Raw genomic sequence first — 54,515 nt, 5'->3', positions numbered from 1 at the left:
CCGTGACGGCGATCGAAGAACAGGCGGCCGATCTCCTCAAGATCAGCGAGAACGCGGCCGCCGTTCGGGACCTGTTCCAGCGGGAGCGAGACGCCGACGCGACCTGTGACGTCGGCGCGCTGGTCTCGAGGGTTGCGACCGACTTCGACGAGCAGTACCCGGACGCCGCGATCACGGTCACGGCCCCCGATTCCGTCCCGGTGCAGGCCGACGACCGTCTGGAGATGGCGATCCGAGAAGCGATCCACAACGCCGTCAGTCACAACGACCGTCCCGTCCCGGACGTGACGGTCGGCGTCACCCCGCCCGAGGCGACCGACAGCGGTGACTGGGTCGACGTCGTGATCGCCGACAACGGCCCCGGCATCCCGGAGGACGAACAACCGATGATCGAGTTGGGCCACGAGACGCCGCTCGTCCACGGCACCGGACTCGAGCTGTGGCTCATCTACTGGGTGGCCAAGAACGTCGGGGGCGAACTGCGGATCGAGGAGAACGAACCCCGGGGCAGCATCGTCACGCTCCGGGTGCCGCCGGCGACGTAGCCCGCCCGACCGCGGTCGGGGGCGACTGTGCCCGCCGCGGTTCGGAGACACGAACCGTCGGCGAGGCGTTGCGTGCGGCCTCGAGCGGGTCACCGGCGGTCCTCGAGCGCCGGTCAGACGGCCCCCTGTCAGTCCTCCCGATCGGGCGTCAACAGGGCCGGCGGCAGCGAGCAGCCACAGGGTTCGACGGTGCCGGTGGACGGCCCCGTGGCGACGACGAACGCGACCGGGTCGCCGCAGGACGGACAGTCGGGGAACGGCGTCTCGTCGTCGGCCTCCGAGTCGCTACTCATCGGCCCGCCCCCGTGGGTTCTCGAGCGAGTGGAGACGGACTCGAGCGCGGTCGTAACTGGCGATGCGATCGTCGTGCGGGACGTTTATATCCCGGTATAACGTATGCAATCATGGCTTCGATCCGCTCGGATGGAAGCCGAGTCTCGGGTGCTAGGTCCACCCGGGACGTTTCGAGACGTCCCCTGTCGGAGATCGGCTTCCGTGCTAATTGTTGGTTAGTAGCTACTTATATCCACTGCTAACGATATGGAAACTGTCGATGTCAGCTCGAGGCGATCGACAGAAATGATCCTCGAGAGAGGGCCTCTCCGAGGGTGAGTGTGCTGCTGTCGTGGCAGCACGGAGTTACCACGCCCTCCCCAGCCGATTCGCTCGGTCACTCTTCCCTCGCTCATCCCTCGCACGTCGTTGTCGGTCGGCCTCGCGCTGCTCACCCGACCGACAGCGCGCGCCACCGCACGGCGGCTAGTCGATTCGCCGTCACAGAGTGGTCGTTACTGTTCGATCGACTCCTCGTCCTCGCCGGGCGGTTCGCCCACGCCCGGAGTCGGACGGTCGAGCGCGTCGATCACGCCCTTGCGGTCGTGGATCGCGCGGTAGGCCCGCCGTAGCAGGCTGTCGAACCCAGACCGCGAGACGCGCGCGCTCACCCGGCCGTCGCGGATCGCCTCGACGATCGACTCGGGCGTGAGCCGGTCGGCCTCCACGACGGTGTAGGCCCGTCCCACCTCGAAGGGGTAGTGGGCGTCGCTGCCGCCGGTCAGCGGCAGGTCCCGTTCCTTCGCTAACTCCTCGACGAGGGGCTGCGAGCGGGGGTGTTTGCCGTTGACCTCGATCGCGTCGAAGGGAACGTCCTCGAGTTCCCGCACCGTGCTGTTCCGGAACGGGTGGGCGACGATGGCGGCACAGTCGCGGTCGTGGGCCAGCGCGACGGCCTCCGCGGGCGAGAGCGCGCCGGGGTTCGTCGCGCGGGGCGGATCGGGGCCGACGACGAGGACGTGGCCCCGATCCGTGGTGATCTCGATGCCCGGCAGCGTCGCCACGTCGGGCGCGGGATCGAACGGCGTGTAGTAGTCGTGGTTGGTGGTCGCGACCCCGTCGAGGCCGCGCCGGGCGGCCACCTCGGTGAGGAGCCTGACGCCCAGCGGATCGAACCGGTCGCCGAGCGCGCGGCGACCGTGGAAGAATCGCGTGTGCGCGTGGAGGTCGACGGTGTACACGGCTACGCAGACGCCGGCCAGACCCTTTTGCGCTCGGCCGGCGTCTCCCGCGGTATGCAATCGGAGGGGCCGGACGACGGTCGTTCGAGCGACCGCGTCCTCGTCTGTAACCCCGTCAGCGGCAGCGGGGACCACGTCGACACCGTCGCCGCGCTCGCGGACCGACACGGCTTCGAGATCCGGCGGACCGAGGAGGCGGGCGACACGATCCGGCTCGCACGCGAGGCCGCGCCCGACGCCGACCTCGTCGCCGCGGCCGGCGGCGACGGCACGCTCAACGCCGTGGTCAACGGCGTCGCGGCCGCCGACGCCCTCGAGTCGACGACCGTCGCCGTCGTCCCGGCGGGGACGGGAAACAACTTCGCGACGAACGTCGGCGTTCGGGACCTCGAGCACGCCTTTTCCGTGATCGAGGAGGGTCGCCGTCGGGAGATCGACGTCGGGTGGGCCAACGACCGGCCCTTCGTCAACTCCTGTGTCGGCGGGATCACCGCCGAGGCCAGCAGCGAGACGACCCCCGAGAGCAAGGCCGAACTGGGCGTGCTGGCCTACGTCAAGAACACGATCGAGACGGTCGGGGAGTTCGACTCGCTCCCGCTGCGCGTCGAGACGGCCGCGGGGCCGAACGGCGAACGGGCCCGCGCCTGGGAGGGCGAGGCGATGTTCGTCCTCATCGGGAACTGCCGGCGATTTACCGGCGCGCGGACCGCCCAGGCCGACGTCGAGGACGGCCTGTTCGAGGTGGCGATCGTCGAGGACGCCGCGACGAGAGAGGTGCTTGGCAGCGCGGCCCTCGAGGGACTGTTCGGCGGCGACAGTTCGCGTATCGTCCGTCGGCGGACGCCGACGCTGTCGATCGAGAGCCGCGCGGACGCCGTCGAGTACAGCTTAGACGGCGAGACCCTCGAGACCGACCGGCTCCGCCTCGAGACCGAACCCGGCGCGCTCACGGTCCCCGTCGGGGAGGCGTACCGGTCCGAGCCCGACGGCGGCGAACTCTGGTCGCTCGAACCGACGGGATAGCGTGTATATCGATTCGAAACGGCCGCCTCGAGGCGATACTGGTTTCAAGAGCCACGGTAAGTATATGGGTATGAGCACACCGGAGGAGAATCTCCAACACGAAAACGCCGGACAGGACGTGATCGCCGTCGACGCCGACGATACCGAACTCGAACTGGTCAACCGGCTCGACGCCCACACCGGCGACGGGATTCGCCACCGGGCCTTTACTTCGCTCGTCTTCGACGGCGAGGGCAACATCCTGCTGGCCCAGCGCGCGCCGGGCAAGCGCCTGTGGGGAACCTACTGGGACGGCACCGTCGCCTCCCACCCCGTCGAGGGCCAGAGCCAGGAGGAAGCGACCCGAAAGCGCCTCGAGGAGGAACTTGGTATCTCCCCCGACCAGTACGACGACCTGCGGCTGACCGACCGGTTCGAGTACAAGCGCTACTTCGAGAACGCGGGCGTCGAACACGAGGTCTGTGCCGTCTTGCAGGTGACCCTGTCCGACCGGAGCCTCGATCCCAACGAGGAGGAGGTCGCCGGCCTGATGTGGGTCCCCTACGAGCGCCTCCACTCGAACCCCGAGTGGTACCGCCAACTGCGGCTCTGCCCGTGGTTCGAGATCGCCATGCGGCGGGACGTGCGATAACGCAACCCGCGACGAAACACCTTCGAGAAACAGTACACGAGCGGGAGGTTTATGGGGGAGTGCCCACACATGGCGGATAGACTGCGATGGTGATGGGTACGCTCAGACGGCTTCTCCGGGGGAGTATCAGTACGTCGGCCGCGTCGACGGGGGAGTCGACTGCCACGGCAGCGACGGCGGAGCCGTCGGCAGAGGCGAAGCGGCCCGACGGACAGCTCGACGTCTGTCTGTTGAGCTACCGCTCGAACCCCTACTCCGGGGGACAGGGGGTCTACGTCAAGTACCTGAGTCGAGCGCTGACCGATCTGGGCCACTCCGTCGACGTCGTCTCGGGCAAACCGTACCCCGACCTCGACGACGACGTCGGACTGGTGAAACTCCCCGGCGAGAACGTGGTCGACGAACTCGACCGGCTGGGGCAGTTCGAACCGTCCTATCTGCGGGATCCGCTTGCGCTCTACGAGTGGCTGAGCGCGCTCACCGGCGGCTTTCCCGATCCCTACGCCTTCGGCCGCCGGGTCGTCGACTACTTCGAGAACCACGACCCCGACTACGACGTGATCCACGACAACCAGTCGCTGTGTCACGGCCTCCGGACGCTTCGCGAGCGCGGCCATCCCGTCGTAGCGACGGTCCATCACCCGATCACCGTCGACCGCGACGCCGCGCTGGCCGCCGCAGACGACTGGACGGAGCGGCTCCTGACCCGACGGTGGTACCGGTTCCTGCGGATGCAACGCGAAGTCATTCAGGGGTTGCCCCACGTCCTGACCGTCTCGGAGTCGGCCAAACACCGCACCGTCACCGACTTCGGGGCCGACCCCGACTCGATCCGGGTCGTCCACAACGGGATCGACACCGACCTGTTTCGTCCCATCGACCGCGACCACGACCGCCCGCGCGTGATGACGACCGTCAGCGCCGACGTTCCGCTGAAGGGTGCCCGACACTTGCTCGAGGGGTTCGCGACCGTCCGGGAGTCGATCGACGCCGAACTCGTCGTCGTCGGCGAGTTCGACGAGGGCGGCGACTGCGACCGGCTGGTCTCGGAACTGGGGATCGGAGACGCGATCGAGACCCACAGCGAGATCAGCTACGAGCGGATGGTCGAACTCTACGGCACCGCCGACGTCGCCGTGGTCCCCTCGATCTACGAGGGCTTCGGCCTCCCCGCCGGCGAGGCGCTGGCCTGTGGCGTCCCGGTGGTCGCCACCACCGGCGGCGGCCTCCCCGAAGTGGTCGGCGACGCGGGCGTCCTCGTCGAACCGGGCGATGCCGACGCCATCGCCGACGCCGTCCGAGACCTGCTGACCGACGACCAGCGCCGCCGCGAACTCGGCCAACGCGGCCGGGACCGCATCGTCGAGGAGTTCGACTGGGAACGGGCCGCCCGCGAGACGGTCCGGGAGTATCGGGCCGCCATCGAGAGCCGGTCGGGAGGTGTCTGAGATGGAGACGATCGACTTCGATCGGCTGACGCTGACCCCCGGGATACGGGTCCTCGACGTCGGCTGCGGTGAGGGCCGCCACGTCAACGCCGCCGCCCTCGAGAACGTCGGCGAAGTCGTCGGGCTCGACCTCGAGCGGGCGAACCTCGAGGCGGCCCGCGACGATCACGCGGAGTACATCGCGCCCGAGTCGGACGTGCCGGTCACGTTCCTGTCGGGCGACGCGCTCCGGCTGCCCTTCGAAGACGGCGCGTTCGACGTCGTCTGCTGTACCGAAGTCCTCGAACACATCCCCGATTACGAGACGGCCCTCGACGAACTCCGGCGGGTCTGTGCGCCGGGCGGGACGCTGGCGGTCAGCGTCCCGCGGGCCGGCCCCGAGCGGGTCTGCTGGGCCCTCTCCGACGAGTACCACGAGGTCGAGGGCGGCCACGTTCGGATCTTCGACCGCGAGGAACTGCAGGCGGCGATCGAACGCCGCGGCTTCGAGCGGGTCGACGGCCACTTCGCCCACGCCCTGCACGCCCCCTACTGGTGGCTGAAGTGCCTCTGGTGGGACCGCGACCAACGGGGTGACGCGCCCCTTCCCCTGCGGGCCTACGATCGGTTCCTCGAGTGGGACGTCCTCGAGTCGCCCCGACCCGTGCGGCTGCTCGAGCGCGGGCTCGACCCCGCGCTGGGCAAGAGCGTCGTCTACTACTTCGAACTGGAGGGATCGGCGTGAGCAACGCCACGCTCGAGTCGCTTGCCGACTGGGGGCTCGAGCCCGCCGTCGACCACATCGAGCGCGCCCAGCGCTCGGACGGGCTCATCCTCTGGTATCCCGAGGGGCCGGCCGACCCGTGGGATCACGTCGAGAGCGCGATGGCGCTGTCGATCGCCGGCCGCGAGGACGCCGCCCGCCGCGCGTACCGCTGGATCGCCGACGAACAGCACGACGACGGGGCGCTGTGGGCGACCTACGGCGAGGCCGACGAGAACGACGGGGCCCACGCCGGCGAGGAACCCCGCAAGGAAACCCACCGCAGCGCCTACGTCGCCGTCGGCGTCTGGCACCACTACCGCTGTACCGGCGACCGGGACTTCCTCGAGGCACTGTGGCCGACCGTCCGGGACGCCCTCGCGTTCGCCTGCCGCCAGCAGGCCCCGACCGGCGAGATCTACTGGACCGTCGGGCCCGACGGCGAGCCCTACGAGGACGCCCTGGTCGCCGGCTGTGCCTCGCTCTACAAGAGTCTGGCCTGCGGCGCGGCGATCGCGGACGCGCTGGGCCGCGACGAGGCCCGCGAGCGCTGGCTCGCGGCCCGCGCCGACCTCGGCGAGGCGATCCGCGAGCGGCCCGACCGGTTCGACCGCACCTGGGAGAGCAAGTCCCGCTACGCGATGGACTGGTTCTACCCCGTCCTCTGTGGGGTCCTGACCGGGGACCCGGCGCGCAAGCGCCTCGAGGCCGGGATGGATCGGTACCTCGAGGAGGGACTGGGCTGTCGCTGCGTCGCGGACGAACCGTGGGTGACCGTCGCCGAGTCCTGCGAGCTCGTCGTCTCGCTGGCCGCCGTCGGCGAGCGCGATCGCGCCCGCGAGATCTACGACTGGCTGTTCCAGTGGACCGACGATGCGGGGGTCTTCTGGACGGGCTATCAGTTCGAGGACGAGGAGTTCTGGCCGGGCGAGCGGCCGACGTGGACCGGCGGGGCGGCGGTGCTGGCCGCGGACGCGTTGTCGGGGCTGTCGCCGGCCGGCGATCTGTTTACTGAGCCGGTGTGCGAATGAACCGATTCGGGCAGGTGCGTCCTGAGATACCAAAAACCAGGAACAAAAGTAGGTAGAGTGTTCTTAGGGATGTCTGTCGGTAGTAGATTATACTGAATTTTGTACTCTCATTGATCCTATTCAAAATGACTGCATAATAGGGGAAACATTAACTGTAACCCTTTCGAAGCGCTTGACGAATAAAATGTCTGAGGAGGAACCGGAGTTCGGCGAACCGGAGTTCTTAGGCTGGCATCTGCTCCGGGAGCTAAAAAATCAGAGCGACGATCAGATCTCTCGTTCGAAGTTTCTCAAACTTTGTTGTGTCGCGGATCGGAAGCTCCTCGAGACACACGAATATGATGTTGGACTTGCCCGCTACTGGTATATGTACGGAGAACTCACGAATGAGCACGAATTCTCCGGGCGGTTCTATAATGCACCTCAAGCAATGGGCTGGGATGGCCAACAATATATCCCGAAATCATTGGACATAGAGGCATTTGACGTGTCCAAAGAGGGTTTCGAACTGATTACAGACTCCGTAGAGTGGACTGTACGAGAGTTTGGAAGGGAGAATGTTGAGGCGATTAAGCAACATCAGTATGAGGAACACGCTGAGAGCGGGTTCATTCAGGAGTACAGTGAACTACGCTGGCTACTAAGCACAATCGATCTTGGAAGCCAGCAACGTCTGGAGAACTTTACCGAAGGAGGAACCGAGAAGACGGTGGAATCGAACGAAGAGTATCTTCGACAGAAACTTGATACAATGGTGGGGGCATACCCCGAAAATGAAGGGCGTCATGAGGAAATGAAGGCGCTCTATCTCCGATGGGATGACACGGTCCGACTCATGCTTGATCAATCTGTCCAATACAGTCGAATCGCGGAATTCCTCGACGACTTCATTTTTGCTCTCAGTAGAGTAGTGCTTCGATTCGACTACAGCCAACACATTTCCGACAGTCGACTGGCTGATTGGGAGGAAGATGCAGCTGACGTGAAGTCGGATTTCACAAACAACGTCCGGGAAACGAGACGAGAGCTACTCGGTAATCGTTCTCGAAGCACCGAACTGGACGGCGTTTCACGCGCATACTCTCGTACCATTGAAGAACAAATCGAACGGCTTCGGTCCCACTAATCGATGACTGATGCCTCGTTTCTTGATACTGGTGTCGCTCTCGGCTACTGTTTTCGGGACGACACACACCATTACCGGTGCAGAGAATATCTGGAGGAGAACGGATTCTCGTTGTATATCTCCGACCATGTTGAGGATGAATACCTGAACAGAGAACCTGATCTCGCTGAGGAGATTGCGGACGGGATTCGCGATCATATTTTCCAACTCCAGAACTCCGATTACAAAGGCCAATTGGATTCCATGGATACTTCACAAATTCGCCAAAACCTGGTTGGAAATAACAACGCCAGTACGTCACTCCGCGATTTCTACCGAAACCAGGTAACAAATTTCATTCAGTTGGAAGAGCTGATTAAGCGACTCAGAGAACTTGCACGTGACATCGAACAGAATGCCATCGAAAACCGGCAGTGGCTGCTAGCAAGAACCGAAATTTGGAGTCGTGAAAACGATTACTCCGAAATCGATGAAGCACTCTCTGAGATTCCTTGGGATGACCGTCGGATTTGTCTTGACGCACACGATGTCGTTGAGCAAAGAGGAGAGATTACGGAACTAGCAACAGTCAATCCTCGTGATCTGGTTGACGAAGGATATCGAGAACTCATACTTGGCCAAACCGCGCTTGAGGACGTCGTTTCCCTTGCAGTTCGTTCGTGAGAAAAATTCGCGACGAGAGGCCGGTTCCCCTCGTTGAGCAGGAACTCGAGGATCGCATCGTCGGCCCGCGTCATCCAGTCCACCCGTGGCCGTCGCATTCTGTATCCAGTCACCGGATCACCGCTACTCAGTCTTCACTCGGTTCTAAGTCCTCGGCGTCGAGTTCGCCCTTGAGATAAGCACGGCCGCGATCCGTAATCCGGTAATAGCCCCGGTCATCGTCGACTTTCTCCAGTAAGCCGTGGTCCACTAACACCGGAAGACGTCTTTTTACTGTGGATTTCGAGATCCCTACCAAATTGTATTCTGCAACCGCTGGCGGGATCGCAATCCCTGCTTCCTCGAAGACCTCGAGAATTGCAGGATCAGACTTTGTCATCCATGAAACCAGCGGACGCATTCAATCGGTAGTCTCGCTTTCCTATGATAACTTCTGGTGGCATGCAAGTGATGGCCACTATTTGAGTCCTTGATGGACCCATATGGGGTAATTATAATACCCTTCCGCTTGTTAGTGGAAGATGGAGGCCAGACGGACCCACCGCTGCCCGATTCGGTCCTCGAAAATGCGGACCCGGTGTCCCTACCACCGGTCCGCGTGGCTTCCGTAACCCACCCGAAAGCCATGTCGGATCACGACTCGCGGGACCTTGAACCTCCCGCTCGAGCGGACGCATCAGCAGCCGACTACCCGTCAAAAGACGGCCGGCGCGCGTGGATCGAACTCACCGGCTTCCAGCGCGACTGCCTCGAGGCGGTCGCCCGCCGCGAGCGCGACGGCAAGTCCTGCTACCCGTCGGGGATCGCGTGGACCCTCGAGCACTGGTATCCGGCAGTGAGCCGCGCCCGACTCGAGCCCAACCTGCGCGCGCTCGTCGGGCGCGGCCTGCTCTCGAAACGCGACGATCAGGGGGTCACCTACCGGCTCACCGACGCCGGGCGCGCGCTGTTGCTCCAGCGCGCCGAACGCCTCGCGGGGCTCTACGAACGCCGGCTCGAGCCGATCGACGGGGTCGCTCGAGAAAAAACCGAGCAGATAACCGACGGCGCGCTATCGGGGGATCGACTCGACCTGTATCGACCACCGACGCCCGGTGGGACAGAACCCGATCGGCGGCCTCGAGCGCCGGCCGAATTCCGGTCGGGCAAGTGATCGACGCGATCGCCGTGACGGCCGGCATCGACGGCGAAGCCGAGACGGGCCGACTACGACCGCGGATCGACGGCGGAATTCGCTCGCGTCACGCCGTCTACCGAGTCGAAGTCGTCGTCGAACGAGTAGAGATACTCGATCCCCGTTCGCTGCATGTACGCGACGATCGACGCGTCGACGAAGGAGAGATGCGGATGACGGCGAAAGAGGGCCTGCGTGGAATTGAAGTCCGTTTTCGGGGTGTGTAGAAGTCGAAAGTGGCTCCCTTCGATGAGGAGATCCATCGTCTGCGTCGCCTTCCGGTGGGTCCCCTTGTTGAGGAGGAGGTTCAGCGTCTCGGCGAGGACGTGCTCCGTGATGTGGAGTTCCGGTAACTTCCCGTGATCTACCCCTGCGATGATCTCCGTGGCCCGTTCGTGAAACTCGTCGTGCGCGCTTCGATGGGCGAAGAGAACGCTCGTATCGACGGCCGCCGTCATTCGATCCCGAACTCCTCTTTGGCGTCGACGGCGTTCGTCTCCCCCATGTCGATCGGTTCGACGTCGTCGAAGACGCCCTCTCGCTGGTGAACGACCTCGATCTGTAGATCGCCGTCGTCGTCGAGATGCCAGCGGAGTTTGTCCCCTTCCTCGATGCCGAGCTGGTCCCGAACGAGGGACGGAATCGTGACACCGCCGCGTGCACTGACTGTCGTCTCTTCCTCTATCTCCGGCGTCATGGGTGACGTGTGGTTCTCGACCGACATAAATAACATGTGGGTGTACATGAGCGACTCCACTCGTTGGTCGTCGGTGTCAGGCCGCTCCTGTTCCTCGACGGACTCCCGCGGCGGCAGAGATCGACCTTCTCGCGTTTATCCGGATCGGGACGATCGTTCGGACGTTCGGTACGCGTGTCGTCCTCAAGCGTCGCCTCGATATCTATAGTAGCCACTGAACGTCATTGCACACCTGATCGCACGACAGCGCTGCGATCAGTGTGTAAATCGTTTCAGCGACTACTATAGTTACGGGACCGACTGAGACACTCGCACCGCACTGACGGCTGTGAACGGCGACTCGGTCACTCCGTCACGGTCGCGACGGAACCCGCGCGATCCCCGTATCACAGACCACGCACGACTGCAACCCGTTCGCGTCGGTGAACCGATCGAACAGCCCGGAGAGCCGCACGTCGTGACTCGCGAGCACCCCGCCGGACCCGAGATGCCCCAACGCCGTCTCGTACTCGAAGCGCATGTGGGGCAGCCGGTGGTCCGAGTCGTGCAAAAAGAGATCGACGGGGCCGACGCGCTCGAGCAGATCGGGCAAGACCTCCCGCGCGTCACCCCGATGCAGTTCCCACCGATCGCGACACCGGTCGGGAATCAGGTGGCCGTACTCGAAGGGGCCGGGCGGGCCGCCGGGGAGGTCCACCGAATGCAGCGTGCCGCCGCCGTTCTCGCACATTGCGGCGAGGATGTGCGCGTCGAACGAGCCGAACAGCACGCCGGTCTCGACGGCCGTCTCGACCTCGAGCGCGCGACAGACGACGTACAGCGTCACCCCGTCGCGCCAGTGGGTCGTGTCGGTCGCGACGCCGGCCTCGTGAATCTCGTCGACGCGGTCGGCGTAGCTGTCGTGGAACCACTCGAGGTCGTCGTACTCGCGTTCGTATCCGCGGAGTTCGTCGGCCGAGGCCGGGAGCACGTCGGCCAGCCGGTCGGCCCGCTCGCGCGTCTCCCGGCCGTAATCGAGCCGGCGGCGCTCGAGGCCGAGCCGGGCCTTCCGAACGGCGTAGATCGCGTCCCGGAGCGTCCTCGTCACCGGTACCCCAGCGCCTCGAGGCGCGATTCGATCTCGTCCCCGTCGCTCTCGGCGGCCGAACCGCGCTCGCGGATCCCCGCCGGAAGCTCGGGGTCGCAGGTCCCCCGGTCGCGGCCCTCGCGGACGACCCAGGGGACCCGGCGCACGGCGGGGGCGGGGGTGCCCGGCGGGTGCGACCAGACGCCGAACTCGCCGAGGCCGTTGCCGTGGTCGCTGGTCAGCGCGAGCCGGCCGTCGCAGTTTGCCTGGAGCCGGGTCAGGTCGTCCAAGGCCCACTCGAGGTTGTCACGGTAGGCCGCCCAGACCGCCTCGCGGGAGAGGTCGCCCTCGCGGACCCGCAGCCAGGGGTCGTTCATCGAGTCATCGTCGTCGGCCTGGGCGAAGGCCTCGAGTGCCTCCCGTTCCTCGGCGGTCAGCGATTCGGGGTCGAACTCCTCGTCGTCGTCGGCCTCGACGAACTGGCCCCAGTGTTCGATGTCGGCCGAGCCGAAGAACCAGTCCGGCTGGGACCGGAAGGGGGCGTGGGGCTGCATGTAGTGGACGAGGACGCGGTCGATTCCCAGTTCCTCGCGTGCGCGCCAGACGGCGATCGCGGCGTCGGTCAGCGGCGCGGGCGGGATCGTCGAGATGTCGTCGTCGACCCACTCGTCGCGCCAGGCCTCGTGGAGGACGCCGAAGTCGGCGGCCGAGAGCGGGAGGACCTCGTCGGAGGTCACGAGGATGTGTTCGCAGGGTTGCGAGGAGAAGGGGTTGCCGGTCACGTAGGCGGTCCGGGCCATCCGCTCGCGATACTCGGGGGCGAAGGTCCGGTCCATCCACTCCGCGGACTGGGAGCCGACCGACCACAGCGAGCCCACTCTCTCGGGCCCCGGCAGCAACTCGTGGCCGGCGGCCGCGGTTTCGCGCATGAGATCGTACCGACAGCCGTCGAGGACACAACAGACGTCCCACTCGCGCTCCCAGACGGCCGTCGACGGTACGAGCCGGGAGATCGCGTGTCCGACGCGGCCGGTCACGATCGGTTCCGTCAGCGTCGCGAGATCCATTCCGTCGTCCCGTTCCTCGGCGCGATTCTGTTAGTAGCTTTTGATCGACGTCCGACCAGTTTTCGGCCGTGGGTCCGCCGATCTCCCCCGCCTGACACGCTCCCGCCGTCGTCGGAGAACGCGGAAATCATGCCATGTAGTAACAAGGCTTATTATCACGCTGTTCGTAGCGTTGCCCGAGGACCGACAACACGGTCCCGTCTGACGAAATGAGTTCCTCACCACAAACCGAGACGTACGAAGTCACGCTCACCCGCGACGAGCAATGGGTCGCCCATCACGTCCTGTCGAACCGGTTCGACGAGGCCCTCGACGACGACGAGACGCCGCCGGAGTGGGTACTCGAGTCGCTCGAGGCGATCGAAGCCGACGCCGAGACGCGACTCACCGGTTCCCAGGCCGACCGGCTCTATACCGCGTTGACGGCGTACGTCGACCGCGATGACGCTCCGGACGGGGACGTCGTCCACGGTTCGGCCGCCCTCGAGACCCTCGAAGGCGTTCGCGAGGCCTAAGGGACCGTTTTTTAGGGACGCGTCGTCGCCCAGACGGCCGTCACAGCGAGCAGAATAGCCGGGGCAAGCGGCAGGATGAGTAACGCGAACCGATACCCCTCCGCGCCAGGCGGAAAGAGATAGATCGCGGTCGGGGCGATCAGGAAGGCAAACACGAGGACGCCGACGAGGACCCAGCCGCGCCAGTCGAACTCGCGGTCGGCCGCCTCCGGGTGGGTCGGCTCCCAGTCGTCGCCGCCGTCGCCCGACTCTGCGTCCTCCCCGTCGTCGGCGTCGAACGCCGCCGGATCGTGGACGTAGCCGCCGTCGTCGTTCGAACTCACTAGCTGATCCTTTGACCGCATCCTCAAAGCCCTCACGGTTAGCCAACCCGGCCGACCGTCATCGGGACGTGGCTCGTTCGTTCTCCTGCCCGTTATTGCCGGTGTGACCACAGGATGCGATAACTCGGGACGGCAAACCGTCTCAGAGTTCGCTGTCCGGCCGAACGACGACCTTCCCGAAGCCTTCCCGGTTCTCGATGATCTCGTGGGCGCGGGGCGTCTCGCTCATCGGCAGTTCCTCGCGGATCGCGGGTTCGAAGGTGCCGTCCCAGACCAGTTCCATCACGTCGTCGACCTGCTCGGGCGTGGCCATCGTCGAGCCGATGATCGTGAGCTGTTCCCAGAAGATCCGCGGGATGTCCGTCTCGGGGTTCCCGCCGCCGGTGCCGCCACAGGTCACGAGCCGGCCGCCCTTGGTCAGGCTCTTCAGCGAGTCCCGCCAGGTGGGCGCGCCGACGTGTTCGACGACCACGTCGACCCCGCGGCCGTCCGTCTCCGAGAGGACCCAGTCCGCGAAGTTCTCCTCCTCGTAGTTACAGACGTGGTCCGCGCCGTGTTCGAGGGCGTAGTCGAGCTTCTCTTCCGTGCTGCCCGTCGCGTAGACCTCCGCGCCCGCGTAGTCGGCGATCTGTAAGGCGGCGTGGCCGACCCCGCCGCTTGCCCCCAGGACGAGGACGCTCTCGCCGGCCTCGAGGTCGGCCCGCTCGATGAGCATGCGCCACGCCGTCTGGAAGACCAGACAGCTCGAGCCGGCGACCGCCCAGTCGACGCCCTCGGGAACGGGGATGAGGTTGTCCTCGGGGACGGCAGCGTACTCGGAGTGAACGCCCCGGACGTGTTCGCCGATAATGTGGAACGTCGGGTCGAGCGTCGGGTCGTCCATCCGGAGGTCGCCGACGCCGGCCGAGACCGCGACCCGGTCGCCTTCCTCGAACCGGGTCACGTCCTCGCCGACCGCCTCGACGACGCCCGCCGCGTCGCTGCCCGGGATGTGGGGCATCTCGAGGTCGAGGCCGGGCATGCCGCGGCGCGTCCAGATGTCGAGGTGGTTGAGCGCGGCCGCCTTGACATCGACCAGTACCTCGTCCCGATCGACCTCGGGGTCGGGGTACTCGCCGTACTCGATGACGTCGGTGTCGCCGTGTTCCGTGATTTGGACCGCTTGCATATACACCAGCCAACGGAAACGGCGTGCATAACAGTTGGGCTACCAGCATTCGAGCGGAGACTTCGCGCCGGGCCGACGGCGATCGCTGCCGTCGAACGGCGCGGCCGGTCGCCCGCTCGTGCGTAGCTTTTACCCGCCGGCTTTCGAAGGCGGCGTATGGACGAGACCGACGCGGACGACGCCGCGGACACGCTCTGTGCCGGCGTCATCACGATCGCCTCGGACCGCGACCTCGAGAAGGACGCGGCCGGGGAGACGGTCAACGACCTCCTCGAAGCCGACGGCCACGAAGTCACGGTGCGGGAACACGTCAAATCGGACCACGATACGGTCCAGTCGATCGTCTCGCGGCTGCTCGACCGCGACGACGTCGATATCGTGATCACGGCCGGCGCGACCGGCGTCGAGCCCGGCGACATCACGATCGAGGCCGTCGAACCGCTGCTGGAGAAGGAGCTGGCCGCGTTCAGCGAACTCGTTACCGTCCTCGGGTACGAGCGGGTCGGCACGGCGGTCGTCGGCACACGGACGCTCGCGGGCGTCGCCGACGGCACGCCGGTCTTCTGCCTGCCGGGCCACGTCGACGCGACCCGGCTCGCCCTCGAGGAGATCGTCCTCGCGGAAGCGTCCACCCTCGTCGAGCGCGCCGGGTACGAGGCGTCCGACGCCGACGAGGAACCGACCGACGCGAACGGAGCCGAACCCGCCGACGGGGGTGCCTGACGTGGGCAAGCCACTCGAGAAGGCGCCCGTCCGCGAGCGGGTCTAGGACGCCCTCGAGGACAGCGGCGAAGCGCGGTTCCCGTTCCCGCCCCACGGCCGGATCCCGAATTTCGCGGGGGCCGACGCCGCCGCGGACCGACTGGCCGAGCAACCCGAATGGGAGCGGGCGACGTCGATCAAGGCCAACCCCGACGCGCCGCAACTGCCCGTCCGCCGGCGGGCGTTACGCGAGGGCAAGACCGTCTACATGGCGGTCCCCCGTCTCCGTGACGAGGAGTGTTTCCTGAAGCTCGATCCCGCCAAACTCGAGGACTACGACGCGGCAACGACCGTCTCGGGCTCGTCCGAACACGGCGAGCAGGTCGGCCCCGACGCGGTCGACCGGGTCGACCTGATCGTCTCGGGAAGCGTCGCCGTCACCGAGAGCGGGGGCCGGATCGGCAAGGGCGAGGGCTACAGCGATCTCGAGTACGCCGTCCTCCGGGACCTCGGCCTCGTCGACGACGCGACCCCGGTCGCGACGACGATCCACGACCGGCAGGTGATCGACGGCCCGGTCGCGATCGGGAGCCACGACGTCGCGATGGACCTCGTGGTCACGCCCGACCGCGTCGTTCGGCCCGAGACCGGCGACCAGCCGACCGGCATCGACTGGGCGCTGCTTGACGACGAGCGACTCGCGGAGATCCCGGTCCTCCGGCGGCTCCGGGAGCAGTAGTTCGGCCTTCGAGGAAAGGGGGGATCCATCCCCGGGGCACGGCGCGGCCGTGCCCCGAATGCCAGGGTCGCAGGGTGTGACGCGAGCCGGTGGGGGGCTCGCGTCGGCGAGAATCGGTTGGCAGTGGTGGGGGAAGGGTGCTGTGGTGGGGTTGCTGGAAGTCGCGGGAACAGGTGGTGGGTGCCTTGGGGTCTGCCCGTCGACCTCCACGCGACAGTAGCGGCCGTTCCCACTTGAACGGCGGTGATGGTATACCGCTCTTACGCCGAGTTTCACCGAATTCAACACGGCTTTATCGGCTCGATATTCGCCGTAAGACGGTTTATACTGGGTATCCCGAACGTAATGAAAGCGAACGGTGACGGTCCGCGGAACGGACGCTTCGGGCCGGCGCTCGGCCGACGGCGAAGTCAGCTGCTACCGCGTTGGCACCCCGTGACCGGCGTTCCGGCGGCGGTTTCCTGTCAATCGTCGCCGGCGCACCCACGACCCGGCGGCGGGTGCGCCGGGACATCGGGACAGCAATTCGTATCAGTCGACGAGTTCGTCGGCGACGATTTCGGCGTCCATCAACTGCGGGTCGATCGCGATGTCGAGTTGCCCCTTGACGAACTCCGGGACCGTCCGGCGGGCGTAGACGACGGTCCGGACGTCCTCGTTGAGATCGCAGACGATCGGGATCGTCGTTGCCTGCCCGACGTCGGTCAGGACGTAGAGGTCGGCCTCGACGACGCCGGCTTCCTCGAGTTGGGGGCGGGAGACGACGCCCGTGACGCGGGTCACGTCGACGCCCGCGTTCTCGAGGGCCGCGCCGATGCCGTCCTCGTCGTCCCCGGCGACGACCGCGGTCGTGGCACTCATTCGTACTCGATGGTCGCGGGCGGTTTGTGGGTCACGTCGTAGACGACGCGGGCGACGTTCTCGTGGGACCCCGTAATTCGGGACTGAATGCGCTGGAGGGTGTCCCAGTCGATCTCCTGAGCGCGGGCGGTCATCCCGTCGCGGGACTCGACCGAGCGCACCGAGACGACCCAGCCGTGGACGCGGTTGTCGCCCTTGACGCCGGTGGCCTTGCCGATGACCGCCGCCAGCGCCTGCCACGGCTCGTACTCCTCGAGTTCCTCCTCGACGACGTGATTGGCCTCCCGGGCGACGTCCAACTTCTCCTCGGTGATCTCGCCGATGATCCGCACGGCGAGGCCGGGACCGGGGAACGGCATGCGTTCGGAGACGACCTCCTCGAGGTCGAGCGCGCGGGCGACCTCGCGGACCTCGTCCTTGTAGAGGTCGCGCATGGGCTCGACGATGCCCTCGAAGTCGACGACTTCGGGGAGGCCGCCGACGTTGTGGTGGGACTTGATCGTCCCCTCGCTCTCGATGCGGTCGGGGTAGATCGTCCCCTGGACGAGGTAGTCCGCGTCGACCTCGTTCGCGACCGTCTCGAACTCCCGGATGAACTGCTCGCCGATGATGTGGCGTTTCTCCTCCGGGTCGGTGATGCCGGAAAGCGCCTCGAGGAAGCGGTCCTGGGCCTCCACGATCCGGAGGCTGTCCATGTAGTCGAACGTCTCGCGGATCTCGTCGGTTTCACCCTTCCGCATCAGGCCGGTGTCGACGTAGACGGCCGTGAGCTGGGTGCCGATCGCCTCGTACGCCAGCGCGGCGGCCGTCGAGGAGTCGACGCCGCCCGAAAGGGCGATGACGGCGTTTGCATCGCCGATTTCGTCTTCGATCTCTGCGACTGCGTCGGGTACGAACGTCTCGGTGTCTACCATCAGTGGGTTACCTCGGTTTCCGCGTCGGCGTCGTCTGCGGGTTCGGTGTCGTCGTCATCGGCCGGTCCCTCGAGAACGGCCTCGACCAGCCCCAGGAACGGCGGGCTCGGCTGGCCGGGTCGGGACGTGTACTCGGGGTGGAACTGCGTCCCGACGAAGAACGGGTGGTCCTCGAGTTCGAGGATCTCCATCCGGTTGCCCGCGGTGCCGGAGAACGTCAGCGGCTCGTCCTCGAAGGCGTCGAAGTACTCGGGGTTGACCTCGTAGCGGTGGCGATGGCGCTCGGAACAGGAGGTGTCGCCGTAGAGGTCGTAGGCCAGCGTCTCGGGTTCGATGACGGTCGTGTGCTCGCCGAGTCGCATCGTGCCGCCCATGTCCTCGACCTCGTACTGTTCGGGCAGGATGTCGATGACCGGGTGGGGCGTGTCTTCGTCCATCTCGGCGGAGTGAGCTCCTTCGAGACCGAGCACGTTCCGGGCGTACTCGACGACGGCCATCTGGAAGCCGAGACACAGGCCCAGGAACGGCACGTCGTTCTCGCGGGCGTACTGGACCGCGCGGATCTTTCCTTCGGAGCCCCGCATCCCGAAGCCCCCGGGGACGATGACACCGTCCATGCCCTCGAGTTGGCCGTCGTAGCCCTCGCTCAGGTCGTCGGCCGCGACCCAGTGGACGTTCACGTCGCTGCCGACCTCGAAGCCGGCGTGTTTCAGCGACTCGTGGATCGACATGTACGCGTCCTCGAGGTCGTACTTGCCGACCAGGGCGATGTCGACCGCGCCGTTTTTCTCGCTGGTGACGATCTCGCGCCACTCGTTCGATCGCTCGCCGGCCGGCAGGGCATCGTCAGCCAGCCCGAAGTGCTCGAGGACGTACTGGTCTAACCCCTCGTCCTCGACCATCAGCGGGACGTGGTAGACGTCCTCGACGTCGGGGTTCGAGAAGACGGCCTCCGTGGGAATGTCACAGAACAGCGCGATCTTCTCTTTGGTCTCGGGATCCAGCCGATCCTCGCAGCGGCCGACGATCACGTCGGGCTGGAGGCCGATCGAGCGGACCTCCTTGACCGAGTGCTGGGTCGGCTTGGTCTTCTGTTCGCCGTTTTTCGAGTAGGGGACGAGGGTGACGTGGGTGAAGAGGACGTTCTCCTCGGGTTCCTCGTGAGCGAACTGGCGCAGCGCCTCGAGGTAGGGCATTCCCTCGATGTCCCCGACGGTACCGCCGACTTCGATGATACAAACGTCGGTTCCTTCGGCGGCCTCCCGGATCCGGCGTTTGATGTCGTTGGTGATGTGGGGGATGATCTGGACGGTCTTGCCCAGGTAGTCGCCGGCGCGTTCCTTCTCGATGACGTGCTGGTAGGTCTTGCCCGTCGTGATGTTGTGATCCGAGGTCATGTCGATGTCGAGGAACCGCTCGTAGTTCCCCAGATCGAGGTCGACCTCGCCCCCGTCCTCCAAGACGTAGACCTCCCCGTGCTGGTAGGGGTTCATCGTTCCCGCGTCGACGTTCAGGTACGGGTCGATCTTCACCGCGGTGACGTCGAACCCGGCGTTTTTGAGGAGTCGACCGGTACTCGCGGCCGTAATCCCCTTGCCGAGCCCCGACATGACGCCGCCGGTGACGAAGATGAACTTGTTCCCCAGCGAGGGGTCATAATGAGTGTCCGATTCCGTCGGCATACCGAGTGTGCGCGCGACCGCTTGAAAACGATTTCGGGAGCGAACTGCCCCCGACAGGGGTTGTCATCTCCCAGTACCGTCGGGGATGCTCACTGTCACTGCCACGTTCGTCCGGCGCCGAGTCTCATCCGGGTGCCTCGTCCTGTACTTCGACGATTTCGGCCTGCTCGAGGGATTCGTTCCCGCCCTCCATTCGCATCTGGATCGTCCGGCCGGGGAGGCCCGGATCGTCCTCGTCGGCGTTCCGTGGCACCGAAACGGCAGTGACGCCGTCGATCGTGACCGACCGGCGCTGGCTCGGGTCGCCCTCGTACTCGACGGTGTCCCACGTCTCGACGTCGAACTCGTCCATCTCGGCCCCGAAGTAGTCGTCCGCGTCCGGGTTCACCGCGTCCTCGGTCTGGGACTCGCCGGTCGTTCGGTTGTCGTCGAACTGGACCTCCTCGTGTTCGTACTGGTGGAGTTGTACGAGCATACACCAGCCACGAGCTGCAGTGTGGTAACTCTCGTACTGGAACTCGCCGGCCGATCTCGCGTCACTGGTCCGTCGCCGTCGATCGCGGGCACCGGCGGGTAAATCGAGGATCAGCGGGCGTGTAATCGGACTAAGAGTACCGATCTTATTTTATACCCGGGACCCGATGTCTCGAACACCGTGGCATCGTACGAACGACGCCGTCCCCTCGAGGTGAGCGAGCCCGACATCGGCTTTCAGGCCGGGTTCGGGTTCTACCTCGGGATCGTCGTCACCGGGATCGTCGCAATCGCGGGGCTGCTCGCCGACGTGGGGACGGCGGCGCTGCTTGGCATCCTGCCGAGTACGGTGACTGCCGTCGCCATCGTCGGCCACATCTACGCCAGCCGGGCGCGGGGACTGCCCGAGCGTATCGGCCGGAGCCGCTGGCGACGACTCGGCTGTTACGCCCCGGCGGCGGCGTTTACGGCGCTTCTCTTTACTGCCGAGATCATGCCGATCGACGACACCGGTCGGTTCGTCATCCTGACCGTCGTTGTAGCCGTTCTGGCCGGCGTCTCGGGCTTTGGCCTCGACCGGATGGCGAAAAACCGGTACGTCGACGCGCTCACGGCCGACGACCCCGCCACGACGTGGACGTGGCAGCGAAGCGGCGGCTGGACCGGCGAACCGGCCTATACGGTCATTATGGCGTTCATGATCCTCGCCGGGCTCGTCAGTATTTCGCAGGGAGAGTGGTACCTCGGGCCGTTCTGGGTCGTCTACGGCGCCGTCATGATCCTCTCGCGGCGGTACGGCTGGTACGAACTCGACGAGACCGACCGCTGGAACCCGCCGACGGTCCACGTCCACGAGGCCGGCCTCGTCGTCGACCGATCGTTCTGGAAGGGATTCATCCCCTGGGAGACGGTCGACGGCGTCCGGCTGACCGACGACGAACTCGTCGTCGAACGGCGGCGCTTTGGCCTCGACAGCGGCGTCTTCGACCTCCGCTGTGACCGGGCGGCCATCGACGACGCCGACGCGGTCGTCGCGGCGCTCGAGCGCACCCGTCGGCGCGCCGAGGAGCGTTCGATGGCCGTCGGAAGCGCCGACTGAGCGGTTCTGGGGTCCGACGCCGGCCGGCGAAGCCGGGGTGAGCCCCGCGCCGCCGCACCCGTGACCGTCGTCGGCCGACTCGAGGAGCCCGGATCGTTGTCGGGGCTCGAGGGCGGGGCGGAGGTTCGGCTTGAGGCGATGAACGACTAACCGACTGACGGCGCGGGATACTGTACTCGAGACGATGCCGAGCGAAAGGGAACGCGTCCTGCTACCGTGGCAACGCGGAGTAGCCACGCCCTCCCCAGCCGATTTCTCCGCACGGGTGCGATGGCACCCGTTCGGACGGTTCGCGGGACCTGCAGTCCCGCGCTAACGCTCGCTCCGAAGTCGCTCGCTCATCCACTGGAAGACGCTTCGCGTCTTCCAAGCAGTCGCTCGTTTCATCTGCTCACGGGTGCAAAGCACCCGTTCGCATGGTCTGCGGGACCAACGGTCCCGCACTACTCGCGACAACCTCGCACGGTGTCGCACCGCGGTTCGTCAGCGACTCACCGCGGAGCAGCGCGCGCCACCGCACGTCGAGTGGGTAGTCAAGAACGAGATGCCGCCCGCGATTCCGAACGGATTCACTTCCCCCAGAAGGGGTCCCGGTTGCGCTGCTTGTCGAGGTACATGTTCAGCGCCTCGAGTTCGTCGCCGGGGATCTCACTTGCCAGTTCCTGCTCTAAGATCTTCGCGTGTTTCTCGGGGATCTCGATCCAGAGCCGATCGCCCTCCTCGATGTCCCGACCGACGGTCGGCCCGTCGATGGCGACCGAGACGCGGTTGCCCGCGCGGGCCTCGTCGACGTCCTCGCCCTGTTCCTGAATGCCTTTGACCTGCCCGACGCGCTCGGGCTCGTTGCCCTCGAACGTGACGACGTTGGCGTTGGTCTGGATCGTCCCGGCGTTCACCTCGACGCCGACGACCGCCGGGTCGTTCTGGCGGAAGGTGTGATCCGGCAGGATGCGGAAGCGGGCGGGCCGGGTGATGTTCTCGAGGATGGTGTCCTGCTGGGCCTGCTCGATGTTTTCGACGTACTCCTCGTAGCCCTCGACGAGCTGGTAGATGACCTCGTCGGTGAAGATCTCGACGTCGTCGATCTCCGCGCGTTGCTCGGCGTCGTCTAACGTGTCGACGTTGAACCCGAGGATCACCTGCTGTTTCGGGTCCTCGGCGGTCGAGGCGACCGAGACGTCACGCGGCGCGACGTCGCCGACCTCCGCGCGGACGATCGGGACCTCGGCTTCTCCCAAGGCATCGGCCATCGCCTCGAGGCTGCCCAGGGTGTCGGCCTTGACGACGACGCCCTCCTCGGCCGTGTCGACGGCGATGTCGGCCAGTTCGGCCTGGACTTCCGCGATCACGTCGTCGAGGTCGCGGTCGCGGACGACCCGGACCGGCGCGCCGGCCATCGCGTCCGCCAGATCCGGCGCGGCGACCTTGATCCCCGAGGCGGCCGAGACCTCCTCGACCGTCTCGAAGCGGCTCTCGGTCCGGATCTCCGCGAGCGGGCGGGGCTGGAGCAGGGCCCGGACCTCGGTGACGATCGGCTCGTTTTGCCCGCCGACGACGAGCGTGTCGTCGGCCCGGATCGTGCCGTCGTACAGCACCGTGTCGATGGTCGTCCCGAACCCCTTCTCCTCTTTGACCTCGAGGACGGTGCCGACGCCGGGGCCGGCGACGTCGATCTCCATTTCCTCTTTCATGTAGCGCTGGGAGAGCCCCATCATGACGGTCAGGAGGTCGGGCACGCCCTCGCCGGTCATCGCCGAGACGGGGACGACGCCGACGTTGCGCTGGAAGTTCTGGACCCGCCAGTAGAGGTCGGCGGAAAAGCCCTCGTCCGAGAGGTTGCCGATGATCTCGTAGAGGCTCTCGTCCAGGCGCTCGCGGACGCGATCGGTCTGGGACTCGTAGGTGTCGTTGATCGGCGCGTCCTCGTGTTCCGTCCAGCCCGGAACGGTGTCGATCTTGTTGGCCGCGACGATAAAGGGTGTTTCCGAGCGCTTGAGGATGTCCAGGGCCTCGAGCGTCTGGGGCTGGAACCCGTCGTTGACGTCGACGACGAGGATTGCGATGTCGGCCAGCGCGCCCCCGCGCGATCGTAGCGTCGTAAAGGAGTGGTGACCCGGTGTGTCGATAAAGAGGAGGCCAGGGAGGTCGAAATCGTCCGGATCGACGAGATCGCCCGCGATCGTCGAGATGATGTCCAGCGGGACGGCGGTCGCGCCGATGTGCTGAGTGATCGCGCCTGCTTCGCCCTCGATGACCGCGGAGCCGCGGATCTTGTCGAGGAGACTTGTCTTGCCGTGATCGACGTGTCCGAGGACGGCGACGATCGGCGTTCTGAGGGATGTGGGGTCGCGTGTATCCGTGTCCGACATGATGAACCACCCGAGAAGGTCTTACCTAAATCGTCCGTAGCGCCGTAGTTAAACCCATCGTCATCCGCGTTCCGGGACCGCCGCGATCGACCGCCGAGTATCGGCGCCCGACGGCTCGAGCCGGGACCGGCCGTTCCGGCGCTCCGCTCGCCTCGAGAGCGGTCCCAATCGTTTAATACCGATTAGTAAGTACGGGCATGCATGAGCGATATACTCGCTGAAAACCTCTCGGGGAAGTCCGTCATGGGTTCCGACGGCACCGAGCTTGGACTGCTCTATAACATCACCATGGATCTCAAATCGGGGACGCTTCACGATCTCGTCATCGAGCCCGACGAGGAGCTGTCGACCCGCGCCGTCGACTTCGATCTCGACGAGGGCGGCCACTTCCTCGTTCCCGTCAACCGCGTCCAAGCGGTGAAAGACTACATCGTCGTCCAGCGCTAACGGTATGTACGTTCTCGACTCCTCGGCTTTTATCCACGATTTCCATACGACAGAACAGACTGCGACGATCCCGCTCGTCCGCGAGGAACTCGAAGACGAGAGCGCCTATCGCTACGACGCGATGGAGGGATCGGGCATGCACATCCACATCCCGAACGACGATACCACGGAAAAGGTCGAACGCGCGGCCCGGGAATCCGGTGATCTCGGGGTCCTCTCGGATACCGACGTTCGGCTCGTCGCCGCGAGCTTCGAACTCGACGCTACTCTGGTGACCGACGACTACGCGATGCAAAACGTCGCGGAGAAGCTCAACGTCGCGGTCGACGTGATCGCCCGGGAAGGGATCGACGAACAGCGCCACTGGACCTACCAGTGTCAGGGCTGTGGCCGCGAGTTCGACGAGGAGAAAGACCGGTGTCCGATCTGCGGGTCGGAACTGGCCCGGAAGAACCCCTCGTAGCCCGAGATCGGCTCCGGTCGCGATCGATGTTCCCGCGACCGATCGCCGTCTCAGACGGTTTCCTGTCAGTCAGTACCGGTGTCCTCGTGACCGTCCTGCGAGGACACCGGTAAACAGCGACGATAATCCGTCTCAGGCGTAGATGAAATAGAGGTTCAAGAACGTCAACGCGTTGTACATCCCGTGGACCAGCGCCGGGATCAGGAGGTTGTCGGTCCGTTCGTAGATGACACCGAGGACGATCGAGAGCCCGAAGATCGTCCCGAGACTGGCGATGACCGCGCCCAGTCCGTCGGTGGCGTACGCGAGGACGTGGACCGCCGCGAAGATGACGCTGGCCACCGCGACGGCACCGAACCGCGAGAAGGTCTCGTACAGCGATTTCTGGATCACGTTGCGGTAGAGCAGTTCCTCGAACGGCCCGATGATCAGGACGGCGATCGGCACCATGATCAGCATCAGTTCGGGATTGTCCGCGGCTCGCTGGGTGGTCGAGTGGTCCGCGCTCTCGACGCCGGTCGACTGCATGAGCGTCGAGATGGCAAACAGCGCGCCGAAGAGGACGATCAGGCCGCCGACGGTCCAGGCGACCTCCCGCAGCGTGGGCCACCGCAGATCGATGAACGACAGTCCCCGGCCGGTCCAGCGGAGGAAGGTGACGACCACGATCGCCGTGCCGGTGACCACGCCCAGTTGGGTGATGAGTTGCGTGGCCACGAGCCGTTCGATCTCGGGCAGCGTCTCGAGGAACGGGTAGACCGGTGCGGCAAAGAGAATCATCAGCACCTGTGGCAGGATGAGTCCGGCGAGACCGATCGCCGTCATCACGAGGGCCTGTGCGGTGCGTCGCTTGAGGCCGGCCGTGCCGATGTCGAAGAAGTCCGCGACCGCGACGCCGACGGTCAGTCCGGCCGTCACGAACGCGACGAACACGGCCGGGATCGGGAGCAGCGACGTCGTAATCCCTTGATTCAGTGCGTAACCGGCCAACAGGACGACGCCGACGCTCGAGCCGGCGGCGACCGCCGCGAGGAGCCGGGGTTCGCGCGAGCCGTGGCGGCGGACGAGGAAGGCGAGAACGGCGGCGACGGCCAGGCCGGTGCCGGCCCAGACGACGGGATCGTCGGCGCCGTTGCGAACGGGGACGAACATGGCGACCGTCGTGATCCCGGCCAGCAGGGTCCCGATGCCTAGGATCGCTCCGGACGCGACCGGGCCGGCGTCGTCGGCCCGTGCAGTCTCGGTCATACGTGGGTGTTCGTCCGAGGGCTCATATGCACACCGCAACCGGACGACGGATTCGGGCCGGCTCGGTCGGCTACCGCTCGACCCGAAGCTCGGTCTTCTCGGCGACCGCCTCCGCCTCCTCGAACTCGCCGCCGCCGAGCAGCCCGCGGGTGGCATTCTTCGCCCACTCGACGGCCGGCTGCTCGAAGGTGTTCACGCCGTAGAGTTCGCCCGCGAGGACGCAGGCGGCCTCCATCCCGTAGAGGAAGCCGCCGAGTTCGTACTCGTCGACGGCCTCGAGTTCGACCCGGACGTTCGGCCGGCCGGCCGCCGCCAGGCTCGCCTCGGTGGCCTCGAACTCCGCTTCGAGCAGTTCACCAAGCGTCGCATCGCCCAGATACGCGAGGTCCTCGACGTCGGTCGCCGGGATCGACCGGTCCGCGTCAGCGTCGGCGGTGACGAAGGTGACGAGCTTGTCCCGCGGGCCCGCCCGGTAGAGCTGCAGTTGGGAGTGCTGGTCGGTGACCCCCAGCGCCCGTACCGGGGTCTGGCCGAGGTCGTCCTTGCCGAGGCTCTCGGCCCACAGCTGGGCGAACCACTCCGCCGAGGTCTCGAGCGATTCCGCGTAGGGCATCACGGCGTTTACCCCCGCACCGCGGCCGTCAAGCGCGTAGGTCGTCGCGCCGTAGGCGTAGGCCGGACACTCGAACAGCGAGCCGGAAAGCGTCTCTCGCTCGGCGGCCGCGCCAGCGAGCAGCGCCTCGAGGTCGTGACCGCAGACCGCGGCGGCGACCATGCCGACCGCCGACAGCGCCGAGAAGCGTCCGGGGACGCCGTCGGGCACCTTCAGCGACGGGAGGTCGTGGCGGTCGGCGAGGTCCCGCAGCGGGCCGGCGTCGCCGGTGGTGACGATCGTCCGCTCGGTCCAGTCGACGCCGGCGTCCTCGAAGACCTCTCGGACGACGAGGAAGTTCGCCAGCGTCTCCGCGGTCGTCCCCGACCGCGAGACGACGTTTATCGCCGCGTTCTCGAGGGCGATCCCGTCGAGGCGGGTCGACACCCACGCGGGGTCGACGTTGTCCAGAAAGATCGTCTCGGTGTCGGACTCGAGGGCGTCGACGATCGTCGCCGCGCCCAGCGAACTGCCACCGATGCCGACGGTGATCAACGCGTCGGCGTCGGCGACCGGCTCGACGGCCGCCCGGATCTCGTCGGGGTCGGTCCGCGCCGGGAGGTTGAGGGATTCGTAGCCGTGGTCGGCGTTTTCCATCCCCGCCTCGATTCGCTCGTGGGCGGCCGCGACCTGTTCGTCCAGTCGCTCGAGGGACGCACGCGAGACGCCCGGCGAGGCGACCGACGCGAGTGCGTTCCCGATGTCGACGTTCATACCCGGGGAAGCGACCGCCGAGGTCAAAGGCGTTCCGAGACGGCAACGGACACTCCACCGCGACTGCCGTCCGACTCGAGCGAACTCGAGCCGGCGGCGACCTCGAGACGACCGGCCGGGTTTTTGTCCGCTCGCCGAGTCGCCCCGCGTATGGATCGCAGCGAACTCGCCCCCCTGATCGATCACACGGTGCTTGGCCCCGAGACGACGCCGGCCGACGTTCGGCGGGTCCTCGACGAGGCCGCCGAGTACGGGATGAACGCCTGTATCCCGCCGTACGCGGTCGAAATGGCAGCCGAGTACGCCCCCGACGTGACCCTCGCGACGGTAATCGGATTCCCCCACGGGCAGCACGCTCCCGCGGCGAAACGCACTGAGGGAGTCGGGGCCTGGCAGGACGGCGCGGACGAACTCGACGTGGTGATCAACGTCGGTCGACTGCGGGCCGGCGCGGACGATGCCGTCGAAACGGCGCTCGCGGATCTGGTCGCCGCCGTCCCGATCCCGGTCAAGGTCATCGTCGAGACGCCGCTGCTGACCGATGCCGAGAAGCGACGGGCCTGCGAGGCCGCCGCGGCCGCCGACGCGACGATGGTAAAGACCGCGACCGGGTTCGGCGGGGGCGGCGCAACCGTCGACGACGTCGCCCTCATGAGTGACTATCTCCCCGTCAAGGCCAGCGGCGGCATCGGAAGCTACGACGAGGCAGTGGCCATGCTCGAGGCCGGCGCGGAACGCATCGGGGCCTCGAGCGGGGTCGCGATCCTCGAGGGCGCACCCGAATAGCCGGCTCGCGATCGGGGTGCGCGACGCCTCGGCCGTCGGACTCCCGATCCACGTGGCCCGGCCGATGCCGGGATCGGCCGCGCGCGGGAAGCCAAACGGTTTTGGTCATCCCTCGAGCAACGAATCCCATGCTCGAGGGGGTCCGCGCGAAACTCCGCGCGCTCGCGAGGCGGCTGCGACGGCTAGAGCGACGCGAACTCGACGCCGTCGTCCGGTGGCTCGAGCAGACGGGGAACCTGCTTCACCTGTCGGTGCTGGTCTTCGTCCCCCTGCTGATCGCCGCGGTGACGTGGCTGGCGAACGCGACCCCCGTGATCTCGTTTCTGCTCTTTCCGCCGCTGGCCTCGGGGACCTTCACGCTCTTTGCGGAGCCCGAGGGGAAGTACGCCTCCCCGGGGAAGTTCGTCGGCGGGATGACCGTCGGGGCCTGCTGTGGCTGGCTCGCGCTCGCGCTGACGACGGCCGTCGGACTGGGCGGCGGCGTCAGCGCCTGGGGTGCCGCCCTCGGGGTCTTCTGTACCGGCGTCTGTACGTGGGCGCTCGATCTCGAGGTGCCGACGGCGTTCTCGACGGCCCTGCTCGTCCTCGTGACCGGCAACGCACAGGTGGCCTACGTCCTCGGGATCGTCGTCTCGAGTTCGTTCGTCGCGGCCGCATTCGTCGTCTGGCGCGATCGGTTCTACGAGCGACGCGCCCGCTATCTCTATCGGACGACCAGCGGAGACGATCACGTCCTCGTCCCGATGATCGACGGGGAAGAGACGGTCGCCCGCTTCGCCGCCTCGATCGCCGGGGCCCACGACGCCGGAAAAGTCGTCCTCTTCGACGTCGTCGAGGCGGTCGACGACGAGCGACCGGACGCGTCGACCGACGGCGACCCGGCCGAATCGCCGCCCGCCGAACGCGCGGCCACCGACGCCGGCCGCCGCCTCGAGTCGCTCGCGGCCGACCTCCGGAGCGCGTACGACGTCCCCTGCGAGGTCGTCGTCGCGGCCGACAGTGAACCCTCGGCGGGGCTGACCCTCGAGACCGCGCGAGCGGAGAACTGCGACCTCATCGTCACGCCGTACGCCGAACGCGAGGGCGGCGGTCTCTCGTCGTTTATCACCGGACTGTTCGAGGGCGAGATCGACGCGATCGCGTTCCGCTCGAACGGCGTCCGACGGACGCGCTGGCGGAGCGGCCTCGTCGCGGTTCGCGGCGCGGGCGACACCGCCCGCGCGATGCTCGATTTCGCGATCCGGGTGACCGAGTCCGGCCGGCCGATCAGCGTCTGTACCTGCATCGACCGGGAGTCGCGCCGCAGGGCGGCCGAGGGGACGCTCGCGGACCTCATCGACGCCTTCTCGGGCCCCTTCGAAACCCACGTCGCCACCGCCGCCGTCGAGGACTACCTCGCCCGCGTCGCGCCCCGCTACGACGTCTGTTTCGTCGGCTCGAGTACCGACCGCTCGGCGGCCTCCCGCTTTGTCTCTCCGCCGACGTTCCGGAAACTCAGCGACCTCGAGGCGGACGTGGCGATCGTCCACCGGGGTCGCCGACGGTAGGTCACTCGCGCTCGAGAATGCGGTCGATCAGCCCGCTCTCGTCGCTGCCGAGTGCCGATCGCACGAGCAGGTGGCCGCCAAGCACCGAGGGGCTGATCACCGCGTCCGCACCGGCCCGCTCGAGTTTCTTCGTGTTCTCGCGGTCGGTCGCGGCCGCGACGATGCGGGAGTTCGGCGCGAGTTCGCGGGCCGTCAGGATCGCCAGTGCGTCCTCGGCGTCCTGGTTCGTGGCGACGAGGATCGCGGCCGCGCGGTCGATCTTCGCGCGCCGGAGCGGTTCCTCGTCGCTGGGATCGCCGGTGACGACCGAGATCCCCCGGTCCGTCAGTTCCGCCCCGGCCTCGCGGTCGTTGGTGACGACGACGAACTCGCGGCCGCCGTCGGCCAGTTCGTCGACGATCGGTTCCGTCAGTTCGCCGTAGCCGAGGACCAGGAGGTGGTCCTCGAGCAGTTGCAGTTGTGATTCGGTCATCTTTCCGAGCGTCTTCGAGATGCGGTCCTGGATGAGCGGGCCGATCAGCGCCCCGATGGCGATCCCGAAACTGGCCACGCCGAGGACGAGGACGGACATGGTAAACAGCATCGCCTGCACCGATTCCGGGCTCGGCGTCACGTCGCCGTAGCCGACCGTACTCGAGGTGATCAGCGTGAAGTAGAAGGCATCGAGGATGTTGGAGATGCCGTCGAAGTGTTCCCGCAGGGCGTAGCCGCCGATGGTGCCGTAGAGCTGGACGCCGACCAGCGCCGAGCCGGCCGCGATCTGGGTCGTCGACAGCGAGAGCGGTTTGGTGAACCGCTTGCGGGTAACGAGCAGTATCGGGACCGAGACGAGCGAGAGGACGACCAGCGGGAACGAGTACGGGCTCGACTGGAGCAGGCCCTGTGCCGCGGTCAGCGGGAGCAAAAGCAGCGACGCCCACCAGCCGGTCCGGAGCCCGCGCCGGAGCGCGAGCGCGCTCCCGACCATCAGGAAGCCGGTGAGCGCGCCGGTGAAGGCGGCTGCGCTTCGAACGGCGTCGGGGACGTATTCGGCGAAGGGGCCGCCGACGGTGTTGGTGCCGATGTTGACGACCGCCGTGGCGACCGAGAGCAGGGCGACGAGCAGGACGAGGACGATCGCCGCTCGCGTGGTCAGCACTCGCCGCCAGTTGTCCGGCAACCGCGCGCGAAGCGACCGGTCGTCGGCCATACACGCCGGTCGGCGTCGGTATCAGTTAAACGTCCCCGTTCGGAACTCGAGGCCCACCGCCGCTCGAGTCGGCGACGACTGCCGGTGCTACTTTAACCGCTCCGGCCCACTGGCCCACAATGCCACCCCTTCCGGTCGAAGTGCTGCTCGGGCTCTATCTCGGCCTCCTGACCGGTATCGTTCCCGCGTTCGTCGCCGGCTCGCTCGGCTTTCTCGTCCGGTATTTTACCGGCGTCACCCTGCCCGGGTTCGGTGTGGTCGTCCTCGCGCTGTCGATCGCCAGCGTCCAGGGCGGGCTGCTCGGCCTCGTCGAACCCACGATCGCTCAGTCGCCGCGGCTGCTCGTCGCCGTCCTCGTCGTCCTCATGCTCGCGCTGTACGCCCACAACCAGGGCGACAAACTCGGCGCGGAACTCCCGCGTCGGCTCTCGCTGACCTCGCTGCGCCAGCGGACCCTCTCGGCCGACGTCGTCGAACTCGTCGGCTCGGTCGGCCAGGTCACGGTCCGTCCCACCGGCGAGGTTCACGACATGGAGGGCTACCCGGCGCTGTCGGCCGACCTCCGCCGAACGCTGAAAGGCGGCTCGTGGCGGCTCCCCGCCGACCTCCCGCTCTCGGAACTCGAGGCCCGCCTCGAGGAGCGCCTGCGGACCGACCACGACCTCGCGGACGTCGACGTCGCGATCGACGAGCAGGCCCGGGCGACGATCACGGCCGCGCCGCCTTCGGGCGGTCTCTCCCGGCGCGTGCCGGCGGGCCAGCGGGCCGTCTCGCTGACGACGCTGGTCCCGACGGGACTCGCGAGCGGGGACGCGGTGAGCGTCCGCGTCGGCGACCGCTCGATCGACGGGACCGTCGTCAGCGCCAGCACTGAAGCCGACGCCGCCGCGGCCGACGGCGATGACGGGTCGTCGAAGCCCGCCGACGCGGTCGCGACCGACGGCGGGACGGACCCCGCCCCCGCGGCGAACCCGCAGGCGGCGACCGCTGGCGGCCCGGGCCGGGTGACGATCGCCGTCTCCCGACGGGACGTGAAACCGATCCTCGAGGCCGAGTCGCCGCGTCTCGTCGTGCGCTCGCGGGGCACCAGCCGCGAGTTCGAGGCGCTCTCGCCGGTCAAACGAGAGGGGTACGCCATCCGCCGGCTGACGGTCGGCCCGGCCGGACCGACCGACGAGACGGTCGCCGACGGGGACGTGTCGGTCCTCGCGGTCCGCCGACAGGGAGCCGAAACCGGCGAGCGCCGCCACGGATGGGTGTTCGCCCCCGGGATCGAACGGCGGCTCGAGGCCGGCGACGAGGCGTTCGTCGCGGGCCCCGACGCCGCGGTCGAGGCGTTCGCGGAGGCGATCGCGCGATGATCACCCCCGCGCAGGCGATCCCGACCGAGACGCTGCTCGAGGCGATCGTCCGCATCCTCGGGTTCGCCCTGCTCGCGGCCGGCAGCGGGGCCGGCGTCGCGTTCGTCTATCGCTGGTACAGCGCCGACGCGATCCCGGAGGGCATCGCGGTGCTGTTCGGCGTCGCGCTCGTCGCGATCTGGCTGAACACCCAGACGGCGCTCCAGCAGGCGATCATCGGGAACACGGGCCTGCTCGAGCCCGGCACCGCGATCTACACGGTCGGTGCCTTCGCCGCCAGCGCGGTCGCGGCCGACGGCGGCCGGCGGCTGGGCGATTACCTCGCCCGGGACGTGTTCGTGGTCGCGACGCCGCGGACGATCACCGAGGTCACCCAGCTCGTCCGCTCGGCCGGCCGGGTCGTCACGGTCGAACTCCCCGACGATATCGACGACATCGAGGGCTACGACCCGGTCGACGAGTCGGTGAAAGCCGACCTCGCCGGGCAGACGTTTCTCCTCCCCCGACGACTCACAGACGAGGAACTGCGCGAACGGCTGATCGCCCGCCTCGAGCGGGACTTCGGGATCGGCCACGTCGACGTCGATCTCGAGCCCGACGGGACGGTCGCGTACCTCGCCGTGGGCAGCCGGCCGGCGGGTCTCGGCCCGACGCTCGCCCCGGGGACCGTCGCCGTTGCGCTCGAAGGCGACCCCGCGGCCGACGCCAGTCCCGGCGACGCGGTCCGTCTCTGGGCCCGCGGCGAGGACGGCAGTGCCCGGCGGGTCGCGGGCGGGGAACTCCGCGGGACCGCCGGCGACGTCGCGACCGTCGCGCTCGACGCCGAGGACGCCCGTTATCTCGAGTCCGACGGGGACTACCGGCTCGTGACGCTGCCCGGCAGCCCCGACGCCGAGCGCGACCTCGTCTCCCTCTTGCGGGCGGCCGACGAGACGGTCCGGACCGTCACCGTCGGGGCCGACGACCCCCTCGCCGGCCTGTCGGTCGACTCGCTACCGGTGCTGGTCCTCGCGCTCGAGCGCGAGGGCGACGGCGACGCCGAACACTGGCCGCTGCCGGCCGGCGACGTGCGGCTCGCGGCCGGCGACGTCGCGTACGTCCTCGGCCGGCCGGACGCGCTCCGCCGGGTGACCGAACGGACGCTGGCCCCGGCCGACGAGTCCCCGTCGGCGTCCGCGGACGACGCCCGGAGCGAGGACGCCGACCCCGCGACCGACCGGACGCCGGAACGGCCGCGGGAGCGGTAGCTACTTGCCGCCGGCACCGATATCGCCACGTATGCCCACGGAGTGGAAACTGTTCGCGGATCTGGCCGAACGCGCCGGCGACAAGCACGTGACCGTCGACGCCGGGGCCGGCGACACCGTCGGCGACGCCTTCGAGGCGCTGCTCGAGGAGGCCCCCGCCCTCGAGGGCCGCGTCCTCGAGGACGGCGACTTGCGCTCCCAGATCAACGTGCTTCGCAACGGGACGAACGTCCTGGTCGAGGAGGAGGGGCTGGCGACGGTTCTCGAGGAGGGCGACGAACTGGCGCTGTTTCCGCCGGTCAGCGGCGGGTAGCCGTCAGCGAGTCGCCGTCAGGTCGACCCCCAGCACGAAGTCCGGTTCTTCGGCGATATCGACGCCCGCAGCGGGCGCGTCGGTGACGAACCGGGCGGTTTCGGGAATCAGCACGCGCGTCTGTTCCGCATCGCAGTCGGCCGCGTCGCGAGCGATCGCGGCGAACAGCGAGCGAGCGGCCTCGACGCCGTCCCACGCGGCGACGCCGTACTCGGCCCACCGTTCGGTTTCGTCGTCGCTCGAGCCGTTCGACTCGTCGCCGTCGACCGGCCGCTCGTAGGTCCGCGAGCGGTAGGCCGTTCCGGCGAGTCCGGCCTCGCCCTCGACGGCGAAGACGGCCGTGTCGTCGGCCAACTGCTGGAAGTCGTCACGCGTGAGTTCGCGGACGGCCCACGACTCCTCGGGCGCGAGGCCGAGTCCGTGCAGGTGCGCGCGAGCGTCGCTGTGGGTCCAGTAGCGCCACGCGTCGGTGGGATCGCTCGAGACTGCGTGGGGGCCCACGGCGTCCGGGTCGGGGTCGGGATGGGCGAAGCGAAACTCGGTGAGCGGCTCGAAGCCGCTGGCTCGCGCCGCGCCCAGCGAGGCCGCGTTCCACGAGAAGATCATCACGCGGCCAACGGTCGCGCCCTGCCGGCGGGCCCACTCGAAGGTCGCCTCGTTCAGCCGGTGGCTCACGCCCCGCCGGCGGTAGTCGGCCGCGACGCGCATTCCCTGGAACCAGGCCTCGTCCGCGGAGAGCATGACGGCCTGGACGATTCCCGCGGCCTCGCCGTCGATTTCGGCGAGGAAGGTTTTCTTGCCCCGTCCCGGCTCGTCCTCGAGCCAGTCGTGGTAGATGGCCGGGATGTAGTCGCCGCCGCGGTCGGGCCAGATCTCGCCCGTGAAGTCGGCGACGGCGTCGTAGTCGTCGTGGGTTGCGCGACGGATCTCGATTGCGGGGTCGGTATCCGAGTCGGGTGACATGTCGATCGAACAGTGATACCTCACGCGATCGGACGGGAAATGCCTTCGCCAGGTCGGGATGGGTCTTCCGACCCGGTGGCGCGCGCTGGCGGCCGGCTGAGCGGTGCGAGGTCGAACGCAGTGGGGCCTCGATGCTGCGAGCGGTGACCGAAGGGAACCGTGAGCCGAGCGAAGCCGGCCGCTGACGTTGCGCGAGGGATGAGTGAGTGAGCGAAGCGAACGAACGAATCGGCTGGGGAGGATGTGGGTATTCAGTGGCGTCAGCGTGCGCAGAACGCTCCGTCTCGGAACCCGCCCCACGACGAAAACCGTCTCTCGTCGCTCTGACAAGCCCGGTGAGCCAGATCTACGCCCAGGGAACCGACCGCTCTTGAATCTCGCCGGCCAGCGACGTGCCCATCGCTTCCTCGACGTCGTCGCTGTTTTCGAGCGCCCACATCAGCTTGACCTTCGCCGTCCCCGGCAGCGTGTCGCCGGCCTCGACGACGCCGGCCTCGAGCAGGTCCCGACCCGTGTCGTAGACCCGGTCACAGACCCGCCCCTCGAGACACTGGCTGGTCATGACGACCGTCGTCCCGTCCGCGATGAGTTCCTCGAGTCGGGGGATCAGATCGGTGTGGACGTGCCCGAGCCCGGTTCCCTCGAGGATCAGCCCGTCCGATCCCTCGACGACGTCGAGGAACGCGGGATCCATCCCGGGCGTGAACTTCAGCAGTTCCACGTCGCCCTCGAGGTCGGGGGCGATCTCGAGGTCGGTTTCGCCGCGCTCCCGATACTCGCGTCGGAACTCGACGGTCTCGGTCTCGTAGTCGACCTCGCCCAGCGGTGCCGCGCCGACGGTCTCGAAGGCGTCCCGCCGCGAGGTGTGGTTCTTCCGGACCCGGGTCCCGCGGTGAAGCGCACAGCGGTCGTCCGACTCGGTGGCGTGCATACAGACCACGACCTCCGCGCAGTCGCTCTTGGCGGCCTCGACCGCCGAGACGGCGTTCATCACGTTGTCCGAGGACGGTCGATCCGCGGAGCGCTGGGAGCCGGTGAAGACGATCGGCACCGGCGTCTCGAGCATGAACGAAAGCGCCGACGCGGAGTACTGCATCGTGTCGGTGCCGTGCATGACGACGACGCCGTCCGCGCCGGCCTCGATCTCCTCGCGGACCGCCCGCGCGAGGTCCTGCCAGATCGGCGGTTCCATGTTCTCCGAGAGGATGTTCGCGACGACGCGCCCGCGGTAGTTCGCCCGGCCGGCCAGGTCCGGCACCGCCCGCAGGACGTCCTCGGCGTCGAACTGCGCCGTGACGGCCCCGGTGCGGTAGTCGACCGTCGAGGCGATCGTCCCGCCGGTCGAGATCAGCGAGATCGTCGGCAAGTCGTCGTCGAACTCGATCTCCGAGCCGGCGTCGTCGCCCGTGGCGTCGGTGCCGTCGATCTCGTAGACGTCCTCCGCGAGGACCGCCACGTCGGCCTCGTCCCGGTCGACGCCGACGTTGTAGCCGCCCTCGAGTTTCACCACGAGCTGTTCGTCCGTGCTCGAGGGGAGCAACACGCCTTCGTACGTACGATCCGCGCGATCGACGCGGACGCGGTCGCCTGGGTTCATGCGTGGCCGTAGCGCGGCCCCGGACTTGAAGGCACGCTTTCGGGCTACCGGCGGCCCGACCGGTCGAACCGACCGCGGAACCGAAGAGGGCGAGACGACTCCCTCGTGAAACGTCGCCAAACGCAACAAATAAACCGACGACCGATTACATACGTGATATGCAAATCGAGCCGCAGGCGTTCGACCGGGTTCTCTCCTCGATGTGTACGGAACCCCACCCGGCGGCGCGCGACGCGGCCGAGCGGTTTCTCGCGACCAACCCCGGGGATCCGGGCACCTACCCCGGCGTCTCGGAACTCGAGGACGACGCGATCGCCATGCTGAGCGAGATCGCCGGGCTCGAGGAGCCGGCGGGCTACATCACGAGCGGCGGTACGGAAGCGAACATTCAGGCGGTCCGGATCGCTCGCGAGCGGGCCGACAGCCGGACGCCGAACGTCGTCATGCCCGAGTCGGGCCACTTCAGCTTCCAGAAGGCCGCGGACCTGCTCGGGATCGACCTCCGGATCGTTCCGACCGACGACGACCACCGGGCCGACCTCGGGGCCGTCCGGGCCGCCGTCGACGGGGACACCGCCGCGGTGGTCGGCGTCGCGGGGACGACCGAGTACGGCCGCGTCGATCCCATTCCCGAGTTGGGCGAGATCGCACACTCGGTCGACGCGACGCTGCACGTCGACGCCGCCTGGGGCGGCTTCGTGCTGCCCTTTACCGACTACGAGTGGAATTTCGACCACGCCGCGGTCGACACGATGGCGATCGACCCCCACAAGATGGGCCAGGCCGCCGTTCCGTCAGGTGGCTTGCTCGTCCGCGATGCGGCCCTGCTCGACGAACTCGCCGTCGACACGCCCTACCTCGAGTCGACCTCGCAGGCGACCCTGACCGGCACCCGCTCGGGCGCGGGCGTCGCCAGCGCCGTCGCCGCGATGGAGGAGCTGTGGCCGGCGGGGTACCGCCGGCAGTACGCCCGGTCGCAGAACAACGCCGAGTGGCTCGCCGACGCCCTCGAGAAACGCGGCTACGAGGTCGCCGATCCGACGCTGCCGCTGGTCGCGGCCGACGTCCCCCGATCGACCTTCGACGCGTTGCGGGCCAAGGGCTGGCGGATCTCGAGAACCGCATCCGACGAACTGCGCGTGGTCTGTATGCCCCACGTCACCCGCGAGATGCTGGCGTCGTTCATCGGCGATTTAGACCGGCTCGAGGTGCGTGCGAGCGTGCCGATCACGAGCGACGACTAGAACTGATCGGTCACTACACGGCCGCGAGGCGGCATTTCTCGAGCGAGTCGGATCGCATGATCGTGTCGGCGAGTGTTCTACCACGACCGGCGACAGCGAACGGGCACGTCCTCCCCCGCTGGGTCGTTCACGCAGGCTCGTCGACGCTTTCGCTAGCGTTCGGTCGATCGACGGCGTGTGCCGCCACATTGATCCGTCGTTCGCTGAGTCGATAGCCGCCGTCGGGGAGCCGATCGAAACCGGCGGGTTTTACGCCCGCGAGCGCGACGTGACGAGCATGAGCCACGAGGACTTTCCGACGGAGAATCCCGCCGTCGTGACCTGCGGGCTCCCCTACGCGAACGGGGACCTCCACATCGGTCACCTGCGGGGGTACATCGGTGCGGACGCCTTTTCACGCGCGCTCGAGACGCTGGGACAGGAGACGGCCTACGTCTGCGGGTCGGACATGCACGGCACGCCGGTCGCCGTCAACGCCGAACAGCAGGGCGTCGATCCGGAGGACTTCGCGCTGGACTGGCACGAGCAGTACGAGGAGACGTTCCCGAAGTTCAACGTCGACTTCGACAACTACGGCCACACCCACGACGAGACCAACGTCGAGACGACCCAGGAGATCGTCCGCACGTTGGACGAGGAAGGCTACGTCTACGAGAAGGAGATTCAGGTCGCCTACGACCCCGAGGCCGACCAGTATCTCCCCGATCGCTACGTCGAGGGGACCTGTCCCTACTGCGGCGCGAAGGCCCGCGGCGACGAGTGCGACGAGGGCTGTCAGCGCCACTTAGAGCCCGGCGAGGTCGAGGATCCGACCAGTACGATCACGGGCAACCCCGCCGAGTACCGCGAGCGCACCCACAAGTTCTTCGAGGTCTCCGAATTCGCGGACTTCCTGACCGACTTTCTCGACGGCCTCGAGGGAACCTCGAACGCGCGCAACCAGCCCCGGCAGTGGATAGAGGACGGCCTACAGGACTGGTGTATCACGCGCGACATGGACTGGGGGATCGATTATCCAGGGCAAGACGGTGACGGCGATGATCTCGTCCTCTACGTCTGGGTCGACGCGCCGATCGAGTACATTTCGAGTACGAAGCAGTACTCCGAGCGCGTCGGAAAAGACGAGTACGACTGGGAGCAGGTCTGGAAGGGAGACGGCGTCTCCGCGAGCGATGCGAGCGGAGGCTCGCCGGACGAGCAGCGCGAGTCCGGCGGTGAGATCATGCACGTGATCGGCCGGGACATCATCCAGCACCACGCGATCTTCTGGCCGGCCATGCTCGAGGGCGCGGGCTACAACAAGCCCCGCGGGATCGCCGCGACCGGCTTCATCACGATCAACGGCAAGGGGCTCTCGACGAGTCGCAACCGGGCGATCTGGGCCAAGGAGTACCTCGAGGAGGGATTCCACCCCGATCTGCTGCGGTACTACCTGACGACGACCGGCGGGCTCCAGCAGGACGTCGACTTCTCCTGGGACGCCTTCCAGGAGACGGTCAACGGCGAACTCGTCGGCACGGTCGGCAACTTCTGGTACCGGTCGCTGCTCTTTGCCTACCGCAACTACGAGGGCACCCCCGACGCCGACGTCTCCACGGAGGTTGCGGAGCGAATCGAGGACGCGATCGACGAGGTTCGCGAGAACGTCAACGACTACTCCATGCGCGGGGTCGGCGGAGCGGCGACCGAACTCGCGCAGTTTGGCAACGAGTACATCCAGCGCAACGAGCCCTGGAAGCTCACCGACGACGACCCCGAGGAAGCCGCACAGGTCATCCGCGACTGCGTCCAGATCGCCAAGGCCGTCGCCGTCCTGCTCGAGCCGATCACGCCCGACAAATCGCAGGCCCTCTGGGAGCAGATCGGCGAGGACGGCGATATCGCCGACGCCCGTCTCGAGGACGCCCTCGAAGCCCCGCCGCGGGACTTCGACGAACCCGGCGAACTCTTCGAGAAGATCGAGGACGACCGCGTCGACGAGCTGACCGCAAAGCTCGAGGAACGCGTCGCGGCGGCGTCGGACGACGGGGACGCCGAATCGGAAACCGAAAACGACGAGGCCGCGGCGGAGGAAGCCGGCGGTATGGCAGACACCACAGACCTCGAGCCGCTGGCCGACGAACGGATCGGGTTCGAGGACTTCCAGGAACTGGACATTCGGGTCGGCCGGATCGAATCCGCCGAGGGGATCGAGGGCGCGGACGATCTCGCGCGCCTCGAGGTCGACATCGGGTTCGAGACGCGACAGATCGTCGCGGGGATCAAGCAACTGCACGATCTCGACGAACTGCCGGGCGAGAAATGTGTCTTGCTCGCGAACATGGAGAAAGCCGAACTGTTCGGCGTCGAATCCGACGGGATGATCCTCGCCGCGGGCGAGGAGGCAGACCTGCTGACGACTCACGGTGACGCCGCCGTCGGCGAGAAGATCAAGTAAGCAGTCCCCTCGGGAGCGAGGGGGCGGACGGTCGCGTACTCGCCTTTCGTCCTCCCGTCACGGCACTATCTGTCAACCCACCTCAAATACAGCTATGTGGCTAGATGCAATATGTTCGCATATGTCACAGAGTGACGGGCGCGTTCGAGGGGTCGTCGGTCGAGACGCGCGGACGAACTGGCTCGCGGGGCTCCCCATCGCTTGCGGATCGGCGGAAGCTCGGGCGCTCGTCGTGATCGCACTCTCGCTGTTTTCCCTCATGGCGTTTGGCAACCTCGCTGGACTCTGGTAACCGCCCTCCGGTCCCCGCCGCTCGAGGGGCGGCGTGGCCGGTGACGGCGTCTCGACGAAACGGGTACTCGAGCGCGAGTAAGCGACCGGCTTTTAGGTCGCCTGACGCTAGCCCCCGACATGAGAAACGCGAAGATCGTCTGTACGCTGGGCCCGGCGTCGAACGACCGGGACACGATCCGAGAGTTGGCCGAGGCGGGGATGTCGGTCGCACGACTGAACGCGAGCCACGGGAGCCGCGAGGACCGCGCCGCGTTGATCGACCGGGTCCGCGCGGTCGACGAGGCGCGCACGGAGCCCGTCGCGGTCATGCTCGACATGCAGGGGCCCGAGATCCGGACCGCGCCCCTCCCCGAGGGGGAGACGGTAACGCTCGAGACGGGCACGGAGATCCGCTTCGTCGAGGGCGAGACGGCGACGCCGGAGACCGTCGGGCTCTCGTTGTCGATCGACGCCGTCGAGCCCGGCGACCGGATCCTGCTCGACGACGGGCTGATCGAGACGACCGTTCTCGAAAACGAGGGCGAGGGAATCCGAGCCCGCGTCGATACCGGCGGCGACCTCGGCGGCCGCAAGGGGGTCAACGTCCCCGGCGTCGAACTCGATCTCGACGTCGTCACCGAGTCCGACCGACAGGACCTCGAGCTGGCCGCCGCAAAGGAGGTCGATTTCGTCGCCGCGAGTTTCGTCCGGGACGCCGACGACGTTTACGAGGTCGACGAGGTACTCGAGGCGGCGGGGGTCGATATCCCCGTCATCGCGAAGATCGAGCGAGCAGGTGCGGTCGACAATCTGGACGAGATCATCGACGCCGCCTACGGCGTGATGGTCGCCCGCGGCGACCTCGGCGTCGAGTGTCCGATGGAGGACGTGCCGATGATTCAAAAGCGGATCGTCCGGAAGTGCCGCGAGGCGGGGCGACCGGTCATTACGGCGACGGAGATGCTCGACTCGATGGTCACGGCGCGGCGACCCACCCGCGCGGAGGCCTCCGACGTGGCAAACGCCGTCCTCGACGGCACCGACGCGGTCATGCTGTCGGCCGAGACGGCGATCGGCGACCACCCCGTCGCCGTCGTCGACGCGATGGACAGCATCGTCCGCGAGGTCGAGGGCTCCGAGGAACACGCCGAACTGCTCGAGCAGCGGGTCCCGGCCGCCGGCGAGGCGCGGACGGACGCGCTGGCCCGCTCGGCTCGCTTTCTGGCCCGGGACATCGACGCGGACGCGGTCGTCGCTGCGACCGAGTCCGGTTACACCGCCCTGAAGACGGCGAAGTACCGTCCCGGTGTGCCCGTCGTCGCCTCGACGCCGAGCCAGTCGGTGCGCCGCCAGCTCGCGCTCACCTGGGGCGTGACGCCGCTGTACGCCAACGTCTCGGGACAGGGGGCCGGCGCGGTCGTCGAGAAGGCAGTTCAGGCGGCCCTGAACGCCGGCGTCGCCGAAAGCGGGGACACCGTCGTCGTCCTCTGTGGTATGATGACCGAACTCGAGGGGGCGAACACGACGAACATGCTGAAGGTCCACGTCGCGGCCGACGCCCTGACGACCGGCCAGGTGGTCGTCGAGGGCCGGGCGACCGGGCCGGTCGTCCACGCCACTGACGGCGATCTCTCGGGGGTCCCCGAGGGCGCGATCCTCGCGCTGCCGGTCGACTTCGACGCGGAGTTCTCGAGCGAGACCGACCGGATCGGCGGGATCGTCAACGCCGAGCGCGGGATGACCGGCTACCCGGCGATGATCGCGCGCGAACTGGGCGTGCCGATGATCAGCGACGCGGACGTCGGGTCGCTGTCGGGTGGCGAGACGGTCACCGTCGACGCCGAGCGCGGCGTCGTCTACGGCGGCGACATCGGTGACAGTCCCCAACGCCCCTGAGACGGACTGATGTGCCGATTTCCGGGGCGACCGCAGGACGGTCGCGGTCCCACCGGAGACGACGGACACCCGACCGTCTGTCCTCGCGCTCGGACCGCGGGTTTTTGACGGCGGATCCGTTACGATCAGCCATGGTAGACGAATCGTCCGGGACGCGAGACGACACCGACGACCGGACCGAGCGGTCGGTCGCGGAGTCCGACGCCGACGTCGGGGCCGACGCGAACCGGCCCGACTCGGGCGGGGGCTGGGGCGTCGCCGACCGGAGCGGCGACTCGGAACGCGGCGATTCCGTTCGGGACGAGCGCACCGACGATGACGACCGCATCCCGCTCGACCTCTCGGACTCGAGCGACGCGGCCGACGCGGACGGGGTCGACGCGGACGACGAGTACACTCCGGAGTCGAATTCGACGCCCATCGAGCCCGGCGATCCGGACGTAGAGAGCGCGCTGTTCGTCCTCCTGGGCGCGATCGCGATGGTACTGGTCCTCGTTCGCCTCGTGATGATCCCGCTCGGCTGACGGGCTCACCGTTGCCGATCGCGTGAGAGTCAGGGGATCGAGCGATAAAATCACTCGAAGACTGCGGTAAACATTTAATCGGGGCGAGACCTTAGCCCTGCACATGGTGGAATCCCTCGCGGGGAACGTGCCGTTTTTGCTCCTAGTCGCGGGACTCGTGTTGATGGTACTCGAGGCGGTCTCTCCCGGGGCACACCTCATCGTCATCGGCGTCGCGCTCGTCGGTGCGGGGCTACTCGGGGTGTTGTTCGCGCCCTTCGCAAACGTCTTCGTGTTGGCCGTGTTGACGCTTCTCATCGGCGCTGCGGCGGCCTACGTCTACCGCGAGTTCGACTTCTACGGCGGAAAGGGCACCGGCAGGACGACCGACTCGGACTCGCTGGCCGGCACGACGGGCTACGTCACCGAGACGGTCACGACCCGCAGCGGCGAGGTCAAACTCGAGCAGGGCGGCTTCGCTCCCTACTACAGCGCTCGAACCACCGACGGCCGGATCGAGGAGGGGTCGGAAATCATCGTCATCGACCCGGGCGGCGGGAACGTCCTGACCGTCGAGTCCCTCGACGCGATCGGCGAGGACGAGATCGATCGCGCGCTCGCACGCGACCAGGCCGAGACCGAAGCGGCCGACACGGAGACTGACGGCGACGCCGTAACCGACCCCACTGACGGCGACCTCGAAACGGAGACCGAGACCGAGACCGAGACCGAGACCGAGCGGTAACCCGCGCTCGAGGCCGGAAGTGTCGACGAAACAAGGGAACGCTTTTCCCCCCGCCGCCGTAAGGCGAAGATATGGTGGTCCAACTCATGCCGATGCAGGCCCTCGGTGGAGCCCTGCTACTCGTCGGTGCCCTCTTGCTCGTCCTCGTGATCGCCGCGCTGCTGAGCGCGGTCGAGATCGTCGACGCGTACGAGAAACGCGCGCTAACCGTCTTCGGTGAGTACCGGAAACTGCTCGAGCCGGGGATCAACTTCGTCCCGCCGTTCGTCTCGAACACGTACGCGTTCGACATGCGAACCCAAACGCTGGACGTGCCCCGGCAGGAAGCGATCACGCGCGACAACTCGCCCGTGACCGCCGACGCCGTGGTCTACATCAAGGTGATGGACGCCAAGAAGGCGTTCCTGCAGGTCGACGACTACAAACGAGCCGTCTCGAACCTCGCCCAGACGACCCTGCGTGCCGTGCTGGGCGACATGGAACTCGACGACACGCTGAACAAGCGCCAGGAGATCAACGCCCGCATCCGCGAGGAACTCGACGAACCCACCGACGAGTGGGGCATTCGCGTCGAGTCGGTCGAGGTCCGCGAGGTCAACCCCTCGAAGGACGTCCAGCGCGCGATGGAGCAACAGACCTCCGCCGAACGGAAGCGCCGTGCCATGATCCTCGAGGCACAGGGTGAACGCCGCAGCGCCGTCGAGAAGGCCGAAGGTGACAAACAGAGCGAGATCATCCGCGCCCAGGGTGAAAAGCAGAGCCAGATCCTCGAGGCGCAGGGTGACTCCATTTCGACCGTGCTGCGAGCCCGCTCGGCCGAATCGATGGGCGAGCGTGCCATCATCGACAAAGGGATGGAGACGCTCGGCGAGATCGGCCAAGGCGAGTCGACGACGTTCGTCATGCCCCAGGAACTCACCTCGCTGGTCGGGCGCTACGGCAAGCATCTCTCGGGCAGCGACGTCGAGGCGGACGGTCAGGAACTCGAGAGCCGCGAGTTCGACGACGAGACGCGCGAACTGATCGGGCTGGACGATATCGCCGAGATCATCGGCGAGATCGACCAGGAGGCCGAGATGGACGTCGAGGCGATGGAACAGGAGGCCCAGGCGATCAAGGAAGGCCAGGACACGGCGGACATCTCGGATCCGGACGAGGTCATCGAACAGATGGACCAGGACTTCCAGGGTCAGACCGACGGCGGGACCGGCGTGCCGAGCGACGAGGCCGGCGACGACCCCTCCGCCAGCGACTGATCGGTCCGTTCCGCTCTCTTCTTCGCCGATACAGCCGTCCAGTAACCGGTTGCTATCGGAACACGGGAGAGCGAAACCTGTTTTACGGGTCGAACCGTTGTGGACCGTAGATAGACATGACGACGCCCGACGGGGTCGACGACGAGAAACGAGCGACCCTGCGCCGATTCGCCGCCCTCGGCGCCGCCTCCCCGCTCGTCGGTCGCGCCGGTACAGCGGCGGCCGAGACCGGCGAAAGCGACGCGCGAGACGCGATCGCGGGCTACCTCTCGACGACCCCCGGTGCCCACTTCTCGAAGATCCGCGACGACCTCCAGCTGGGGACCGGCGAGACCCAACACCACCTCCGCCGGCTCGAGGACGCCGGCGCGATCGAACGCTACCGCGACGGCGACTACAAGCGCTACGTCACCGCCGGCCGGTTCGACGAGTTCGAGAAGCGGGCGCTTGGCTACCTCCGCCGGGAGACGCCGCGTGGCATGCTGATCGAACTCCTCCTGACCCCGTCGGCGACGGCCGCCGACCTCGCGGACGCGCTCGAGGTCTCCGCGCCCACGGTCAGCAAGTACGCCGGCGAACTCGAGGAGGCCGGTCTGCTCTCGCGGACGGACGGCTACGCGGTCGAACGCCCCGAGACGGTGCTGGTGCTGGTCGTTCGCCACGCCGACTCCTTCGGCGACCGGGCGCGAACGCTGGCCCGGAACGCCGACGGCTATCTGTCGTATCAGGGCGACGCCGCCGAGTAATACGGTTTTCCCAGTAGCGAGTCGCGAGGATTTGTCATTCAGAACTGTCCCTGAAACCGACTCAGGCGGCGTTGTTGTTCATGAGGCGTGTTGCAGACGGAGCGCGTTAGTAGCGGAAATCGATACGAATTCGAGACGGGACATCCGGTCGAGGCGATCGGTCACCGACCGAGCACTGTCGGCAGCTATTTCGAGACGAGGGTGTCGTCTTTGGCGACCACTTCGTCACGTTTGCGGTCGACGAAGAGCGCGTCCTGCCACTCGGGACCGTCGGCGTCTGTCTCCTCGGTTTCTGGCACGTCTTCGAGGTCCTCTAGCCTGGCGGCAGTACCGAATTTGGCGGCCGACAGCGATCGGTGGGGCTGCTCGCCAATCGCTTCGATTTTGTGTCGGGCACCTCCGGGGACGTAGACGAACTCCATCGGGCCGATCTCGATGGTTTGATGGCTCCCGTCCTCTCGTTCGAGTGTGTATCTGGCTCGCCCCTCGAGACAGAGGTTTACTTCGTCGAGTCCGGGAACGTGCGTGTGCCAGTCGATCCGTCCGGACGGCTCGAGTTCGAAGTAGAGCAGTCGGAACTCGTTCGTCCTGATGATCAGTGGCGAGTGCCGTACGCCCTCGGAATCCGCGCCGTGGGCCTCCGGCGTCTGTACCTTGTACATCGTTTGCTCGGGGAGGTGCTTGTGAGCGAGGTCTTTCGGTGTCAGCTCCGAGTCGTCTCTCTGACCCATAGATGACCCACAATCGACACGAACTCGTTATTTTTATGATTTCTGCTGAACTGTCGTAGAACCCGTCAGTAAGTGGTGGTCATATGGTCGACTGAACTCGCGCCCTGTATTCCCAGCGGGATCCGATAAGATGGACTGCGACGTGAGACGGCGGTCGGTTGTACTGGCCGTGATTTTCGCACGCAATTCCGAATACGGAACCCGTACTCCCAACTGCCGTTACAGCGACTCGAGCGCCGCCGGGAGTCCCGTCAGCCCCTCGAGTTCGACGGTCGCGTTCGGCGGCCGTTCGCGATCGCGGTTGTGATCGCGTCGCACGTAGACCGTCTCGAGGCCGGCCGCCCGTCCCGCGGTGACGTCTTTTCGGGAGTCGCCGACGTAGACGCCCTCGCCGACGCCGAGGGCGGCCAGCGCGTCCTCGATGTAGTCGGGCTCGGGTTTGCGCCGCTCGTAGCCCTCGAAGGTGGGATCTCGCCCCCGGACGACGTCGAAGTCGATCCCGACGTAGTCGGCGACGAACTCGGCGGTTTCGTGGCGGTTGTTGGTCGCGAGCCCCACCGCCGTCCGGTCGGCGAGGTCGCGGATCGTTGCGACGTCGTCGTAGATCCCCCGTTCGCCGGCGCGGAGTCGGTCGTGGGTCCCTCGCGAGGCGTAGCGCTCTTTCAGTTCCCAGAAGCGGTCGGGGTCGACCCCCAACGCCTCGCAGTGCGCTCTGATTCGGTCGGCGTCGTGTCGCCTGAAATCCCGCCGCCGTGTCGGCGACGGGTCGACCTCGAGGTCGGAAAGCGCCGCGTCGGCGGCGTCGGCGTACACCTGTGGGTCGGTGCGCGGTCCCTCGAGAACGATCCCGTCCATGTCGAACAGCACCGTCGTCGTCATTCGTCCCCGCTAGGGGTGCGAGCGAAAAGAGGGTTCGGCAGCCGCGGGGCTCGTGAACCGATCGATAAACGGCAGTGAAATGAGCCCCTGCGTCGTCTCATACGGTCTGCTATCGCTGTTTCCCGAGCGACCGCAGGTCGCGGTCGCACCGGAACTGACTGACAGCGGTCCGTATCAGATGTCGACCTTCCAGGTAGTACTCGAGGAGTACCCCCACTTCTCGATGTCGACGTCGTAGTCGCCCTCCTGGAGCGCTGTAATGTTCGAGCCGACCTCCTTGGCCGTCATGCCGAGTTCCTGGCCGATCAGACGGGATTTGAAGTAAGTCTTCGTCGCCGCGTTGTTCCGAAGGTACTCCAGGATCCGCTGCTGTTTGCTCGTGAGGTCGGGGGCCATTGCAGTGCTCATACACGGTCGGATGGCAGGTACGCCCTTAGGGGGTTTGGTACGTGCAGTTAACCCGCTGCAGTCTTGCGATTTCTGTTGCCGGTAATCGGTGTATACCGCCGCCGAAAGCTTTCGTTGGTACGTGCGGTTAATATATTTCTATCGGTGACTGTCATCTGTACGTGTCGGTCTCCGATCGCCGGAATCGGCCGGCCACAAAGCCGTGAAAACGGTGAGTCGATCAGGAGTCGGCGTCGTAATACTTTGTTAGGAACGGGCCAAACGAACATGCAACCGCCTGCTCGAGCGCCGCCGTCCGGTCGGTGAGCCGATCCGTGAAGACGCCGACCGCTCCCGCCCCTTCGGCGAGCCCCTCGGTGCCGAGCAGTTCGTCCATCACCGGCCCCAGCTCCCGGCCGTCCTCGAGTCGCGCCGCGACGTCGTCCGGAAGGCGGATCGTCGGGCCGGCACCGCGTTCCAACCGATCGCCGTCGGTGACCGCGCCCCACATGATCAGCGAGAGGCCCGGGGCCCCCTCGAGTCGCGCGATCCCGCCTTCGAGGCCGACGCCGTAATCGGCCCCGGTCGCCTCGAGCGCCCGTCGGGCGCGGTTCTCCGCGCCCGTGACCGTCTCGGCGATCGACCGAGGCTGTTCGCTCACGCCGGAGTCGACGTCGACCGCGCGGACGGTCGGTTCGTCTCGCTCGACGGTCCGTTCGACCGCGTCGACCTTGACCGGGTTCGTACTCCCGACTGCGATCTCCATACCGATCGTTCGAACGGGGCCGATTTGGGGGCTGCGTTTCCGGTCACGTTCTCAGTTTTAATCCTTCTATCTATCATGCTCTTTTGCCCAAATTATCCGTTTTCGCGGGATATACGGTCGTGATTTCGAAACCCTTAACCCTCGAGTGTCTGAACGTGGGAGGTAACGACTCCGCCCGGGCTTTTACGATCGGTTCGGCCGGGAGCATTCGCGATATGACTAACGCACCATCGAACACGAGAGTACGACGTAGCGAACCCGAAACGAACGAAACGGAAACCGAAACGGAAGAAGAGGATCTCGTCTGTCCGGAGTGTGCGGGCAATCTCGTCGTCGACGACGAACACGGCGAAACGGTCTGTGAGGATTGTGGCCTGGTCGTCGAAGAGGACTCCGTCGACCGCGGTCCCGAGTGGCGTGCCTTCGACGCCGCCGAGAAGAACGAGAAGTCCCGCGTGGGCGCGCCCACGACGAACACGATGCACGACAAGGGGCTCTCGACGAACATCGACTGGCGCAACAAAGACGCCTACGGTAACTCCCTGGGCTCGCGCCAGCGCGAGAAGATGCAGCGCCTGCGCAAGTGGAACGAACGGTTCCGCACCCGCGACTCCAAGGAACGGAATCTGAAACAGGCACTGGGCGAGATCGACCGGATGGCCTCCGCGCTCGGCCTCCCGACGAACGTTCGCGAGACCGCCAGCGTCATCTACCGGCGCGCGCTCGACGAGGATCTGCTTCCCGGTCGCTCGATAGAGGGCGTCTCGACGGCCTGCGTCTACGCCGCCGCGCGACAGGCCGGCGTCCCCCGAAGCCTCGACGAGATCGCGGACGTCTCCCGCGTCGAGAAAAACGAGATCGCGCGCACCTACCGCTACGTGGTTCGTGAACTCGGCCTCGAGGTCCAGCCCGCCGACCCCGAGAGCTACGTGCCTCGCTTCGCCTCCGGACTCGAACTCTCCGACGAGGCCGAACACCGCGCGCGGAGCCTGCTCCAGAACGCCAAGGAGAAGGGCGTCCACAGCGGCAAGTCGCCGGTCGGCCTCGCCGCGGCAGCGGTCTACGCCGCCGCATTGCTGACCAACGAGAAGACCACGCAGGCCGCCGTGAGCGACGTCGCCGACATCTCGGAGGTCACGATTCGAAACCGCTACCACGAACTCCTCGAGGCCGAGGAGACCATCGGGCTGGCGTAACTCGCAGCGCGGCTACTCGCCGAAACGATACCGTTTTTGTCGCTCTCGAACCCACAGGGTAGCAATGAGCCTTCGATTCGATTCGTTCGTCCTCGCGGCGTCGACGGCCGATCTCGCCGACGAACCCGCGGCCCGCGACCACGCCGACGCGATCGAGTTCCGGATGGACCTGGCCGACGACCCCCTCGCCGCCCTCGAGTCCTACGACGGCGAGTTGCCGATCCTCGCGACCAACCGCGCCGCGTGGGAGGGCGGCGAGTGGGACGGAACCGACGAGGATCGACTCGAGACGCTTGCCGAAGCGACCGCGCTCGAGGGCGTCGAAGCGATCGACGTCGAACTCGAGTCGATCCTCGAGGGCGAGGCCGAGGGGCTGCTCGAGACGGCCCGCGAGCGTGGCGTCTCGATCGTCGCGTCGGCCCACGACTTCGAGGGGATGCCACCTCGGAACGAGATGGTCCGGACGCTGACCGAGGCGGGCAAGTACGCCGACGTGGCGAAGTTGGCGGTGACCGCGGAATCGAAGGCGGACGCGCTCGCGCTGCTGTCGGCGACCGAGCAATTGACCGCTCACGGGGATGCCGTCGCGACGATGGCGATGGGCGAGGTCGGAAGCCACACGCGTGCCGTGGCACCGGTGTACGGGTCGAAGATCGGGTATGCGCCCGTCGATCCCGAAGCGGCGACTGCGCCGGGACAGTACGACCTCGAGACGCTCGCGGAGCTGGTCGGTCGACTCGTCTGAAAACGAGAGAAATCGGAATGTTAAGGGTCGGGCTCCCCTACCACCCCAACACACAATGACATGGTTCCGTGCGCTTCTCGCGGCCGGCCTCTCGATACTCCTGCCGGGTGCGGGCCACCTCGTGATCCGGGATTGGCTTCGCGCCGCCGTCTTCGCCGGCCTCTTCATCTCGGCGAGTGTGATCTTTCTGCCGATCGAACAGCTCACCGCCGCCGGACCGATGACGAGCGTCGGTGACGTCAACGCCTACGCGGACATCATGGCCGAAGAGACCGACGCGATGACCCAGTTCCTGCTCTCGTTTATCGGCCTCTTCGCCGCGATCGACGCGACCTTCCGCGCGCTCGGGTTCCCGCCGGGCAGTGATACCGGCGGGGACGGCGTCACCTGTCCCGAATGCGGGAAGGAGGTCGACGAAGATCTCGAGTTCTGTCACTGGTGTACGACCCGGCTCGAGCCGGTCGATTCCGAGGTCGAAACGAACGACGCCTGAGAACGGTCGCGGTCGCTACTTCTCGATGATGCTCTCCTCGACGGCTTCGCCGAAGTGTCGGGCCGTGTCCTCGTAGTACAGCAGGATCTCGTCGCCGGCCTCGAGGTCGGTCACTGCCTTGCGACCTTCGTCGGCGGCGACCTTGATCGTCTCGGCGTTCTGGAGCAGGGTCTCGACGCGGTCACCGTCGTCGGTCTCGAGGGCGATCCGGAACATCGGTCGCTGTTCGATTTTGACCCGGCCGACGATGGCCTCGCGGGTGTTGCCGTCGGTGTCGACGACCTGGACCTCGTCGCCGCTTTGCAGTTCCGAGAGGTACTTCGTCCCGCCGTCGGGCGTGCGCACGTAGGCGTGGACCGCCCCGGCGTTGACCCGGAACGGCCGCGAGGCGACGTAAGGCGATTCGGCCGTCTCGGCGTGGACGAAGACCAGCCCGCGGCTCATCGAGCCGACGAGCATCCCCTCGTCGTGTTCGAGCAGGCTGCCGGTGTCGATACAGACCCGGTCCGCGCTGCCGGCGCGTTCGACCTCGAGGACCTCGGCGTGGGTCAGGTCGAGACTTTCGCGTGCGGCCTCGTCGCGGATCTCGACGGTCTCGCGGATCTCGTCGGGATCGTCCGAATCCAGCAGGACGGCGTCGGAGCCGATCTCGAGCGTCTCGAATGCCGTCTTGGCCTCCTCGGCGCTCGTGACGCCCGCGATCAGGTTCGTCTCCTCGCCGATCCGGGCGATCAGGTTCTCGAGGGGGATGATCGTCCAGTCCTCGCCGACGACGATGGTGTGGTCGGCCTCCTCGGCGGCGGTCTCGGCGAACCGTTCGTACTCCGTGCCGAGGATACGGACGTACGCGCCCCGCTGGAAGTCGCCGTCCCGGCGCAGCGTCGAGAGGTCGGCCGAGCCCGAAAAGTCCTCGGGCAGGTCGATGGTCGCGTCGCCCTCGCCGTCTTTACCCACGACGATCGCGTCCGCCTGCGGTGCGGGCGAGCCGTCTTCGTCGCCGTCGTCGGCTTCGGCGTCGTCGATGTCGTCGACCAGGGTCACGTCCCCGTCGGTCCGAAACGCCGCGACGTTGATCTCGCCGAGTTCGCGGACGCGCTCCACGTCGTCCTCGTCGACCAGTACCCAGTCTGCACCCGCCTCGAGCGCGGCGGTGATCCGCGCCCGGCGGTCGTCCCAGTCGCCGACGGTGTCGTCGGCTTTCACCCAGACAGCTCGCGTCATGAATCGACCCTCGAAGGGAACCGGCTTGAACGTGGCGAATCGGGCAGGGGCGTCGGTTCGATCGGTGTCTCCCCTGACTCGCCCCGCTCGCGGTCGATCCCGTCGTGACGGCATTCAATTCCGTATCGATACTCGCGATAGTATCAATAGTCACAATACTTTTAGGATAGCTGATAATACCCGTCCGGACGACCGTTCGAATATGGGTCAGCGACACCTCGAGGCCGAAGCCGCACCGTCGATCGACTGCGCCGCTCGCCGACTCGAGGTGGACTCTGCCGCCGCGGTCGCCCGCGCGGCGTTTGACCACGCCGGCGAGTTGGCGACGCTGGTGTACGACCGACCCGCCGCCGTCCTCGGCGCGGTTCGACTCGCCGCCCGCCGGACCGACGCCGGCGAACCGGACCGCGCGGAGATCGCCGCCACGTTCGACGTCGACCCCGAGCGGGTCGTCGCCGCCGACGAACTGCTGGCGTCGCATCTCGGGTCGCCCGCCGACGAACTGCTGGCGTCGCATCTCGGGTCGCCCGCCGACGCCGACGAGATCCGCTCGCTGCGTCGCGCGCTCCTCGTGGCGCGAGAGGTCCTGACCGCCGTCGACCGCGACCGAAACGCTGGCCCCGAGCTTCCGGGTTCGCGCCTCGCTGACGCCGCGCCCGCCCTCCTCGCTCGCGCGAGCGAGCATCTCGACCCCAGCACCGACTACGAACACCCGGGGCTCGAACCGGCGGCACTGCGGGCCCACGTCGAGCGTCTCGAGGCCGACCTCGAGTTCGCTCGGCTGGGGCCGCGGCTGTACGCGCTCGTCCGCGAGAACGCCGGCAAAACCGACGACGCGTGAGCCGCCCCGCTGACGCACTCCCCCGACTACCGGAGTTCGCCGCCCTCGTCCATGAGCTTGTGGCGGAACGCCCGGTAGGCGTTCTCGCCGCGTTCGGTCAACTCGACGACGCGCCGGCGACCGACCGACTCGATCGTGACGTAGCCGTCCTCGGCGAGCGGCTCGAGGACGCGGCTGTCGAGGACGCGGAAGGCCCCCTTGTCCTCGCCGGCGCGCTCGTCGGGCGAGCGCCGATCGGCCATGAAGGCGAGGTCCCGATCCCGCGCGTACTCGATGAGGTCTTTCTTCTTCGGCGGGGCGGTCCGATCGTCGTGAAACCCCTCCCACGCGCTCGGCTCGGCGAGGAACTCCATGATCGCGACCTGGTCGCGGGTCGGCGACTCGATGGGGTAAGTGGGGACCTCCTCGATCTCGTCGAGGCCGAACGAGATCGGCTCGCGAGTCCCGTCGTGGCCGTACTCGGCGGGTTCGACGTAGTAGGCGTGGGCGTCCGTCGAGACGTCCATGCACGCGATGGTCGCGCCGATCGCCGGGATCGTCCCCGCGCCGGAGACGTTGACGTACACCTGATCCTCGGCGTGGACGTCCGCGATCGTCGTCACGTCTCCGAGAACGGCGTAGACGTCCGTCAGGTCACACTCCCGGGTCCGTACCTCGGGGACGATCGACTCGAGTTCCGCGCGGAGTTCCTCGTGGTAGTCGGCCGCCGCCGTCGCGTTTCGCTCTTCGACGCCGCGGTCCGCCGCGCTCGTTCCCCGCTCGCCGACCCCCTCGTCCTCGAGCAGGTAGACCAGATCCGCCCGCTGGTCCCGGATCGGCTCGATGATCCGGTCGAACTCGTAGCCAAGCGGGACCACGTGAACTCGCTTGACGACCTCCATACGAGGAGGAACTCGTCAGCAAAAATAACTGCTGCGGATTCGGTGGTGGACTCGAGTCGCCTTCGGCGACCGTCGCATTTCGGCTGCCCGGCCTCCCCACAGTCCGGGTGGGAGTGAAAGGGGCGACCGGGCTCGCGAGGCGAGACGACGGAAGCACTGGAGCGAACGGAGTGAGCGAAGCGCGCAGCGAGTCGCAGTCCGCGAGCCCGGTCGGGGCTTTCGGGCCGTTGGCGGTACCGCCGCTCTCGGTCGCGACTCGAGCAGCTATCGTAGCCGCTGAAACGATTTACACACTGATCGCAACGCTGTCGTGCGATCAGGTGTGCAATGACTTTCAGCGGCTACGATAGTCGGCGAAACGTTCAGAACGCCCCCGCCCCTACACGAACACGAATGGCCGCCTACGACGCGATCTGTTTCGATCTCGATCACACCCTCTGTGCCTCGACGCAGGACGCCGAGGCCCTGCTCGAGTCGGCCTGCCGGCGGGCCGGCTGCGAGCCGTTCTGTACGCCCGCGGACCTGCGCGCCGCGGTCCCGGCCCTGCCGACCGCCGAGACCGACCGGGAGTTCTACGACAACCTCTTTACCGAAGTGGCGACGCGGGCCGGCGTCGAGACCGACCTCGCCACGCGACTCGCCGCCGAGTACCTCGAGGCACGGGATCCGACCGCCGTCGAGTTCCGCCCGGGTGCGGAGGCGGCCCTCGAACGCGCTCGCGAGCGAGGGCGAGTCGGACTCATCACGAACGGCGGCCGGGGGACACAGACACGGAAGTTGCGGGCGCTGGGCATCGCGGACGCGTTCGACGTCCGGGTCTTCACGGAGCCAAGCGCCGGCGTTCCGCCGAAACCCGACGCGGCTCCCTTCGAACGCGCGCTGGCCGAACTCGAGGTCGGGCCGGACGCGGCGATCCACGTCGGCGACTCCCTACACGCCGATATCGCCGGGGCCAACGCGATGGGACTTGACTCGGCGTGGCTGGCGACCGACGGCGACGGCCCCCGCGACCACGAGCCGACCTACGAACTCGCGTCGCTCGAGGCCTTCGAAACGATCGTCTGATCGCTACTCGTCGGGCAGGAGGTCGGTGTGGATCACGGCCCGGTACTGGGTGTCAGTCCCTTCCTCGAGGCGCTTGAGCAGGGCGGCCGCGTCGGCGAAGTTCTCCGGGA

At 67.2% G+C, this 54,515-nt stretch carries 58 protein-coding genes and 2 pseudogenes (2 of these 60 only partly in view); 33 read left to right on the top strand and 27 right to left on the bottom strand.

The genetic code is table 11. The features are described from left to right. Window positions 1-545 carry the end of a PAS domain-containing sensor histidine kinase gene (locus A6E15_RS13875; RefSeq protein WP_076147059.1) on the top strand. It extends 1,324 nt beyond the left edge of the window, so only the last 545 of its 1,869 coding nucleotides appear in the window; the start codon falls outside the window, past its left edge; its stop codon occupies window positions 543-545. 128 nt (window positions 546-673) lie between these two features. On the opposite strand, the gene A6E15_RS21050 is transcribed toward A6E15_RS13875, so the two are convergent. Together A6E15_RS21050 and A6E15_RS13870 are read right to left on the bottom strand one after the other, a co-directional pair. Next, window positions 674-838, bottom strand: coding sequence for a hypothetical protein (locus A6E15_RS21050; RefSeq protein WP_175607267.1), 165 nt, complete (start codon window positions 836-838; stop codon window positions 674-676). Window positions 839-1,333: 495 nt separating this feature from the next. Then, the gene (locus A6E15_RS13870) at window positions 1,334-2,059 is read right to left on the bottom strand and encodes a PHP domain-containing protein (RefSeq protein ID WP_076147057.1); all 726 of its coding nucleotides are present in this window, start codon (window positions 2,057-2,059) and stop codon (window positions 1,334-1,336) included. Between the two features lie 54 nt (window positions 2,060-2,113). Between A6E15_RS13870 and A6E15_RS13865 the strand changes: the two genes are divergently transcribed. The 7 genes from A6E15_RS13865 (at window position 2,114) to A6E15_RS21045 (ending at window position 8,723) form a co-directional block, all read left to right on the top strand. Next, window positions 2,114-3,082, top strand: a complete 969-nt coding sequence (locus A6E15_RS13865) for a diacylglycerol/lipid kinase family protein (RefSeq protein ID WP_076147056.1) — start codon at window positions 2,114-2,116, stop codon at window positions 3,080-3,082. Between the two features lie 70 nt (window positions 3,083-3,152). Further along, a complete protein-coding gene (locus tag A6E15_RS13860; RefSeq protein ID WP_076148366.1) occupies window positions 3,153-3,713 on the top strand; it encodes an NUDIX hydrolase in 561 nt (186 codons plus the stop codon). 86 nt (window positions 3,714-3,799) lie between these two features. Continuing rightward, window positions 3,800-5,161 carry a glycosyltransferase family 4 protein gene (locus tag A6E15_RS13855; protein WP_175607266.1) on the top strand — a complete coding sequence of 454 codons (1,362 nt, stop codon included), beginning with the start codon at window positions 3,800-3,802 and terminating at the stop codon, window positions 5,159-5,161. A 1-nt stretch (window position 5,162) separates the two neighbouring features. After that, complete coding sequence (locus A6E15_RS13850) at window positions 5,163-5,885, top strand: class I SAM-dependent methyltransferase (protein ID WP_076147053.1); 723 nt, start codon at window positions 5,163-5,165, stop codon at window positions 5,883-5,885. Further along, window positions 5,882-6,934 (top strand): glycoside hydrolase family 15 protein, encoded by a 1,053-nt coding sequence (locus A6E15_RS13845; protein WP_076147051.1) that lies wholly within the window; start codon window positions 5,882-5,884, stop codon window positions 6,932-6,934. Before A6E15_RS13850 ends, A6E15_RS13845 begins: the two co-directional genes overlap by 4 nt. 184 nt (window positions 6,935-7,118) lie before the next feature. Next, window positions 7,119-8,060 (top strand): hypothetical protein, encoded by a 942-nt coding sequence (locus A6E15_RS13840; protein WP_076147049.1) that lies wholly within the window; start codon window positions 7,119-7,121, stop codon window positions 8,058-8,060. 3 nt (window positions 8,061-8,063) lie between these two features. Then, window positions 8,064-8,723, top strand: a complete 660-nt coding sequence (locus A6E15_RS21045) for a hypothetical protein (RefSeq protein WP_175607265.1) — start codon at window positions 8,064-8,066, stop codon at window positions 8,721-8,723. A 5-nt stretch (window positions 8,724-8,728) separates the two neighbouring features. Here A6E15_RS21045 and A6E15_RS21445 read toward each other — a convergent pair. Then, window positions 8,729-8,821: pseudogene (locus A6E15_RS21445) on the bottom strand (ArsR family transcriptional regulator); the annotation flags it as partial. A 29-nt stretch (window positions 8,822-8,850) separates the two neighbouring features. Then, entirely contained in the window at window positions 8,851-9,123 is a 273-nt protein-coding gene (locus A6E15_RS13830; RefSeq protein ID WP_076147046.1) for an IclR family transcriptional regulator, read from the bottom strand. Window positions 9,124-9,348: 225 nt separating this feature from the next. Between A6E15_RS13830 and A6E15_RS13825 the strand changes: the two genes are divergently transcribed. Further along, entirely contained in the window at window positions 9,349-9,876 is a 528-nt protein-coding gene (locus A6E15_RS13825) for a hypothetical protein (protein ID WP_076147045.1), read from the top strand. A 53-nt stretch (window positions 9,877-9,929) separates the two neighbouring features. Here A6E15_RS13825 and A6E15_RS13820 read toward each other — a convergent pair whose 3' ends face one another. The 4 genes from A6E15_RS13820 to A6E15_RS13805 all read right to left on the bottom strand — a co-directional run bounded on the left by A6E15_RS13820 (window position 9,930) and on the right by A6E15_RS13805 (window position 12,727). Continuing rightward, window positions 9,930-10,355, bottom strand: coding sequence for a type II toxin-antitoxin system VapC family toxin (locus A6E15_RS13820; RefSeq protein WP_076147043.1), 426 nt, complete (start codon window positions 10,353-10,355; stop codon window positions 9,930-9,932). Continuing rightward, window positions 10,352-10,594: an AbrB/MazE/SpoVT family DNA-binding domain-containing protein gene (locus A6E15_RS13815; RefSeq protein ID WP_066303967.1), complete on the bottom strand. Its 243-nt coding sequence runs from the start codon at window positions 10,592-10,594 to the stop codon at window positions 10,352-10,354. Before A6E15_RS13815 ends, A6E15_RS13820 begins: the two co-directional genes overlap by 4 nt. Window positions 10,595-10,946: 352 nt before the next feature. After that, window positions 10,947-11,681 carry a class I SAM-dependent methyltransferase gene (locus A6E15_RS13810; RefSeq protein ID WP_076147042.1) on the bottom strand — a complete coding sequence of 245 codons (735 nt, stop codon included), beginning with the start codon at window positions 11,679-11,681 and terminating at the stop codon, window positions 10,947-10,949. Then, window positions 11,678-12,727 carry a hypothetical protein gene (locus A6E15_RS13805; protein ID WP_076147041.1) on the bottom strand — a complete coding sequence of 350 codons (1,050 nt, stop codon included), beginning with the start codon at window positions 12,725-12,727 and terminating at the stop codon, window positions 11,678-11,680. Before A6E15_RS13805 ends, A6E15_RS13810 begins: the two co-directional genes overlap by 4 nt. A gap of 209 nt (window positions 12,728-12,936) precedes the next feature. On the opposite strand from A6E15_RS13805, the gene A6E15_RS13800 reads away from it, so the two are divergent. Beyond that, window positions 12,937-13,242, top strand: a complete 306-nt coding sequence (locus A6E15_RS13800) for a DUF7853 family protein (protein ID WP_076147039.1) — start codon at window positions 12,937-12,939, stop codon at window positions 13,240-13,242. Between the two features lie 11 nt (window positions 13,243-13,253). Here the strand turns inward: A6E15_RS13800 and A6E15_RS13795 are convergent, their stop codons facing one another. Then, entirely contained in the window at window positions 13,254-13,565 is a 312-nt protein-coding gene (locus A6E15_RS13795) for a hypothetical protein (RefSeq protein ID WP_076147037.1), read from the bottom strand. A gap of 142 nt (window positions 13,566-13,707) precedes the next feature. Continuing rightward, entirely contained in the window at window positions 13,708-14,733 is a 1,026-nt protein-coding gene (locus A6E15_RS13790; RefSeq protein WP_076147036.1) for a zinc-binding dehydrogenase, read from the bottom strand. Between the two features lie 156 nt (window positions 14,734-14,889). On the opposite strand from A6E15_RS13790, the gene A6E15_RS13785 reads away from it, so the two are divergent. Together A6E15_RS13785 and A6E15_RS13780 are read left to right on the top strand one after the other, a co-directional pair. After that, window positions 14,890-15,456 (top strand): MogA/MoaB family molybdenum cofactor biosynthesis protein, encoded by a 567-nt coding sequence (locus tag A6E15_RS13785; protein WP_076147034.1) that lies wholly within the window; start codon window positions 14,890-14,892, stop codon window positions 15,454-15,456. Between the two features lies 1 nt (window position 15,457). Beyond that, a pseudogene (locus tag A6E15_RS13780) lies at window positions 15,458-16,174 on the top strand (5-formyltetrahydrofolate cyclo-ligase). 531 nt (window positions 16,175-16,705) lie between these two features. On the opposite strand, the gene A6E15_RS13775 reads toward A6E15_RS13780, so the two are convergent. The 4 genes from A6E15_RS13775 to A6E15_RS13760 form a co-directional block, all read right to left on the bottom strand. Beyond that, window positions 16,706-17,035, bottom strand: coding sequence for a DUF7126 family protein (locus A6E15_RS13775; RefSeq protein ID WP_076147032.1), 330 nt, complete (start codon window positions 17,033-17,035; stop codon window positions 16,706-16,708). Beyond that, the gene (guaA, locus tag A6E15_RS13770; RefSeq protein WP_076147030.1) at window positions 17,032-17,949 is read right to left on the bottom strand and encodes a glutamine-hydrolyzing GMP synthase; all 918 of its coding nucleotides are present in this window, start codon (window positions 17,947-17,949) and stop codon (window positions 17,032-17,034) included. Before guaA ends, A6E15_RS13775 begins: the two co-directional genes overlap by 4 nt. Beyond that, a complete protein-coding gene (gene pyrG / locus A6E15_RS13765; RefSeq protein WP_076147028.1) occupies window positions 17,949-19,631 on the bottom strand; it encodes a glutamine hydrolyzing CTP synthase in 1,683 nt (560 codons plus the stop codon). The genes guaA and pyrG overlap by 1 nt, the downstream gene beginning before the upstream one ends. A 124-nt stretch (window positions 19,632-19,755) precedes the next feature. After that, complete coding sequence (locus tag A6E15_RS13760; RefSeq protein ID WP_076147026.1) at window positions 19,756-20,106, bottom strand: hypothetical protein; 351 nt, start codon at window positions 20,104-20,106, stop codon at window positions 19,756-19,758. Between the two features lie 180 nt (window positions 20,107-20,286). Here A6E15_RS13760 and A6E15_RS13755 point away from each other — a divergent pair, with 180 nt between their 5' ends. Continuing rightward, a complete protein-coding gene (locus tag A6E15_RS13755) occupies window positions 20,287-21,204 on the top strand; it encodes a PH domain-containing protein (RefSeq protein ID WP_245800581.1) in 918 nt (305 codons plus the stop codon). A 569-nt stretch (window positions 21,205-21,773) separates the two neighbouring features. On the opposite strand, the gene infB is transcribed toward A6E15_RS13755, so the two are convergent. Next, the gene (gene infB / locus A6E15_RS13750) at window positions 21,774-23,573 is read right to left on the bottom strand and encodes a translation initiation factor IF-2 (RefSeq protein ID WP_076147022.1); all 1,800 of its coding nucleotides are present in this window, start codon (window positions 23,571-23,573) and stop codon (window positions 21,774-21,776) included. 201 nt (window positions 23,574-23,774) lie between these two features. Here infB and A6E15_RS13745 point away from each other — a divergent pair, with 201 nt between their 5' ends. Both A6E15_RS13745 and A6E15_RS13740 read left to right on the top strand, forming a co-directional pair. Further along, a complete protein-coding gene (locus A6E15_RS13745) occupies window positions 23,775-24,020 on the top strand; it encodes a PRC-barrel domain-containing protein (protein ID WP_006182585.1) in 246 nt (81 codons plus the stop codon). A 4-nt stretch (window positions 24,021-24,024) separates the two neighbouring features. Next, window positions 24,025-24,483, top strand: a complete 459-nt coding sequence (locus tag A6E15_RS13740; RefSeq protein ID WP_066303923.1) for an NOB1 family endonuclease — start codon at window positions 24,025-24,027, stop codon at window positions 24,481-24,483. Between the two features lie 132 nt (window positions 24,484-24,615). On the opposite strand, the gene A6E15_RS13735 is transcribed toward A6E15_RS13740, so the two are convergent. Together A6E15_RS13735 and A6E15_RS13730 are read right to left on the bottom strand one after the other, a co-directional pair. Next, complete coding sequence (locus tag A6E15_RS13735; RefSeq protein WP_076147020.1) at window positions 24,616-25,731, bottom strand: CPBP family intramembrane glutamic endopeptidase; 1,116 nt, start codon at window positions 25,729-25,731, stop codon at window positions 24,616-24,618. A 70-nt stretch (window positions 25,732-25,801) separates the two neighbouring features. Then, window positions 25,802-27,097, bottom strand: a complete 1,296-nt coding sequence (locus A6E15_RS13730) for a glucose-6-phosphate isomerase (RefSeq protein ID WP_076147018.1) — start codon at window positions 27,095-27,097, stop codon at window positions 25,802-25,804. Between the two features lie 150 nt (window positions 27,098-27,247). Here A6E15_RS13730 and deoC point away from each other — a divergent pair, with 150 nt between their 5' ends. Together deoC and A6E15_RS13720 are read left to right on the top strand one after the other, a co-directional pair. Continuing rightward, window positions 27,248-27,883, top strand: a complete 636-nt coding sequence (gene deoC, locus A6E15_RS13725) for a deoxyribose-phosphate aldolase (protein WP_076147016.1) — start codon at window positions 27,248-27,250, stop codon at window positions 27,881-27,883. Between the two features lie 128 nt (window positions 27,884-28,011). Further along, the gene (locus A6E15_RS13720; RefSeq protein ID WP_076147014.1) at window positions 28,012-29,430 is read left to right on the top strand and encodes an HPP family protein; all 1,419 of its coding nucleotides are present in this window, start codon (window positions 28,012-28,014) and stop codon (window positions 29,428-29,430) included. Window position 29,431: 1 nt separating this feature from the next. Here the strand turns inward: A6E15_RS13720 and A6E15_RS13715 are convergent, their stop codons facing one another. Beyond that, window positions 29,432-30,619, bottom strand: coding sequence for an NAD-binding protein (locus A6E15_RS13715; RefSeq protein WP_076147012.1), 1,188 nt, complete (start codon window positions 30,617-30,619; stop codon window positions 29,432-29,434). 119 nt (window positions 30,620-30,738) lie between these two features. On the opposite strand from A6E15_RS13715, the gene A6E15_RS13710 reads away from it, so the two are divergent. From A6E15_RS13710 to A6E15_RS13700, 3 genes are read left to right on the top strand one after another with little or no spacing between them, the layout of a single operon-like run. Continuing rightward, the gene (locus tag A6E15_RS13710; RefSeq protein WP_076147010.1) at window positions 30,739-31,980 is read left to right on the top strand and encodes a potassium transporter TrkA; all 1,242 of its coding nucleotides are present in this window, start codon (window positions 30,739-30,741) and stop codon (window positions 31,978-31,980) included. Continuing rightward, entirely contained in the window at window positions 31,977-33,227 is a 1,251-nt protein-coding gene (locus A6E15_RS13705) for a TrkA C-terminal domain-containing protein (protein ID WP_076147009.1), read from the top strand. Before A6E15_RS13710 ends, A6E15_RS13705 begins: the two co-directional genes overlap by 4 nt. A 31-nt stretch (window positions 33,228-33,258) precedes the next feature. Then, window positions 33,259-33,540, top strand: coding sequence for a ubiquitin-like small modifier protein 1 (locus A6E15_RS13700; protein WP_076147008.1), 282 nt, complete (start codon window positions 33,259-33,261; stop codon window positions 33,538-33,540). A 3-nt stretch (window positions 33,541-33,543) separates the two neighbouring features. On the opposite strand, the gene A6E15_RS13695 is transcribed toward A6E15_RS13700, so the two are convergent. Beyond that, on the bottom strand, window positions 33,544-34,503 hold the full coding sequence (locus A6E15_RS13695; protein ID WP_076147006.1) for a GNAT family N-acetyltransferase: 960 nt from the start codon (window positions 34,501-34,503) through the stop codon (window positions 33,544-33,546). Window positions 34,504-34,849: 346 nt separating this feature from the next. Then, window positions 34,850-36,100, bottom strand: a complete 1,251-nt coding sequence (gene gatD, locus A6E15_RS13690) for a Glu-tRNA(Gln) amidotransferase subunit GatD (protein ID WP_076147005.1) — start codon at window positions 36,098-36,100, stop codon at window positions 34,850-34,852. 158 nt (window positions 36,101-36,258) lie between these two features. Between gatD and mfnA the strand changes: the two genes are divergently transcribed. From mfnA to A6E15_RS13655, 8 genes are all read left to right on the top strand, one after another. Further along, a complete protein-coding gene (gene mfnA / locus A6E15_RS13685) occupies window positions 36,259-37,344 on the top strand; it encodes a tyrosine decarboxylase MfnA (RefSeq protein ID WP_217693446.1) in 1,086 nt (361 codons plus the stop codon). A 277-nt stretch (window positions 37,345-37,621) separates the two neighbouring features. After that, window positions 37,622-39,781 (top strand): methionine--tRNA ligase, encoded by a 2,160-nt coding sequence (gene metG / locus A6E15_RS13680; RefSeq protein WP_076148365.1) that lies wholly within the window; start codon window positions 37,622-37,624, stop codon window positions 39,779-39,781. A 121-nt stretch (window positions 39,782-39,902) separates the two neighbouring features. Further along, window positions 39,903-40,073, top strand: coding sequence for a hypothetical protein (locus tag A6E15_RS21040; protein ID WP_175607264.1), 171 nt, complete (start codon window positions 39,903-39,905; stop codon window positions 40,071-40,073). 119 nt (window positions 40,074-40,192) lie between these two features. Further along, window positions 40,193-41,950, top strand: a complete 1,758-nt coding sequence (gene pyk, locus A6E15_RS13675) for a pyruvate kinase (protein WP_076147003.1) — start codon at window positions 40,193-40,195, stop codon at window positions 41,948-41,950. Window positions 41,951-42,081: 131 nt separating this feature from the next. Beyond that, a complete protein-coding gene (locus tag A6E15_RS13670; protein ID WP_076147001.1) occupies window positions 42,082-42,474 on the top strand; it encodes a DUF7312 domain-containing protein in 393 nt (130 codons plus the stop codon). A gap of 103 nt (window positions 42,475-42,577) precedes the next feature. After that, window positions 42,578-43,198, top strand: a complete 621-nt coding sequence (locus A6E15_RS13665) for an NfeD family protein (protein ID WP_076146999.1) — start codon at window positions 42,578-42,580, stop codon at window positions 43,196-43,198. A gap of 71 nt (window positions 43,199-43,269) precedes the next feature. Next, on the top strand, window positions 43,270-44,454 hold the full coding sequence (locus tag A6E15_RS13660) for an SPFH domain-containing protein (RefSeq protein ID WP_076146997.1): 1,185 nt from the start codon (window positions 43,270-43,272) through the stop codon (window positions 44,452-44,454). A gap of 116 nt (window positions 44,455-44,570) precedes the next feature. Continuing rightward, window positions 44,571-45,200 carry a winged helix-turn-helix transcriptional regulator gene (locus tag A6E15_RS13655; protein ID WP_076146995.1) on the top strand — a complete coding sequence of 210 codons (630 nt, stop codon included), beginning with the start codon at window positions 44,571-44,573 and terminating at the stop codon, window positions 45,198-45,200. A 185-nt stretch (window positions 45,201-45,385) separates the two neighbouring features. Here A6E15_RS13655 and A6E15_RS13650 read toward each other — a convergent pair whose 3' ends face one another. From A6E15_RS13650 to yjjX, 4 genes are all read right to left on the bottom strand, one after another. Then, on the bottom strand, window positions 45,386-45,931 hold the full coding sequence (locus tag A6E15_RS13650; RefSeq protein ID WP_076146994.1) for a cupin domain-containing protein: 546 nt from the start codon (window positions 45,929-45,931) through the stop codon (window positions 45,386-45,388). A 219-nt stretch (window positions 45,932-46,150) separates the two neighbouring features. After that, the gene (locus A6E15_RS13645; protein ID WP_076146992.1) at window positions 46,151-46,810 is read right to left on the bottom strand and encodes an HAD family hydrolase; all 660 of its coding nucleotides are present in this window, start codon (window positions 46,808-46,810) and stop codon (window positions 46,151-46,153) included. Between the two features lie 174 nt (window positions 46,811-46,984). After that, complete coding sequence (locus tag A6E15_RS13640; protein ID WP_066303053.1) at window positions 46,985-47,206, bottom strand: DUF7123 family protein; 222 nt, start codon at window positions 47,204-47,206, stop codon at window positions 46,985-46,987. Window positions 47,207-47,438: 232 nt separating this feature from the next. Next, the gene (yjjX, locus tag A6E15_RS13635) at window positions 47,439-47,963 is read right to left on the bottom strand and encodes an inosine/xanthosine triphosphatase (RefSeq protein WP_076146990.1); all 525 of its coding nucleotides are present in this window, start codon (window positions 47,961-47,963) and stop codon (window positions 47,439-47,441) included. 215 nt (window positions 47,964-48,178) lie between these two features. Here yjjX and A6E15_RS13630 point away from each other — a divergent pair, with 215 nt between their 5' ends. The 3 genes from A6E15_RS13630 to A6E15_RS13620 all read left to right on the top strand — a co-directional run bounded on the left by A6E15_RS13630 (window position 48,179) and on the right by A6E15_RS13620 (window position 50,397). Continuing rightward, window positions 48,179-49,159, top strand: coding sequence for a transcription initiation factor IIB (locus tag A6E15_RS13630; RefSeq protein WP_006182559.1), 981 nt, complete (start codon window positions 48,179-48,181; stop codon window positions 49,157-49,159). A gap of 64 nt (window positions 49,160-49,223) precedes the next feature. Next, entirely contained in the window at window positions 49,224-49,904 is a 681-nt protein-coding gene (locus A6E15_RS13625; RefSeq protein WP_076146988.1) for a type I 3-dehydroquinate dehydratase, read from the top strand. Between the two features lie 55 nt (window positions 49,905-49,959). Beyond that, window positions 49,960-50,397 carry a zinc ribbon domain-containing protein gene (locus tag A6E15_RS13620; RefSeq protein ID WP_076146987.1) on the top strand — a complete coding sequence of 146 codons (438 nt, stop codon included), beginning with the start codon at window positions 49,960-49,962 and terminating at the stop codon, window positions 50,395-50,397. Window positions 50,398-50,412: 15 nt separating this feature from the next. Here the strand turns inward: A6E15_RS13620 and A6E15_RS13615 are convergent, their stop codons facing one another. Next, a complete protein-coding gene (locus tag A6E15_RS13615; RefSeq protein WP_076146985.1) occupies window positions 50,413-51,618 on the bottom strand; it encodes a 3-dehydroquinate synthase II in 1,206 nt (401 codons plus the stop codon). A 202-nt stretch (window positions 51,619-51,820) separates the two neighbouring features. Here A6E15_RS13615 and A6E15_RS13610 point away from each other — a divergent pair, with 202 nt between their 5' ends. Further along, entirely contained in the window at window positions 51,821-52,459 is a 639-nt protein-coding gene (locus A6E15_RS13610; protein WP_076146984.1) for a hypothetical protein, read from the top strand. Between the two features lie 26 nt (window positions 52,460-52,485). Here A6E15_RS13610 and A6E15_RS13605 read toward each other — a convergent pair whose 3' ends face one another. After that, a complete protein-coding gene (locus A6E15_RS13605) occupies window positions 52,486-53,340 on the bottom strand; it encodes an HFX_2341 family transcriptional regulator domain-containing protein (RefSeq protein ID WP_076146982.1) in 855 nt (284 codons plus the stop codon). 393 nt (window positions 53,341-53,733) lie between these two features. Here A6E15_RS13605 and A6E15_RS13600 point away from each other — a divergent pair, with 393 nt between their 5' ends. Further along, window positions 53,734-54,405: an HAD family hydrolase gene (locus tag A6E15_RS13600; protein ID WP_076146981.1), complete on the top strand. Its 672-nt coding sequence runs from the start codon at window positions 53,734-53,736 to the stop codon at window positions 54,403-54,405. A gap of 3 nt (window positions 54,406-54,408) precedes the next feature. Here the strand turns inward: A6E15_RS13600 and A6E15_RS13595 are convergent, their stop codons facing one another. Continuing rightward, a protein-coding gene (locus A6E15_RS13595; RefSeq protein ID WP_076146979.1) for a hypothetical protein crosses the window boundary here: on the bottom strand, window positions 54,409-54,515 show its final stretch. It continues 427 nt past the right edge of the window; the window shows 107 of its 534 coding nt (coding positions 428-534); the start codon falls outside the window, past its right edge; its stop codon occupies window positions 54,409-54,411.

Origin of the sequence: Natrinema saccharevitans, assembly GCF_001953745.1 — an archaeon.
GTDB lineage: Archaea > Halobacteriota > Halobacteria > Halobacteriales > Natrialbaceae > Natrinema > Natrinema saccharevitans.
This window is presented reverse-complemented; position numbering and strand designations above follow the sequence as displayed.

Coding starts and splice junctions, on each gene's coding strand:
- A6E15_RS21050 (WP_175607267.1), bottom strand. CDS start 838: ATGAGTAGCGACTCGGAGGCCGACGACGAGACGCCGTTCCCCGACTGT.
- A6E15_RS13865 (WP_076147056.1), top strand. CDS start 2,114: ATGCAATCGGAGGGGCCGGACGACGGTCGTTCGAGCGACCGCGTCCTC.
- A6E15_RS13860 (WP_076148366.1), top strand. CDS start 3,153: ATGAGCACACCGGAGGAGAATCTCCAACACGAAAACGCCGGACAGGAC.
- A6E15_RS13855 (WP_175607266.1), top strand. CDS start 3,800: ATGGTGATGGGTACGCTCAGACGGCTTCTCCGGGGGAGTATCAGTACG.
- A6E15_RS13850 (WP_076147053.1), top strand. CDS start 5,163: ATGGAGACGATCGACTTCGATCGGCTGACGCTGACCCCCGGGATACGG.
- A6E15_RS13840 (WP_076147049.1), top strand. CDS start 7,119: ATGTCTGAGGAGGAACCGGAGTTCGGCGAACCGGAGTTCTTAGGCTGG.
- A6E15_RS21045 (WP_175607265.1), top strand. CDS start 8,064: ATGACTGATGCCTCGTTTCTTGATACTGGTGTCGCTCTCGGCTACTGT.
- A6E15_RS13830 (WP_076147046.1), bottom strand. CDS start 9,123: ATGCGTCCGCTGGTTTCATGGATGACAAAGTCTGATCCTGCAATTCTC.
- A6E15_RS13825 (WP_076147045.1), top strand. CDS start 9,349: ATGTCGGATCACGACTCGCGGGACCTTGAACCTCCCGCTCGAGCGGAC.
- A6E15_RS13820 (WP_076147043.1), bottom strand. CDS start 10,355: ATGACGGCGGCCGTCGATACGAGCGTTCTCTTCGCCCATCGAAGCGCG.
- A6E15_RS13815 (WP_066303967.1), bottom strand. CDS start 10,594: ATGACGCCGGAGATAGAGGAAGAGACGACAGTCAGTGCACGCGGCGGT.
- A6E15_RS13805 (WP_076147041.1), bottom strand. CDS start 12,727: ATGGATCTCGCGACGCTGACGGAACCGATCGTGACCGGCCGCGTCGGA.
- A6E15_RS13800 (WP_076147039.1), top strand. CDS start 12,937: ATGAGTTCCTCACCACAAACCGAGACGTACGAAGTCACGCTCACCCGC.
- A6E15_RS13790 (WP_076147036.1), bottom strand. CDS start 14,733: ATGCAAGCGGTCCAAATCACGGAACACGGCGACACCGACGTCATCGAG.
- A6E15_RS13785 (WP_076147034.1), top strand. CDS start 14,890: ATGGACGAGACCGACGCGGACGACGCCGCGGACACGCTCTGTGCCGGC.
- A6E15_RS13775 (WP_076147032.1), bottom strand. CDS start 17,035: ATGAGTGCCACGACCGCGGTCGTCGCCGGGGACGACGAGGACGGCATC.
- guaA (WP_076147030.1), bottom strand. CDS start 17,949: ATGGTAGACACCGAGACGTTCGTACCCGACGCAGTCGCAGAGATCGAA.
- pyrG (WP_076147028.1), bottom strand. CDS start 19,631: ATGCCGACGGAATCGGACACTCATTATGACCCCTCGCTGGGGAACAAG.
- A6E15_RS13760 (WP_076147026.1), bottom strand. CDS start 20,106: ATGCTCGTACAACTCCACCAGTACGAACACGAGGAGGTCCAGTTCGAC.
- infB (WP_076147022.1), bottom strand. CDS start 23,573: ATGTCGGACACGGATACACGCGACCCCACATCCCTCAGAACGCCGATC.
- A6E15_RS13745 (WP_006182585.1), top strand. CDS start 23,775: ATGAGCGATATACTCGCTGAAAACCTCTCGGGGAAGTCCGTCATGGGT.
- A6E15_RS13740 (WP_066303923.1), top strand. CDS start 24,025: ATGTACGTTCTCGACTCCTCGGCTTTTATCCACGATTTCCATACGACA.
- A6E15_RS13735 (WP_076147020.1), bottom strand. CDS start 25,731: ATGACCGAGACTGCACGGGCCGACGACGCCGGCCCGGTCGCGTCCGGA.
- A6E15_RS13730 (WP_076147018.1), bottom strand. CDS start 27,097: ATGAACGTCGACATCGGGAACGCACTCGCGTCGGTCGCCTCGCCGGGC.
- deoC (WP_076147016.1), top strand. CDS start 27,248: ATGGATCGCAGCGAACTCGCCCCCCTGATCGATCACACGGTGCTTGGC.
- A6E15_RS13720 (WP_076147014.1), top strand. CDS start 28,012: ATGCTCGAGGGGGTCCGCGCGAAACTCCGCGCGCTCGCGAGGCGGCTG.
- A6E15_RS13715 (WP_076147012.1), bottom strand. CDS start 30,619: ATGGCCGACGACCGGTCGCTTCGCGCGCGGTTGCCGGACAACTGGCGG.
- A6E15_RS13710 (WP_076147010.1), top strand. CDS start 30,739: ATGCCACCCCTTCCGGTCGAAGTGCTGCTCGGGCTCTATCTCGGCCTC.
- A6E15_RS13705 (WP_076147009.1), top strand. CDS start 31,977: ATGATCACCCCCGCGCAGGCGATCCCGACCGAGACGCTGCTCGAGGCG.
- A6E15_RS13700 (WP_076147008.1), top strand. CDS start 33,259: ATGCCCACGGAGTGGAAACTGTTCGCGGATCTGGCCGAACGCGCCGGC.
- A6E15_RS13695 (WP_076147006.1), bottom strand. CDS start 34,503: ATGTCACCCGACTCGGATACCGACCCCGCAATCGAGATCCGTCGCGCA.
- gatD (WP_076147005.1), bottom strand. CDS start 36,100: ATGAACCCAGGCGACCGCGTCCGCGTCGATCGCGCGGATCGTACGTAC.
- mfnA (WP_217693446.1), top strand. CDS start 36,259: ATGCAAATCGAGCCGCAGGCGTTCGACCGGGTTCTCTCCTCGATGTGT.
- metG (WP_076148365.1), top strand. CDS start 37,622: ATGAGCCACGAGGACTTTCCGACGGAGAATCCCGCCGTCGTGACCTGC.
- A6E15_RS21040 (WP_175607264.1), top strand. CDS start 39,903: ATGTCACAGAGTGACGGGCGCGTTCGAGGGGTCGTCGGTCGAGACGCG.
- pyk (WP_076147003.1), top strand. CDS start 40,193: ATGAGAAACGCGAAGATCGTCTGTACGCTGGGCCCGGCGTCGAACGAC.
- A6E15_RS13670 (WP_076147001.1), top strand. CDS start 42,082: ATGGTAGACGAATCGTCCGGGACGCGAGACGACACCGACGACCGGACC.
- A6E15_RS13665 (WP_076146999.1), top strand. CDS start 42,578: ATGGTGGAATCCCTCGCGGGGAACGTGCCGTTTTTGCTCCTAGTCGCG.
- A6E15_RS13660 (WP_076146997.1), top strand. CDS start 43,270: ATGGTGGTCCAACTCATGCCGATGCAGGCCCTCGGTGGAGCCCTGCTA.
- A6E15_RS13655 (WP_076146995.1), top strand. CDS start 44,571: ATGACGACGCCCGACGGGGTCGACGACGAGAAACGAGCGACCCTGCGC.
- A6E15_RS13650 (WP_076146994.1), bottom strand. CDS start 45,931: ATGGGTCAGAGAGACGACTCGGAGCTGACACCGAAAGACCTCGCTCAC.
- A6E15_RS13645 (WP_076146992.1), bottom strand. CDS start 46,810: ATGACGACGACGGTGCTGTTCGACATGGACGGGATCGTTCTCGAGGGA.
- A6E15_RS13640 (WP_066303053.1), bottom strand. CDS start 47,206: ATGGCCCCCGACCTCACGAGCAAACAGCAGCGGATCCTGGAGTACCTT.
- yjjX (WP_076146990.1), bottom strand. CDS start 47,963: ATGGAGATCGCAGTCGGGAGTACGAACCCGGTCAAGGTCGACGCGGTC.
- A6E15_RS13630 (WP_006182559.1), top strand. CDS start 48,179: ATGACTAACGCACCATCGAACACGAGAGTACGACGTAGCGAACCCGAA.
- A6E15_RS13625 (WP_076146988.1), top strand. CDS start 49,224: ATGAGCCTTCGATTCGATTCGTTCGTCCTCGCGGCGTCGACGGCCGAT.
- A6E15_RS13620 (WP_076146987.1), top strand. CDS start 49,960: ATGACATGGTTCCGTGCGCTTCTCGCGGCCGGCCTCTCGATACTCCTG.
- A6E15_RS13615 (WP_076146985.1), bottom strand. CDS start 51,618: ATGACGCGAGCTGTCTGGGTGAAAGCCGACGACACCGTCGGCGACTGG.
- A6E15_RS13610 (WP_076146984.1), top strand. CDS start 51,821: ATGGGTCAGCGACACCTCGAGGCCGAAGCCGCACCGTCGATCGACTGC.
- A6E15_RS13605 (WP_076146982.1), bottom strand. CDS start 53,340: ATGGAGGTCGTCAAGCGAGTTCACGTGGTCCCGCTTGGCTACGAGTTC.
- A6E15_RS13600 (WP_076146981.1), top strand. CDS start 53,734: ATGGCCGCCTACGACGCGATCTGTTTCGATCTCGATCACACCCTCTGT.